Origin of the sequence: Melioribacter sulfuriphilus (assembly GCF_051488685.1) — a bacterium.
Lineage (GTDB): Bacteria > Bacteroidota > Ignavibacteria > Ignavibacteriales > Melioribacteraceae > Melioribacter.
In genome coordinates, this window is sequence record NZ_JBPSEH010000003.1 from 230,685 (window position 1) to 288,355 (window position 57,671).

Sequence of the window (57,671 nt, forward strand, 5' to 3'; positions counted from 1 at the left end):
CTTCCGGAGTAATTTTTCCACGCGTATGAAGTTTATTGTATCTGATTCTGTAGCTTCTATCCATAGCATCAAAACCAGCTGAATTAAAATCTGCAATCAACATCTTACCATTCGAAGAATGAACCCTAATAATTTCATCAAGACATAATTGTAGATTTTCAAGTTCGTGAAGAGTATTTATACAAACTATATTATCAATCGAGTTATCGCGAAAAGGGATTTTTTCCAGGTTGAGTTTTATGTAATGAACTTTATGTCGAAAATTTTCGGAAATTCTTTTCTCGCTTTCACTTTTAAATTTATGATTATTATCGCCGGTAATTATCGAATATCCAAGTCTTGTTAATATTGATAAGGCTCTGCCCGTTCCGGTAGCCACATCAAGAATAATATTGCCTGACGGAAAATCTGCTGATTGAATCAATTCGAAATATTCCTTTATTAAATCAAAACCCCACTCGTTCAACAACAAATCGTTTTCGGATTTTGGAATTGAGTTTAAATCTATCATTAGTATCCTATCAAATAAATAATCAACCCGGCTACCAATCCGAAAACAAGGTTAAATATTTTTATACGCAGCGAATCTTTTACAGAATAAGAAAGCATGGGAAGCATTCCGTGTCCATCTTGAACAACCGAACTTGTAAACAAAACCGAGAACGGGATTAATCCTTTTGCAAAAAGCATTACAAAAATTAAGTGTGGACCGGATTCCGGAATTATGCCTATTAATGCAGATAGTATTAAAAGAAAAAATGTATAATCTGCAGTTATACTTTTAAGATCAATGAAACTTATCCCGTATTCAACAACCAGCAAGGCGGCGAAAGTCCATAAAAATATTTTCAAGATATGCCCCTTTATTATGTGCATCCAGATGTGAACTTTGAAATAATGCTTATAACCTTTTTCGCCTGGATGGTATTGTTTGAATTGGCAATCTGTACAGGTTTTAATGCGAAATTTTTTGACGATGTAATCGGTAAAATATCCTGCGACAATGCCAAGCACAAAAAGAATTCCGAACATTATCAAAGCTGTATCGGGAAACATCGCAAGCATTACAAATTGTTCGTCGCCCGAAGTTGCAAGCATTAAACCTGTAAGAGCACCGAAACTTATCATGCCATGAATATAAAGCGAAACCCCGGCAAACGAACCCAGACAGCCCGGCGCCGCACCAAGTAACGAGGCAACAAAATATTGTTTCCATCTATTGCCTGTTTGTAAAATCGATTCCAGCTTACCCTTTGTTTTAACGTTTAAAAAATCTACGGCTATCATCATTATTAAAACAAGAAGGGTAACCTTTACAGATTCTTTCAAGACATTAATTATTACGTCCATTATTCAACCAGCTAATTATTTTACATAAAAAATTTCTTTCTTTTTAATTAAACTTTCAAACCTGTGCTAAGCAATTCGAAAAACCTTACCAACCCCTGCTTTAATATATCTTGTATCAAAAACTTGCTTAAATATTTCTATTGTATTATCGCCCGAGCAATGGGTCGGAGAAACATATTGTATCTCCATCTTTAGTATTTCTTGAATTAGATTATTCAGACTTTCAACCGCTATATTTCTTAGATGAAACCCGCCTAAAGCAAGGTGAATTTTTTCATCTGGAAATTGTTTTTTCGCCACTTCAAGAATGTTAATTATACCGGGGTGAGCACAACCGGTAATCACAATTATTCCTTTCCCACTTCGAATTACCAGCACCTGCTCGGGTATACTACCGCCAAACTCACCGAGTGAATATACATCTGGAAGTATTTCTCTAAATGAAGAAACAGCCACAGCCTCAGCGCCTGAATTTATTATATTATCTTTAAGTTGTTGAGGAAATGATTGAGGGTAAAATACTTTTACACAAGAATTAAGTTCAAAAAAATCGTTTAATCCGCCTGTATGATCATGGTGGTAATGTGATAAAAAAACAATATCAATATTTCCCGGGTTGATGCCGAGTTTCTTCATATTAGCCAGAAGTATCTTGCCATTATCACCTGTATCGAAAAGTAATTTTGTTTCACCAAATTCAACAACTACTGCAAACCCCCAGTCGCTTTGTAAGCCTTCTAAAAAAATATTATTATCGTAAACTATTGTTAGTTTTATTTTTTCATTTTCTTTTGTTTGTATATTCATGGCCATAAAATTATTCCTTAAAATTAATTCTCACCGTAAACAGATACAAAAGTAGTGTTCTGATTTTATGATTTCCACGATTGTTATTTATGGTAAAAATACGGCAGCCGCCAATACTGTTGTCCACAATCCCTTTTTATCTCCTTTCGCTGTTTGAGTAACGTTAAACGTTCTTACAATTTTACCGGACATTTTAAAAACCTGTTCGCGCTCATTCCAATCTGTTTCTGAATCAAATTCTACACCGAGCGTAGTTGCAAGCATTTGAGCCGCCAGATCTTCGGCATAATCGCCGGCAATTTTTTCTTTTACTCCGTATGGATGGTATTCCGAAAGATAGCCGTAATGCTTGCCATCCGCTGGAATTGCAACTCCAATTGAAGATGCAATCAGCCTGTTGGGCTCGTTAGTAGCATTGCGTGCCATAACCGCAAATGTAATCTGTCCCGCGTTCAGTTCTTTCAATCCCTGTTGTTTCGAGATTATTTTGCACCCCGGCGGAAAAATACTACTGACTGATACCAGGTTGCATATTTCAATTCCGGCATTCCTCAATGCAGCTTCAAATGAGCTTAAATAATCTTTGTGTCTGCCTACACCTTTAGTAAAAAACACCTTCGTTGGAACGTACAATTTTTTCACCTCTTATTTTGTTGGAAAAAGTCTTTTTTCAAAAGAAATAATTTATTGAATATAGTTATCCCATAGTTGCATTAATCATCCAAATTTGTTTTTCCAGCCATGCAATATTTTCATCTGCTAAAGCAGCTGTTGGCGAGTCTTCCAATTCTTCGGCAATTTTTGAAATATCTTTAAATTCTTTGTTCATTAATTCAAAATCGTTACGTATAGAACCCAGCACAAATATTCCGTCAAAATCATTTTTGCTTTCTTCTTTTATTGCAGCGTTATTTAAATATTCTTTCATTGATGCGAATGGTTTTCCACCAAGCTGAACTATTCTTTCTGCGACCTCGTCGAATAGTTTTGCAAAATAACCGTAATAAAATTCGGTTAGTTCATGAACCGCTTTGAAAGTAATCCCCTTAACATTCCAGTGGTAATTATGAAGTTTTATATAAATTACCTGGATATTAGCGAGATTTTTGTTTAACAATTCAATGACCTTGCTTTTCATTTAGTACCGCGTTGTTGTTTTGACAAATAAATATTAACAGCATCTTTAACTTTTACTGAAGCTGTAAATCCGTCGACAATTTTTATTCCGACTTTCTTTAGAGCATCTCCGGCTTTGTCACCAACTTTACCGGTAAGCAAAACTTCTGCGCCGTGCTTGTTTATTAATTCAGCAGCTTTAGGACCGGCGCCGCTACTCATTTGCTCGCCGAGGTTGGATATGGCTTCAAATTTCATTGTTTCGGAATCGACAATTATAAAATACTGACAGCGTCCGAACTGTTCACTCACAAGCGCGTCCATTGATCCGCCAGTTGATGTTACGGCTATTTTCATGATCACACCTTTTTTAATTAGCAGTTATTTCAATTTGCATTTCTAATTGTTTCCATATAATGCTTATTTCATTGCGGATTGTCTGATCTTCTTCAACTACATTGTGACCGCATATTAAAGCCTTCACAAATTTTTCATCAAACGGGATTGACCCAATTACTGGAATCTTTTTGTTTTCGGCATATTTAAATATTTCGGTGGTAATCTCTAAATTTAAATCATATTTGTTGATCACAATTCCCGAATGAATTTTAAATGTGCTTAATAATTCAACAAGCCTTTTTAAATCGTGAATTCCTGAGACTGTTGGTTCCGTTACAATTACAGCATAATCCACAGCTGCTAAGCTTGCATTAACCGGGCAACCGATCCCAGGAGGTCCATCAACTATAACCCATTCTATCTCTGAAGAAATATTTTCCAGAGCTTTCTTTTTGATTTCACTTACAAGTTTACCCGAATTTCCCTCGCCCGGGTAAAGTTTTGCATAATAAAATTTCGATTTATCTTTTATTTCACATTCAAAGAATGAACCTGATTTTGAAGGATTAAATTTTATTGCATCATAAGGACATATTCGATAACAGAATCCGCATCCTTCACACCTTATTTGATCTACCACATAATTACTTATTGTACTGAATCTGCAGACAGCTTCACATAGCCCGCACTCTTTGCATTTGCTTCTATCAATAGTTGCTTTCTTGCCTCCGTAAAATTCATATCTGTTTACTATCTTTGGTTTTAATACGAGATGAAGATTTGCTGCATCAACATCGCAATCGATAATAACTTTATTATTTATCAAGCTCGCAAAGGCGGCAGACAACGTTGTCTTGCCTGTTCCACCTTTTCCGCTGAGAATTACAATCTGTTTGTAAGGTTTATCATGCATTTACTTTCTCTAATTCCTCCATAATCTTTTTATGCAGCCGAATAAAACCTTCTTTCAATTCCGGATATTTTTTTACTGGAAGTATCGCTTCTGAATAAGCTTCGGCATATCTTCTATCAAAAGAGATTTTAAGCAATACTTCGATATTGTTGACATTCAAATAGTTTTCCATTTCTTCGAAAGAGGAATTATATTTATTGATTACAACCCCGAAAGGGATATCAATCGATTTCAGCACTTCGATGGCAAGTTTCAAATCGTTCAATCCGAAAGGTGTTGATTCTGTAACGAGCAAACAATAATCTGAACCTTTAACTGCTTCAACCATAGAACATGAAGTGCCTGGCGGTGAATCGATTATGTTTACTTTCTCTTTAATAATTTTTTTCTTTACTTCCTTAATTAAAGGCGCCGCTGTTGCCTCTCCAATTTTTAATAACCCGTCTACAAAAAGCACTTTATCTTTTGTAATTCCTGTTCTAACAATTCCAATCTCTTTTTCTCTTTCGGTAATTACTTTTAATGGACAGAAATATTTACATGCGCCGCAGCTATGACACAGCTCTTCGAACAATACAATCTCAAATTTCAGATTAATCAAAGCGTTAAATTCGCAAACATCTATGCAATTACCACAAAACGTACATTTATCTTGGTCTATTAAAGGAAGTAATTTTTCAGCGCTTTCTTCTGTTAAAAATTCTGGTTTAAGAAGAAGATGTCCGTTCGGCTCTTCAACGTCGCAATCTAAATAAACACTTTCCGGAATTACTGAGGCAAGACTTGCTGCAATTGTTGTCTTGCCGGTTCCTCCTTTGCCGGATGCAATTGATATTATCATTGTTTTTTTAATTAATTAAAGTGCTCATTATCATGCTTGTGTCCGTGTTTGCATGCTTCGTAACCATGCAACTTTCCTTGAGTAAAGAGTTCCAAGGCTTCTTCATAGAGAAGTCCGGGCGCTGTAATAACATCAATGCCGAACGATAAAAAATTAGAAACTGCTTTTTGTCCCATTCCGCCAGCAATAATCGTGCTTACATTGAATTGCTTGACATAGCCCGGCAACTGGCATGAGCCGCCGTGTTCACCGGCCAGGGGATTAAAAAAAGTTTCTGTTTTAACGACCTTCTTTTGTTCGTCAAGTTCGCAAATATTGAATTTTGTGCATCTTCCAAAATGTTCGGCTACCCTTTCCTTAGCACCGTATTCTTCAATTGCTATTGCTATTCTTTGATTCATAAATCTCCCCTTTTGTTTTTAAATAATTTATTACCATGACAATTTTTGCCATACCTTTTTCTTTTTTTACCCCGAGTATAACAGTAATCAATAGATACAGCAGCAGTTAATTTACCCTCGTTGTAAAGTTGGATGGCATCTGCAGCCGTTCCTTCTTGACACAGATAAACTTTTATACCTGCCGAAGCGAGAAACCGAAAAGGATTAGTACCAATATTTCTTGTAATTACAATATTAATGTTGTTTTCAATTAATGTTCGAGCAGCTTGGATACCGGCACCGCCCAGTTCCTTTGCATAAGGATTATTAATAATTTTTTCCGATTCACCCTCGGTATTAAAAATCAAGAAGAAATTACTTCTTCCGAAAACCTCGGAAAGTTGTGATGTCTTTTCAGGTTTCTCTAATGCTACGGCTATTTTCATTTATTTAACCTTTGCGTCTTTGCGTGAGATGGCATTCCAAGGATATAAAAATACACGCGATGTCCGACAGGAGAAAAGATCATTATCTATTCACGAATCTTCTACCACGACCTCTTCCGCCACCTTTACCGCAACCGCTTCGGAAACGATTTCCTGCTCCACCACGAGGTCTGCCACCACGGCCTAATCCATAAACCTCTTCTTTGTTTTCAGAAGACTGTGCTGCAGTTTTTTCAGTCTGCGTTGTTTGCGTATCAAAACAGCGTCCTCTTCTTCTACCTGTTAAAGGACCTCGTCCCATTGGACCAGTATGATCAAATCCGGGCATAAATTCCTCCTATGTTTTTGTTTGTTAATATTATTAGATCAAATGATGTTCAGTTAGCCATTCATCGTTATACATTGTTGAAAATATTTATAATCCGAATCATAAATTAATGTTATGATGCCAGCTTTTTAATTAATTTCATTTGCCAATTTAACTGCTCCCAAAATGTTAGCGTCCGCTCGAGCCGCCTGCAATAATTCCTTCTTCGAGTGCAAGTTTTTTGTCCACTCAATTGCGATTTTACTTTCAATCTGATACATATCGTCAAGCAAGTCGAGTTGTGTAGTTTTTATCAAAGGTTCATCGCCAATTCCTTCAATCAGAGAACGTGAGGGTTTTATTAATTTCTTTCCTTTAAAGTATTTATAAAAGATGGAGCCTACCGTATTGATGCCGCATACTCTTATATTGGAATTTTTTTCTTTCAAATATTTACCGTCACTAATAATTGTTCCGCCTGTTCCAATTTCGTCGATTAAATAATCAATTTTTCCGTTCATCTGTTTCCAAATTTCAGGTCCCGTTGTTACAAAGTGCGCGCTGTTGTCAAGATTGTTATGCTGATCGAAGCAGGAAAGTGAAAAATCATCCTTTACAAGATTATACGCATATTGATAGCACGACTCTGGATGTTCAGGTAGAAGCGACGCATCTACCTTAATTACATCAACTCCGAGCACTCCAAGCATTTTTATTTTTTCTGTGCTCGCAGTGTCACGAATCACTATTTTAATCTTGTATCCTTTTTTACGGCAATCAATAGATAGAGCGTTAGCGGTGTTGCCATAAAAATTATCAAGAATCACATCGCCCGGTTTTAGTTTAATTTCGCGTTCAGCTTTTTCGATCATGTATCTTGCAATTCGATCCTTAACGCTGCCACCCAGATTCATATAATCAAGTTTTGAATAAATATTAGCTTTCAATCCTTTCGAAATGCTACCGAGTTTAACGTATAGCGTTCTGCCTGTTGATCCCAATACAATATCAAAACAATTATTTCTCATTCATCTCTCGTGAGTGAATATTTTTTATGTAATATAAATCATTGTTGTATTCAACGAACTTAATCAAGTTATTTCTGAGCATGCTGTTGATCATTTCCCAATTAGAATTTGCTTTAGATAGAAATTTTTCAACTGCATCCTTACGCATTGGATGAACCGCAAGAATATTCATCAATTCTTTTTCAGCATCGGAAGAATAACTAAAGTCCGTTCCTTCGTTGTGAACTATTAACTCAACATTATTCAATAGACAGCTGAAAATTTGATATGCTGCATTTAAACTTTCTTCAGTCGGAATATTTACCAATTTCTCGGCGGGCGGACGCGTAGGAACCAATATATAAGATTTATGCGGGTTTATTTCGCTTATTATTTGTGCAGTTTTACTCAGAGATTCAATACTATCGTTAACACCTTTTACAAGCATAGTTTCGGTTACCAGAACTCCTTTGTAGGTATACGCAAACAGTTCTATTCCATGAAGTATTTCATGGAGGTCAAGCAATCCGTGTGGTCTGTTAACTTTACGCCAGATATTTTCATAACCAGAATCGATTTTAACCGAAACCCAATCTGCTTTCATCAAATCTCTTCTTACTTCTTCATCATTCATTAAAGATGAATTAGTAATGACCGCTATTTTAATCCCGAATGATTTTAACCTGTCGACAGTTTTTCCAAGGTTAATATCGAGTGTAGGTTCGCCGTCAGGCACAAAAGTTAAGTAATCAATTTGCTCACCTGCTTTTTGAAGTTGAGTTATTCTTTCTGCAGCTTCGTCATAAATATGGTTTGTTGAATAATACTCTTTTCTCGAAATCGACATTGTATTAGTAGAGCCAAGCTGGCAGTAAATACATGAATAACTGCAAACTTTTGGCGGTATGTTATTTATTCCCAATGATCTTCCTAATCTTCGCGACGGTATTGGACCGAAAACTATCATTTTTAATCCTTTGAATTGTTCCTTTGCAACTAACCGTAAGCTAATCTTAATTCCTTTTCTTTTAATGTCGGTTTGGTAAATTCTCCCCACTCACGTGTATTACAAGTATTCAGTTTAGTGTGAACGCGATAATATTTTTCGGGTACAGGATATGTTCCAACAACAACTTTCAAACCGTATTTGATTTCAATAGACTTCTTAATGTATCCTACATAAGGGCACAAAGGGTAGCCGACAACCATTCCCGTTGCAAAGTGAATAATTTCAGCGTCGTTCTTTTTCATTTCCTCCGATGCATACTCTATATTTTCGCCGGGGCAGCCGCCGCAGGTTGTGTAACTGACAAGTTCTACATCTCTATCTTTATATACCTGGAAGGCTCCTGCTCTTTCTTTAATAGATCTTAAGCATTTTCCGCCAGTACAATTTTTATATCTGTCGCAAATTATTATTCCTATTTTCACTTGCTGTCCAACAGCTATCTCATCCTTAATTTCTATTTTATGTTATTTACTTTCGTCAAGCTTTCTTCCTTTAATTTTTCTCGGATCGCCTTTGTATCCAAGTTCTTTCCAATCCAAACGTCCGTTTGTGCTATGGCAGTCTTTGCACTTTAAGGCTTCTTCTTTTGGCGCAACCATGTGATTAATCGGCCAATACATTTCGGTCTCAATAAAATCATAGTTGCCTGAGTAATCGAGATTAACTTCTTTCATCCCGATTTTTGCTGCTTTATTCCAATCATAAGTTTTCCAATAGCCATCTTCACCATAAAGTTTTGGAACAATCAAATACTTGTTTTGAGGATCGTAAATTTGCTTGCCGCGCATAACCTTGAATGGTGCAATTTTAGCTTTAGGGTCTTTTATATTTCCATTAGGTTTATTTAATGCTAAGATTTTCCCGGATTCAATTTTGTCCCCAATCTTATAATACGAAGCGCTTCCGTTATACCATTTATAAGTAGGTATAACATTTTTTGCCCACCGGAATTCGCCTTTCATTTTATTATAAGTCTCTTCACCAAATTCGTCTTTTGGTTGGGTTTTATCCTCGCCAGCTTTTGACCAATCCCACCAAACTTTAGTTGGCCTTACTTTTGCGAATACAGGAATATGGCAAGTTTTACACGCAACGGAATTTGAATGTCTATCAATTAGTTTGTATTTATGAATTGCGCCTTCGTGGCAATCGGTACAATAAATATGATTTTGACCAGCCGCCATTGAACCGTGGCTTGCGCCTTTAATCACATGCCCGGTCGATGAATGACATTCGTGGCATTGAAAATCAAGTTTACCCATATGAACATCAGTTTCTGGTGCCGGCTCATATAAACTGTCGTCCAAGTCGCCGTGCTTAACTCCGGTTCCACCTCCGCCGTCGAAGTGGCAGGTTCCGCAGTTTTTGCGAGTTGGTTTGCCTACACTTTGAGCAGAGACCAACAAATCAACCTTTGGATCGGGCATCCCCGCTCCGGTCGGTGTTTTTTTGTAAGTACCCGATAAATCATGACACACAAGGCAGTCAACATTTTTTTCGTTATTGAAATCGTAATTTGAATCTTTCCAGCCATAACCAATATGACAACTCGTGCAGCGCGGATAATTTGAAGGTAATGCTATGCAAAAGTTATTTATAAAGTTACGTTTTCCCATTTGCAATGTGTCGTTGTTTGCATCGACAAACTTTTCGTCAAGCCACGTCCAATGGCTTGTTTTCATAATTTCTTTTGCAGAAGATTCATGACACGTTAAACATTGTTCGGTTACTTCCTGGGGATTTGAAAACGGGCCTTCAATCATGTCCTTATGAGATTGAGCAAAAAGAAAAACACTGCAAAAGAAAAAAAACAGAATTATTTTATTATTCATACATGTTCCAATTTTTAAACTACTGTGTTCTCACTTTAAAAAACATTGTGCGCCATAATTACTGCTGCAATAAATGTTGTAAATGCAAATAGAGTCTTCAACATTTTTGGTTTAGTTTTTAAGGCAATACTACCGCCAAGAACACCACCTATAACTCCGCCTATTGCAAGAGGAATTGCTAAACGGTAATCAAAATGACCTTTGACTGCATGCCCTAAAAATCCGGTTAATGCCGATATTGATATTAATGTACTTGCAGTGGCTACGGCATTCTTCATTGGCACGTTACATGAAAGTACAAGCAGAGGGACAATGAATGAACCACCTGAAATGCCGACCATACCGGCTACTAATCCAAATATAAATATAGCGGGTACAATTAAAATTAAATTAAGCGGATAGATAACCGATTCGTCAAAAGATTTAATATTCCAATACATCCATCCAGTTTTTAATACTTGGTCTACCTCTTTGTTAATTGGCACCAACATTAAAACTGCTATTAGAAATAAGAACGCTGAAAGGATCAATTTAAGTATTCTTCCGTCCACATAATCTGAAAAGAAACCTCCAATAAAGGCTGAAACACCTATAAGCACTCCTACAAAAACGACCAACTTCCATTCAACAAACTTTTTCTTTCCGAAAACAAGCATTGCAAAAAATGCTGCTGTAAATAATATAAACTGTCCGGTGCTTGCTGCTATATGCGTTTCTGTACCCGATAGGATAAGTGTAATTACAAAAAAATTACCTCCACCATGTCCTGTCATAGTCATAAAAACAGATATTAATAAAATGATTAGCGTTAACAAAATTACATTCATTTTTATCTCTCCTTATAGACATGCTTAAAGATCTTCCCCGGCATTAAAGTCTCTATAAGCTGGGTATATCCTCCGTCGAGCATTTTAACATTTTCAATGCCCTTACTTTTAAGATAAGCAAATGCGATAGCGCTTCTGACGCCGCTTGAACAAAATACGCCGATAAATTTATCCTTAGGCAATTCACCTAATCTTGACGGGAGTTCATGAAAAGGTATTTCTATTACCTGAAAATGGTGTTTTAATTTTAGTTTAATTGTTGCTGTTTCCTCTTCTGCCCTTACATCCAAGAGTACTGAGTCATCTTTTTTAAAAAATGATTCAGCATCGATTTTGTGCTGGCCTGTTCCCCAAAACCAGAAGTCCATGCTAACGATTACTTTTTCCAGTTCACTCATACTTACTTATTTCCCCTTCAGCAAATGGTCAATTTATTTTTGTTTCTTTTTTATAATGTTCTTCAATCAGATTTACAATTGATTTAAAGGCATTTGTTACTTCGCATTTTGGTTTTTCAAGAACAATAGGTTTGCCTTTATCACCAAGAATACGCGCGTCAATATTAATTGGAATTGAACCAAGGAATGGTAGTTCATATTTATTCGCTAATTTTTCTCCGCCGCCAGTTCCAAAGATTTCAATTACCGCATTGCAATGAGGGCAAACAAAGCCGGCCATATTTTCAACTACTCCTATAAATGGAATTTCAAGTTCCTTAGCCATATTAATAGCTCGCTCTGCATCAATAACAGAAACTTCCTGAGGGGTAGTAACAATAACAGCACAGTCAGGTTTCATTTCTTGTGCAATAGTCAAAATTTCATCACCAGTTCCCGGAGGAAGGTCTGCTATTAAATAATCAAGTTCACCCCATTCAACATCGGCAAGAAATTGATTTATTACTTTTGATCTCATCGGTCCACGCCAGATAACTGGCTGTCCATTTCGTATCAAGGATGCTATAGAAATCATTTTTGTACCGTATTTTTCGAAAGGAATCATTTTTGAATCCAGAACAATAAGTTCACTGTCAACGCCAAGCATTTTTGCGACATTAGGACCTGTAATATCAGCATCGAGAATTCCGGTTGAAAACCCGTCAAGCTGTAAAGAGTAAGCGATGTTAACGCTAACTGTTGTTTTACCAACACCACCTTTACCGCTGAAAACAGCAATACGATGTTTTATTTTTGATATGTTTTCATTAATTCTTTTTTGTTCTTCTTCAAATGCTTTTAATTTTTCTTGCTCTGTCATTTTAGCTCCCCTAATTATGCATATAATTATTTATACCATTTCTTAATTGCATCTGCAGTTGCGTTAATAATAGGGTAGGCAATAGGCGATGCCGTTAACAAAGGATGCGTGCCTATCTGTAAATTATTAATATCGATATCTGTCATTTTATTTAATATCATAACGGAAATTATGTTAATCATCTCGCCAACCGAGTCGCCTCCCATAATTTGTGCACCCATTAAAGTGTGGGAGTAAGTCGAAAAAATTAATTTAACAGTAATTTCCGAAGCACCCGGTAATTTAGCTGGATAAGTATTTTTTGCCGATAGTGCACACGTAACACCGGCAGGTCCTCCTCCAACTATTACAACATCGTACTGCATCATTTTCTCCTCTGGAATTGATTTCCTTTTTTTAATTATTTATGAGTTAATATGTTCGTTTTGTTTAACATTATCGGGCGCAATTTGATAAAAAGCACTTAACTGTCTAATCAATTTCTGTAATTCTTTGCAATCGGGTAGTAAGGCCACATCAGAAATTTTATCTGTCGGCATTTTTTGAATAAGCCTGTCATATAAATCTTCAACTTCATCTTCCGCCAATTGAAGCGTAAGACCAATATGATCATAAATGTCCTGTCCAATTTTTTTCAACTCTTTTTTTGTATTCAATTCATTAACAATAACTTTTTTGAAAATTGATAGTGTTTCGCAGATTTCAGCGGGCTCGAATCCTTCAGCGAATCTTTTTAATGCAATTTCGTCGATATATTGAATCATCAAACTTCTATCGCCGCTTCGTACTGTAGCCATAAGCAAATGGTAAAGTGTGCTTATATAGCATTGGAAATCATCCGGGTCCAACTGATTGTAACGCTCAAACTTTAATCGATTTTCAGGGGCTTTAATTTTCGAGATTATTATTTGCAGTATCGCCTCCTTCATTTCGGATAGGGTTTTGTAAATGATCAGATTTATTCTTCTTGCAACGCGATGCATTGCCACTTCGTTTTTCAATCGCCATTCATCCGGGTGACTTTTTAATTTTTCTAACAGAAACAAAAGTCGCCTTGCTATATGATATCTTTTTGCCGGCTCCCAGCCGAGTCTTTCACGAGTATAGCTTGCATCCACGTTCAATTTTTTGTCGATGTATTTTATCATCCAGAATTTTTCAAACGGTTCTTCACAAAATAAATGTAAATGCCTGAGCAACTTTATGAATGCTAAGCCGGGGTAAGCTAAGAGTTTGGGAATGTAAATAGGTTTAAATGTCTTACCGTAAAAATAAGACGTTGTTATTTCATACAATTCTTTGTGTGAACTTGAACCATCAGGGCTAGCGTTAAAAATTTCGAATCTTCCCAAATCATTACTCTTCTTTATTATTGTTTTAATTAAAGAAACAATATCCTGAACGTGTATATAAGGTATTGCAGATTCACCCTTGCCAGCAAGCATTCTCGAATCAATTTTACGAGAAAGCCATCTAGAAATAAATTTATAAAGGGGGGCATACTCACACCAATCGCTGTAAACAGCAGCAAATCTTATAACCGAACATGGGAAGTAATTTGAGTAGGTTTTTACTAAGCTTTCGCCAATTTTTTTGCTTCGAGCATAAGCGAAATCTGCATCGGGCGTGGAGTTTTCATTTACCGCCTCGCCTTCCTTCGGGAAGTTGCATGCTGCAAGGGAACTCGCAAATAAAAATCTTTTAACGTTGATGGCTCTTGCAAATTCTAAGGTATTTTTCGTGCCGTCTATATTTGTGCGCTGATATTCTATATTGTCTTTGTAAGTGAAATCGTAAAACGCTGCAAGGTGTATTACAAAATCCGCACCACCTCGTTCATTTATAAATCTTGTTACTTCATTGAGCGTCTGATTATCTGCAATGTCGCATTGGATCCAGTTTATATTTTTATGATAAGGGATATTCGCTTCCTTTCTCGACCTTCTCGCAATAGCATAAATCGTAAATTCATCTTTCATACTTTCGAGAAGAGTACGACCGATAAATCCACTTGCGCCGGTAATTACGATTGAATGATTGTTATTCATCACTCATTTCTTCTCTATTCTTCGTTTTATCGAAAAGAAACAGAATAATTATTCCCATTAAGAAATCAGACACACCAGATATTATTATTAATGCAAGAGACGTTACAAATATCCAATAGCTTAATAGAAATACGGTAGCAATAAATTTTACAATAATTGAAAAGATAATTAAGCATTCAAAACGTTTGGGATTATATGCAGATAATGCATAACCTACAGCTATTGCAATATGAAAAACACCACCCTGCGCACGAAAAAATCTTTCATTGCAACTTGTATATCCCATAAACTCCACAAGCGAACCGGGCATAATTATTAATCCAATTCCTACGAGCAACGAATGTAAAGCAACAAGCCAGAGAAAAACTGACAACAGTTTATTATAACTAATTGATTTCATATTAAAACAATTTATTTGTTTGATTATAAAGCAGAACTTCCATTCCTTTATTATATCCACTTCTTTTTGCAATTACATCGCATTTAACTTTGAAAAGAAAATAAATAGGTCGAGTCTCGTTAAGTAATGATTCGTAATTACCCTGCCCTTTTGCAATACTATATCGGCTTTATTGTAAATTTCTAAAAATTCTGGTGTGCATTCACTCAAGTCGGTACCCGCAATAGTGCTACCACTTTCAATTACTTTACAGAGTTTATCAATTCCCAAATGTAATGCATCGTCAAATGTTATATCATTTAAAACAGGCTTTGAGCGTGTTGCAAAAACAACCTTTTTGGGAAGCAGCACGTTTATTAAAAATTTATCAAATAATGCTTCTTCGTAATTATCACCGATATAAAGAATAATATCTGCTTTTAGGTAATCTTCTCTGAATTTATTTAAAGCAGATAAATCTATATTATTGGAAGCAATTCGGTTGATTTCATATTCAATATCGAAATCGGGATTTGCAGCAAGATCAATTATGTTGCCAATTATAGCGGCACGCATCGCTGTATTGAGTTTATCGTTAGACCCTTCAACCATCATCTTTAAAAACATGTAATACTTTTCGGCTTTCTTTAAATTATTTTCCTTTATTTTATCATAAGGATTTTCTTTGCCATAATACTTTTCTACTATTGACTGCATTTTTTTGAAAACTTGGGCGCACTATAGTCGTCATCAATTTCTAAAGCTGCTGAGCATACCTCTTTGATAATTTTAAGTTGTAAATCTTTATTCCCATTTGTAAATAGCTTAGCAGTGTTATATGCTTGTTTAATAATACAGGGTACACATGCCGGATCAAAAAACATTTTACGCATCACCTTTATTTGCAAACTTAATAGCCAATTTATATGCCAAAAATCCACCTGGATTTTTAGTTGTTTTTCAAAGAATTATTTTAAAGAACATTGCATAAATGCAAAGTTTGAATAAGTGTATTTTATTATTGCACTAATCTTTTTATTAATTAAAGAATACGGGATGGAAGGAGTCCAGAACCAATCTACACAAACAAAGCAGCAATTTCTGTTACAGATAGAATTGCATCTATTGGAAAATATTGCAAAATAAATAGCTCTTAATTAAGTGGAGACAAGAATAACGGTATACGACGAGGAAGAGATAATCTCCCTCTTAGCAGTATCTTATTTACGAATTCAAGGAGCAAATTATAATTAATTCTGATTCTTTTACCGATACAAGAAATTCTGTAGATATTATAGATAAAAAAGCAAAATTAAAAACTGTTCGATTCAATAAGGTATTTATCCGTGTTTAATTGTAGATATTTTGGGGGATCGTCAGTAAACAATCGTCCAACATTTTTCTTTTCGCTTTTCTGTACTGACTATAAATTTTCGTTTCTTACACAGTCCCATTCCTACCTATAAATAACCTGTCGTTTTCCAATAAACTATCAATCATATTTAGAATAGTAATTTTTCAGAAAAGAAATTATTAAGCCATCTGGTAAGCTTTTTTTCACATCTCCTTGTTGAGGTATTCAGACATATCTAAAAGTATTAGGCAAGTTGCTTTGAATTGATGTGCTAATGTTATAAATATTTTGCTATTCTGAAGAACATTTGAAATAGGATACTCTGCTAAGTAGTATTCGAATTCTAAAATGTTCGTGCTGCATTTGTCAGTAACTTTCTACTTTTCAGAGCCGGTAATCTTTTCAGTTGTTTTATCAAAATAGAGTACCATAAATTTTTTGTTAAAAGTAATAATGCCTTCAGCCAAAGAGTCCAAGTCAAAATTTTTTTATTGCCTGTGAAGCCTATATCTCAGCTAACATTAGTTATTAAGTAAATACCGCCAAGTATTACAAGAACACCGCACATTCTTTTTGTCCATAAAATTGTTTTTGTGCCTTCTGACCAATTAAGATATTGTTGAACCTTTCCGGTAAAAGTTCCAGCTCCAACTATTACAGAACAGTGTCCAATTCCAAAAGCAAGGAGGAGTAAAATTGAAAAGATGAAATTCGTTTGTGCTGTTTGAAAAACAACACCGAGCACAGGTGCCATATAAGCAAATGTACAAGGACCGAGTGCCAACCCGAAAAGTAAACCAAGTATCAACGCTGCAACTAATCCTCTCGTTTTTGTTTGTTTAATAACAGAATTGTTCCAGTCTAACTTTATTATATCAAGAAGGTATAATCCAACAAAAAAGAAGATAACGGCAACAAAATAGTTTCCGAATGTACCGAGATCCCCCATTAATCTACCAAGGGATGCGGTAATAAACCCAATCAAAGCTATAGTTATTAAAATTCCCAACGAGAAAACAAGTGAAATATTAAACGTTCTTCCTACGGTCATTTTCCCTTGAGAACTTATAAAGCCAACTATCAGTGGAATACTTGAAAGATGACAGGGCGATAGCAGGATGCTGAGAACTCCCCATCCAAGGGATGCAAGTACCGCAATCCAGGCTGTCCCCATCATCGCTTCATAAAGTGCTGCGAATAAACTATCTAACATTATTTCCCTTTTTTTATTTAATATTGTTATTGCAGGTGTAGTAATCTCTAATATTTCAAGACTGCTTAGGCTCAAACACTCCAGCAATGGTAGTCATGTTTAACCTTTTGGTTTCAATCCTTTGCTCTGTAATATCTTGTCAATCTCAGCTTCAGGATAAAAGCCTTCGTGGCGATGAAACTCTTTTCCATTTTCATCCAGAAAAATCTGGGTAGGTATTAATTTTATTCCATATATCTGAGCATATTTTTTCTGCTGCGGAGTCCACACATCATAAAAAACAACCTTAATCTGGTCGCCATATTTCTTTTCAACAGCCTTCATAACTGGTTGCATCATTCTGCATGGCACACAATTGACCGATCCCAATTCAATGAATGTAACTTTTTCTTTTTTAATGTCTGATGTATTTGTTTTATAATTTTTTGATTGAGCGTTAAAGCTCTGAGTAGTAATGAATGTTATTAGCAATATTAATGATAGTACTTTCTTCATTTTAATCTCCGTTCAACCATTTTAAAATTTGTTCATCTTTTGGAATAATACCAAAGCTTTTTACCTCTTCATTAATAACCAATCCTGGAGTCATCATTATTCCATAGTTCATCATTTCATTAATATCTTCAACTTTTGTAACAATTGCCTCAATATTATTCTTAGCTATTATATCTTTTACTTTTGCTTCAAGCGTCCGGCATTTCGAGCAGCCAGGACCGAGAACTTTTACCGATAGCATAATTTACTTTTCTCCTTGTAAAATAGTTATTGAATTTGCAGTTGTATTCTTGACAGTTGTCCGTTTAATTTGCTTTATTATTTCAGTCCCGACTAATCTTCTGACATGCAGAATGAATGCAAGTACCGTTGCCCAATAAGTTTACAACTCCTATGCCAACATACTTGCCATAGTCGATATGTAATTCGAACAATTACGGCATCTTTTAATGAGCCTCATTCTCAAAGATGATAGCCGTTTCTCGAATCTGACTCTCACCAGGCTCAGATTCAATTTTTGCTGACAATTCCGTTGGTGATTAATTAATTTTATTTCCATTTTATATTAAGAATTATACTTCGGTATTAAACGAACTATTTTTTACAGGACAAAGCATATTTGTTAATAGATCTTACTTTCACACGGTCTTTTTCAACACTCTTTAAATCACCTATCCAAAAATCAAATGTCGTTAGAATTGCTAATATACGCTCATCAGACGCACTGCTATTTATATAATATTTAGTCCATCTCCCTTCTTTTTTCTCAATAATAAAGCCCGTCTTTTTTAACAAACTCAAATGTTGTGAAACTGTTGATGCTGCTAAGTTGAGAATACTCATTATTTCACAACCACATAATGGGCGTATTTGGAGCATTTTTATTATTCGCAGCCTGTTGTTATCTGATAATACTTTAAATAAATTTGGTGAGCTTTTCATAAAAATATACTTCGTTACACACCGAAATATAAGTATACCGAAGTCAACTTCAAAATTATTGGAGGATATTTTTAACTCCAAGTTTAACATATTCAAACTGAAGTTTAGTGTGGTTTATTTTATATTTTTTGTGGAGTTTTTGTTTAATTTGTTTTTGTATCTCCGAGGTTTTTTTACAGAGATATTAGTAACTACAATATCGGCCTCAAAATGAATATTGTTATAATACAATTTCCATAAATGAACGTGATGAATATTTTTTACTTTTCAGTAACATCTATTAGATTTTTTATTTCATCTAAATCTATTCCTTCCGGTATAGAAATCATAATTATATCAACCGTCTCTTTTACTATTTCGTAAGTTTATTTAAGAATGTAAAGAGAAATTAATATTGTTAAAAGTGGGTCAATCCAATAAAAATTTGAAAAAGATTATAAATGTTGCGCTGATAATTTCAGCAAGAGAAGAGACTGCATCGCTAAGTAAATGAAAATAAGCAGCATGGATATTTAAATTTCATTCCGAACCTTTTTTAAGTAAAAGCGTTTCAATAACGTTTGCAGCTAATTCTTTTGCTGTTACAATCAGCATTATATTTCAGGTTATTCGTTGTGGGTTATAGAATCTTTCAATCGCTCCTTTTATTAAAAAAACTGATTATGATAAGTGTACTCGCATTTAACATAGCCACTAAAATCTCGGCTAGTTTCAATCCAAACGTATATTTGAAAGATTTTGGTTTTTTGCTCAAGCATATTGCAATGTAGGTAATGATTATTCAATACCAATACTTAAGTTGTGGATTACTTCGGAAATGAGCGATAAACTGCCGGAAATGAATTCGCCAATTACTTTAGCTTTTGCTATAAAAAAGTTTAGAGCTATATAATTAACAAATTCTTTTCTGATGTTTCAGAATCATGTTTGTGTGAATGAATGTGTAATATATTTCACTCTTATTGTAATAGTGGACAGATAAGTTCAACCCGTTTGTTGAAAAAATTATAACCTATGAATCAAACTGACATAAGTATTCCATTAACTCAAATTATCCACATTGTGTTGATACTTTGCAGATAAATCCAACCCAACATTTTCACTTAGCGGAATTGCATAGCGAGTTCCGATACTAAAGCCCCATTCAGTTTTTGAATCTGAGGTATTAGCCGGACCAACCCAGCTGTACAAAATGGAAAACGGTTTCAGCCATCCCATACCAGCCGTTTACAAAATAATACTTTGTGCAGACTACTAATGAAACTACTGAATTTGTGAAACCATTGCTTTCTGCAAAACCAAGATAGTCAGGTTATTCCCAATCGGTGCCTAAAACATCAAAAAAATCACTCATTGGAAAATTTAATTGTGTCCCTCTGCTCAAAATGTTTGAACTTTTTGGTGAGGAAGCGTTAGAATTGCTTATTATTGTGGAGCGGCACAACGCCGCTCCGTTTATTGTCAGTTTATTAATGAACTTTTATTTTGCTGCACAATCGATACAAACGTGTTTACCGTTTTTTATTCTTCCATATCCTTCGACTGTCATTTCGCCGCACTCTTCGCAAACGAATCCGTTAAAGCTGTCTTTCTTTGGTTCGAGTTTATAATCAAACACTTCGGAAATGTTTAACAACATTTCTTCGGGTGCATTCATAACCTTTTGAATTAAAGGTTCAACAACTTCATCAGGAACCTGGCTCGCAGGAATTCCTTTTTCTCTGTACTCTTTGAAAAAGTCAGTCTGCTTGTTTGCAAGCATTGCTTCTGCTTTAGGCGTAACACGTACAGCTTTACCAGTTGCTTTGTCTACAACTGTAACAGCCCATTTCCCTTTGTGTGTTTTTTTGATGTTGCCTTTTCCAAAAGTAGTTCCCATAATTACCTGCAAACCATCTGCGTAACAAGTAGCACAGTGGTCCTCGCCAAGATCAACATACGCGAGTATCTGTCCGTCTTTGGCTCTTTCAACTCCGAGCTTGTTCATTGCTGCTGCGCCCACTCTTAACCCCATTGGCATTGCAGGACATTTATGTCCGTGGAACTTTTGTCCAAATTCTAACCATTCTTTTGGATTAACCATATTATAACTCCCTATTTTTATGAACGTTTATTTAATTAAAAAATATCTGATACTGTATTTGAAAAAAATATGTATTACCATCTTCATTAAACTGAGTTTTTAAATCAGCCATTATTTTATTTTTTTGTGTAAAGTAATAATTCATACCAATTAGATACCATTCGTTGTTATTTGTCTCGGGAATTAAATCATCATATTTTTCAATTTGTGCCAGCATTTGAAAATTTTTTGATAGATAATATCCTGCATAGGCATAATATCCCCAAGCATTCTTATTGATAATATTTGTTTTTACAAGTTCACTCTGGAATTCAAATTTATTGAACCTAAATTCTGATTGAAATCCATAACGATAATCATTGCCAGTTATAAATTCATGTGGGGGAAATATCCTGGCTAAAATTTGATTATCTAAATATCTGTAAGCAAAAGATGCCCCTATAGTTAAAAGTTCATCTTTATTGTTAAAAATATTGTAACTAATTTTTGAGGTGTAAAGAAGTTTATTGCTGATATTCCTGCCCGGTGTTTTCTGATTGCCATTAAAAATTCCGATACTAAATTTCATATTTGAATTGAGCAAATCAAAATTACCTTCAAGACCAATTTCTCGTGCTGAACTTTTATCTCCATGGATTAAGTTATTGATTACATTTGCTCGTTCTAATACCGGAATAAAAGCATCGGATTGCATTCTTTGCAAAGTAAAGTTCGGAACAAACTTACCAATCCTCAAAAATCCAACTTTATATTTTATATCAACAAAAGCATCCTGTAGGTATAAATTTTCATCAGTAGCTGAACGGTAAACTACCTGAACTTTATAAGTTACATTTTGCAGCTCGGGCGCTTTCCCATCAATCCAGAGTTTTGCTCTACGAATCATAAAATCATTCATATTATCAAAGTTGGTACTGAATCTTGTTTGAATGTAACCGTGCAATTCTGGTTCCGTATTTTGTGCCGATAGTGATAGACCAAAAATGAAATATACTATCAATGTTGAAATTCTTATATCATTGAGAGTAGCATGGAGTAATCTTATATGCTTAAATAAATTATATCTTCTCTCTGATTTTAAATTAGTAATGAAATGGACTAATAATTTCATATTACACCCAAAATCAGTTTAATTGCTATTCCAAGAAGCACAATAGCATACACTTGCTTGACCATTTTTGGTTTTGCTTTACCTGACATAAACATTGCTCCAAGTTGTGAAGCAATAATCACTGCAATCACGACTAGAATTGTTAGAGTCCAATTCATTTTTCCTTCGGCTGCGTGTCCTAAATATCCGCTGAAGGATGAGAATGTAACAACAAATGCAGTTGTAGCTGCTGCTTCTTTAGTTTTGTATCCCATCCACATCAATATTGGCGCGATTATAAATCCGCCACCGATGCCGAGCAATCCACCTGCAAAACCGGCAAAAGCTCCAACTCCGCTACCAATTAAAGAACGCTTTTTCAATGGCATTACTTCTTCTGGTTCTTTTTGATTTGAAGCCCAAAGAGTTCTTACTGCAGCCACTATAACTGCAAGTGCGAATAGGAGCATCAGAGGTTTTTCAGCAACAAACTGAGATGTGTAAGCCCCAATAGGTGAAAAGATTAACGCAGCAATTGCCATCGCTGCGCCGCCTTTCCAATCGACTAATTTTTTTCTTGAGTACGGTATTAGTGCAAGTAATGTGTTCAATCCATTTAATAATAAACCAAGCGGTATTGCTACTTCCTTCATTGAAAATCCCGCCCATTTGAGGATAGGTACATAAACCATACCCCCACCCAAGCCAAGCATAGCAAAGACGAAGGAAACAATAAATATTAAGATTGATACAATCAGGTATAACATATTTTTTCTCTTGATTTCTTTAGTAATTGCAAACGAGTTTTTTTGAGAAACGGCCTTTTATAATCAAATGGAAAGTTTCTTCATTTCGGTCCTAGTAATGACTTTATTATCCAATATTTGGTAAATGAATTATTACTTCTTCCTTTGTTCTTTCGGAACAGGGGATACATACTTTCTTCCCATCTTTAACACGCAAGTACCTTTCAAAAACATATTCACCGCATACTTCGCATTTAGCTTTATTGAAAGAACCTTTAACCGGTTGATAGTGAAAATCTTTTAAGATAGTCACTTCAAATAATTCTTCGTTGGAAGCATTAAGGACTATATCAATAATATCTTTTCTAATTTCCTCTGGAATTTCGGTTGGCTCAATACCTTGTTTACGATATTCAAAGAATTCGTGAGGTGCTAGTTTATCCTGAAATTCGTTTTTAAGAAAAATTCTTACTGCATCTTTCTTACCAGGGTACCAAAAAATTGCTGCAATTTTTCCGTAGTTCAATCTTTCAATCATACCTTTTCCAAAAGTTGCCCCAGTTGCCGCCATAATTCCATCCTGCATACAGCCTTGCGGATGGCCAACACCCATTTCAGAAAATACATGCATTTCGTGGTTTAGACTTTTTGCAACAGCAAGTTTTTCAAGAGCCAATGTTCCCATTCTGTAACCAATTGGCATAAATGGGCATCGATGCCCATGAAATTCAAAGCTCCATTCTGGTAATTGAAACATAATAACCTCCTAATGCAATTTTTCCGTGTGATCAATTATTGTATTGTTAAGAACAGCCTGGACTGCTTCATCAATATTTTTTATATCAGTAACAATTGGCCTTATATTTAATTGAATCAAGCTTTGGTAAGCACCGGTTCTCATTCCGCGTGCAAGTAAAATCTGGCAATCTTTAATTGCTTCTGCCATACTTACGTGTTTATTATGTGAATGTTCATCCATACCATGCAGTTCATTAGCCCGGTGATGATGTGCTTCTCGCGCAAAATTATGATGGTCAAGTTTTTCCCGGCGTTCTCTTTTAATGACTTTACCGTTTTCGATAAACAGCACTTCATAAAATCTTGCTCTTCCAAAGTGTTGACTTATAGTAACTCCATCATCGGTAACTGCAGCGATGTTGATGTTTTGATTTTTCATTTTAGGCTTCCTTTAATAAGTAATCGTTCACTCACTTATTATAACAAAAAATTTTATTTTTTTTCTAATACTCTTTTTATTAAGCAGATCATTTTTTCACAAAATTTTTCTTTCTTTGGTTCAACTTTTTGTAGAATCATTTCAATATTCAATGAAATTGGTATTCCCATATAAAGTGTAGCAACGTTATCAATATTTAACGATTTATCCCAGAGTCCCTCATTCATACCTTGTTTAATAATTCTGCTTATAAATTCTTTTTGTGTAAGCAAAATATCTCGCAAGCCACTCTTTAATTGCGAGTCGTTCATATGAGCAGCTTCGGAAAATAAAAGAATGGTAATTCCTCTGTTTTCGACAAGATATTTAATATGCTTACAAAGAAATTTGAAGAGTTTTTCTTCTGCATTAAGATCGGCCGAATAGGTTATTTCTTCTTGAGCTGCCAATAACTCATTTTTTACATCTTCAAGTATTGATAACATTATATCTTTTTTAGAAGAATAATGACGGAAAATAGCGCCTTCGGTAACTCCTATTTTTGAAGCTAAGTTTCTTGTAGATAGTTTTCCTATGCCTTCCGTAGAAATGATATCAAGTACTGCTTTTTTTATCTGCGCTTGTCTTGTTTCTGTATTTAATCTTTCTGTTGCCATTTTTCTACATAAAAGTAAACACTCACTTACTAAAATACATCTTTAAATTTTATTGTCAAGTACTTAATAAAAATAATTTTTTGATATGATTGAAGTCATAGTTAAAAAGTATCATTTCCGCATAAATGGTGCATATTACTTTCTCCTGTATAGTAATACCAATAAGAATTTAAATGTTCTTTACAGGTGTAGTGTTTACTAAAATATTATTCATCCCAGAAATACATCTTGGCCTCTGTTGAATATGGATGAGTACTCTGTATCTCTTTTAATGTCTTTCTAAGTAATGAATTATCCTTTATTTTGATGTAGCGTGCTGTTTCTCTGGCGATTAAAAGTTTTGGATAAAGTGATGTATCTATTAACTCATCAATATCTTTATCAATAATTTTTATTATATCCTCGTATCTGCCACGTGGCATAATTGTTTCAGCAATTCCTATTCTTAGCATCGCCCTGAATTCTTCCGCCGGCAGATAACCATTAAAATGAAAATAAGAATTGCCATTTTGATCAAGGAAATAGAATGCCGGAGTCCAGTAAGCTCCGAGCAACTTTCTAACTTCTCTGTCTTTAATCAAATCAAGTTTCAGAGGTACAAACCATTCATTCATCTCCTCAAGAACTTTTTTATCGAGATATGTCGTCGTGTTCATTTTTTTACAACCGCCGCAATTATCCATTTCAAATTGAAGAAGAATTAGTTTGTGCGTTTTTATCGCTTCTTCTTTTGCTTGTTCAAGATTTTTCAACCATTCCATGATTATTCCTTTCATAAATTTTATTTACAATTTTTTAGTTTACTAAATTATCACTTTATTTTAAACAAATTTCATACATCACTGGCAATTTCCGAATTATCACTCTTTCCCGCTGAAACAATTTTAAACGGAGAACAACAAGGGACTCCCTCATCTGCACTTCTCAAATAGGAGGCATGTATTTGGAAATTTACGACATCAAACGGATTACCGGCAACCAATGTTTTAAGAATTTTGTGCAATTCTTTTTCTCCAAATTGTTCGGCGAATTCAAGTTTTATTCTTGTTGTTAATTTTGCTTGATACAGCTTTTGCTTTTGCCTTTTCTTTTAGAATTTTTTCCTCGCGTTTTTCTTTTCCTTCTTTTCTTACTTGCGTAAATATTTTTATATTCTTTCTCAAATTTCCATATCATATCACGACCTGGAAAAGTAATTGCTTCTATTGAACAAGCCGTAGAGCAAGTTGAGCAGTCAACCATACAATTGTAATTTGTTTCCTCAGTCGCTTTACAAGTAGTTTTGTTATACTTAAATACTTAGCGTCCGCAGTTTATAATAACACAACTCGCAGCCGGTGCACTTATCCACATTAGTAGCTGTAAACCACGTAATTTCTCTTCTTGATATTCTGTGCCAAAACTGAATTGATATTTTTACCAATTAAAAAATCTCATAATTATGTTCTTATAAAGTTGCCAGATACGGCTTACTAAACTCGCTCATAAATTTGTTGAAGTTTTTTTTGGCTTCTTCAAAATTATCATCTTTAATTCCTTCCTGCCACAAGCGCACTAATTCTTCTACAGGAGCAAAAAGTTCATTAAACTTTGCATCGTTTTTTTTTCTGCTGATAGGATTTTACTTTCCGATAAACCACGTCAACAATTTCAAGATGATTTTTTGCCCCTTCAACATTTCCAGCGAGATACATATCCATTACATTTTTTATTTCTGCTCTCCATGAAAACATCAAGTCAGTTAAATCTGTTCTGCCGTTATTCCTGTGCATCTTTCCAAAAGTCATACAATAATATGGACAATACTTTTGTGCGAGTCGATATTGTTTCTTCTCTGCTCTTTCTCGAATAACATTTGTATTGTCCATTAGATCTTCAAAATAAGTTTTCCACAATGGATCCTTTGCATATTCAGCCGGCGGATTATTCAAATATTTCTCAGCGAGAATTTTTAATTCAGCATCAAGTTCATCAAGTTTTTTAATGAATTTCTCATGCTCAAATGTGTCCATATTCTTCAGCATGCCACAAGTTACTATTGCCTTCTTATGCCAAGGGGCAATTTCATCATCAAATTCGCTGCGGTTGATTGTTTGGGTTAAAGAATAGCTGCTTATTGCGAAGAAAGACAGAATAAATAAGAGTTTTTGAGTTTTCATCTTATAGTCCTTTTTTCTTTAATATTTCTATTTAACAGCGTTGCTAATTATTAATTCTTTCTTCTTTCAAAAATCAAATACAAGGCAGGGAGAAAGAGAAATACCAGTACTAAACCAAATATCAATCCTCCAATTACAGCAATTGCCATTGGCTTCAATAATTCCGTTCCTTCGCCTATACTTAACGCAAGCGGGAGTAGACCAATTATTCCAACAATGTCAGTCATCAAAATTGGACGTAAACGGACAACTGCTGCTTTTTGAATTGCTTCAATCAAACTCATTCCTTGTTCACGAAGCTGATCTATAAATGTAATAAGAATTACACCTTGATTAATTTCAATTCCAGCAAGGATGATAAAACCAATCATCACCGTTACGCCTATTGGCTGATTGGTAAGATAAAGAGCATAGGAGACTCCAATAAGTGAGAGTGGAACTCGAATAAGAATAATGAACGGTTTAATAAAATCCTCGAAGTTGATTACAAGCACCACATACGCAAAAAACATCGCTATTAGTAAAATAATTACCATTGTTTGGAAATTTTCTCTTAACATTTGCGATTGGCCGCCAAAATTTATTTTATATCCAAGGGGCAAATTACAACCACTAAGTAGCTTTTGAATATCGGCTGTAGCTTCGCCGACAGTTCTTCCCGTAACGTTCGCTGTTGCTTTGATCACGCGATTCTGGTCCTTTCTATCAATCTCCAGTGGACCCGAACGCTGTTCAACTTTAGCAATTGTGTTTAATCTAATCTTGCTACCATTGCTTGGATAAATTGAAAGATTTTCAACATCACTAACACTTTTAATATCATTTTCATCAACCACAATTCTTATAGGATAGTAGTAACCTTCCTCTTTAAATTGCGTTGGAACGGCTCCGTCAATGCTCGATTTAATTGTGGAAGCTATCTGGTTAACACTTAATCCTTGATCAATCGCTTTAGTTCTATCAACAAATATTTGATATTCCGGTTTAGTAATATCTATCGAAACATCAATGCCTGTTAGGCCATCAACTTGCTTAAGTATATTTGAAACACGATTTGCATGCTCATAAATATTTTCGATAGGCTCGCTGCGTGGAGCAATTACTTCTACTTCTATATCGAACTCACCGGTTTGTTTTATTCCTTTCAGCTTCGTGTGAAATACTTTCATCTTCAATCCAGGGAATTTTATATTTTGCTGAACTAACGGTGTAAGCCATTCGACATATTCATCCGTCGTCATTGGTCTTTGGGAAGGTTTAACAAGCTGGATATTAATCTCGCCTTCATTTGCAATTTCATAAGTTACTAATCCCCATATCTTCCCGCCAGAAAGAGAAGAATATTTATCGATGTATGGCTGCTCTTTAACAAAATTTTCGAGCTGCGAAATAACTTTGTGTGTTTCTTCCATCGGAGAACCGGTGGGCATTTTTATTTTGACTGTTATCTGTCCGTCATCTGCCTTCGGTAAAAATTCAGAACCGATTTTATTTAAGAAAATTAATCCAACAAAAAAAAGTGCAAGGGTAATTAGAACAACAATCCATCGATACTTCAGAGACCATCGAAGCAATGGTTTATATGGTTTAATAATGATTTTTATTAATCCATCAGCAAGTTTAGAAATAATTCCCTTTTTAACATGAACTGGCTTGCCTTCCTTAAAGAAAAGGGAAGTTAGTGTTGGCGTTAAGGTTAATGCCACAATTAATGACAATGTGATGGTTATGGCAACAGTTATTATCAATTCCTTAAACAAAAGAGAAACCAAACCTGAGACTAAAAGGAAAGGAAGAAATAAAGCGATAAATGTGAGAGTTGCTGTAAGTACAGCACCACTTACTTGTGCTGCACCTTTTTGAACGGGATGTTGTTCTGCAAGCTCTTCTTCTTGAATACGTGTAATATTTTCAAGGACAACGATACAATTATCAAGCAAAACCGTTATCGCCACAACCAATCCCCCGAGTGTAAAGATGTTGATTGAAAAATTCAGGATCTGCATAAAGAAAAAAGTTCCAAGAAGTGTAACGGGAAGTGTAAGCGAAACAATTAAAACTCTTTTCCATCCCGTCAAGAAAAATGCCGTTACGATAACGACAAGAAAAGCTGCGATCAAGGCCGCATCACGAACACCGGCAACTGCAGCACGTATATATTCTGCCTGGTCATAAATTATATTAAGACTTATTGAAGGAGGAATCACTGTTTTTAATTCTTTTAGTTTTTCGGTAACTAAATCCGATACTTCAACAGTATTAGCCCCGGTCTGCTTGAAAACGGAAAGTTTTACACCTTCTACACTATTTAATTTATTTTTTATTCGTTGAATTGCATAGCCATCTTTAACCTCCGCAACATCTTTAAGAAGTACTAATCCTTCGTTCTTTCCTTTAGAAATAATAAGATTCTCTATTTCATTAATATTAGTAAATTCACCGACAGTTCTGACAATATAATCTCTTCTATCAGATATTACTCTTCCACCGAGAAGTTCAAGATTTTCGTCTTTCAAACGTTGTGCAATTTTATCAACGGACAAACCATAACCCTGCAGTTTTAAAGGGTCGATATGGACTCGTATTTCTCTTTTTAATCCACCGGTTATTTCTGTTCCTGCAGTTCCTTCAATGGAAGTAAATTGGTCCTGGAGTTCATTCTCAACGTAAGTCCGCAGTTTTGTTAAATCCAGTTTGTCAGAGGTAATCAGCAAATCCATGACGGGCAATTGAGAAGGATCAGCTTTGAACACAAGCGGCTCTTCGGCATCTTTTGGCAAATTTTTTCTTACCAGTCCAAGTTTTGAGAGCACATCCTGGTAAGCTATATCACGGTCGGCATCGTAAGTAAAATAAACTTGCAGAGCGTACAAACCTTCTGTGCATTGTGATTCCATATAATCAAGGTTGTCAACAGTAGCAATTTTCCGTTCGATTACAGTTGCAATATTATCTTCAATTTCTTCGGGGGTAGCACCTCGCCACGTAACATAAACTTTTATCATCGGATAAGTGATATCTGGCAGAAGGTTTGTTGCGAGTTGTGTATATCCAAGAATACCAATCACAACAATTGCAATCATTAAAACGATAACGGTTGCCGGTCTTTTAATTGATGAAGTTGACAGTCTCATTTCTTTTTCCCGCCTTCATTTTTCGTTTTCTGTTTCTGTACCATAACCTTGATTCCATCTTTTAAAACCTCTTGCCCCATCACAACAATTTTATCTCCTTCATTCAAGCCAGATACTACTTCTGTAAATTTTTCATTCGATATCCCGGTAGTAACAATCTTTTGATAGGCAGTTGTTCCTTCCGAAGGAGTATCCTTTATAATATAAACTATTTTCTCACCTTCTTGATTTACAATGAAAACATCATTGGGAACGATAAGGGCTTTATCCTTTTTATCAGTGATTAGTTCAAGCTCTGCCATCATTCCCGGTGTTATTTCATTTGTGTTATTGATGAGTTTTAATTCAATGGGGAAATTTCTTGTCGCAGCGTCAATTTGTTGATACTTCAGCGTAATCCTGGCTGCGAATTCTTTTTCAGGCATAGCATTAAATTTCACTCTCCGCTTATCGCCCGGTTTAATTTTAGAGAATAAATCCTCCGAGACAGAAGATTTAATTATAAGCGAATTGAAGTCCACAATAGTAAAAAGATTTTGCTTTGCAGAAACTGCACTTCCTAATTCGATAAATTTTTGAGTAATAGTACCGTTTAACGGAGAAATTACCGGAATACCGAGAAATAATTTATCAGCATATTCTAATTCTCTCTTTGCTTGCTCAAGTTGCGAATTCAATTGAGAGTATTCATTACTGTTAATAGAAGTTTTTTTGAGTTTTGATGTTAACTCATCGATTTTATTTTTCGCTTGAGATATAAGCGAGGCTCTTTCCTGCGAAGCAATTATTGCCAGCACTTTATCTTTTCTTACGAATTGATTTTCTTGAACATTTAGCTTTTCAATAAAACCATCTGATGAAGCAACAATAGTCGTCATCACCTTCGCTTCCACTGTACCAATTAGCTTAACTGATTTTGTAATCGGTCTATACTTTATTTCTTCAACTTTTACAAGTGGAGTTTTCGGTTTCGGCTTTTCTGATTTTACTTCCTTTGAGCATCCTGTTATCAGTATTGCCAAAAGAGCAATTGATATAAGTATTTTTGTTTTCATTGATTTCTTTCCATTTTTTATCTAAAAAATCACAATAATCAGAATGCTGATTCAACGGATTTGTCTAACTTATGCTGATCGATTCTGCAAATACCTGCACAGTTATTTCAGTCCGCCCTCTATTGGGTAAAAGGTATTTCATCTCTACCAATGTTGTAATTCAGTTCAGCAATCGTTGATAAAAAATCAATTATAATCTGGTTATAATTCAGTTTAGCAGTCGTTAATATTTTTTCAGCATCCAGTACATCGAGACTACTTCCTTTGCCTATGTTGTATTTCAAATTAGCTGTAGATAAGCTTTCTTCTGCAAGCTTAACAATTTTTTGAGTTCCGCTCAATCTGCTTTTAATATCTTCCAACTTTATTAAATTATTTTTTACACTTGTTTCAAGTTGCTGAAAAATAGCAGATTCATTTTCATTCAATGCATCAATTCGAATTTGAGCCTGCTCGATCTTGTCCTGAAAATTCGCACCGTGGAAGAAGGGGAGAGAATAAGAAATTGTTACTCCAATATTCCAATTAAAATTTCCCATTGGAATTTTACTATCCTCAACATTTGTAATTCCAAATGCATAAAAATTTGGATAATATTCTTTGTTAAATAATTGGATTTCTTTTGCTCTTAGTTCTTTTTGTGTACAAATATTTTCTAAATCGGGGTGCATGTTTCCTAACAAGTTTTTCAATTCGTTTAAGTCATAAATCTTACCCGAATATTTATTCCACCATTCATCGGCATTATCCACTACATCAAAAGAGTCCGCCAATGTGTTCCCACAGAGTACGTTTAAATTATTTCTCTGTACATCAAGCAGATTTTTTGCTTTTGACAGCTCATCAAGTGCGACTTCAATCTGCACGTTCGCTTTAATTACATCAAGATTTGAAACTTTGCCAATGCTGTAGAGAGCCTCAGCATTTTTAAGATGTTCTTTCAACTGTGCGATCGATTCTTCTTGAATCTGCACTGTTCTTTTAGCTTTAAGCAATTCGAGATAATTCTTTGCTATAGAATAAGAAATAGCTAGACGTAATTTTTTTCCAAAGTTTCGATCAATGTTAGCCGTTTCATCAATATATTCTTTTTGCAGCGTATTTTTATTCCAGTCATAAATAAGCTGATTGATTCTGAAATCGGCATAAATGTCATTTAGTGAATTGCCCAGAAGTTTTTGTTTATTTGGAAGAAGGTATTTCCATCTCGAAATGTTCAAATCAAAAAATAACTGCGGCTGGTAATTTTTGTCCAGGTAATCAAGCTGTTTCAATACAGCCTGTATATTTTTATCATTGGCTCTCAATTGTGGATAATTTTCAAATGCAATATTAATAAGTTCATTTAGATTATATTGCTTTTTAGATGTCTGAGCCTCAATGGGTTTAAAGAAAAACAGAGCTATAATTAACGCTACCAACCATACTAAAAATTTTTGTTGCATTATATTTTTTCTCCAACTCTTTTTGCAAATGCCTGATAAATTTGTTTTGCGCGAGACCTGTCAATCGCTTTTGATTTCAGATATTTTATATTTTCGTAAACCATATCAAGCTTTGCAGATGGCAGGCCGAGAATTGCCTCGCTTGATTTTGCATCGGTAGCGTCGCGGCATCCGTAGCATCCGAAGCTCATATTTATCTTTTGAGTCTTGAATGGAAGAACTATAGCATCCACGCATATGGCTTGGAGAATGCTTGTGCTCATATTCAATCTCCCGCCTTCTTCATTCAGATATGCAAGTGAAATCCACATCAGTTTTTCCACTTCATCCTCAATTACAATCACATCTGGATTATCTTCCCAATCTTTCAACGGTTTTGCTTCGATAGCCTCGTATTTACTCTGCTCGAGTCGTGGCATAGCTTCCATTACTTTCACAGCCACATCTTTATCTCTGAATATTCCATAACCTTGCAGCATTGTTCCGTCTTGTAAATTTTTGGGTAGTGGTTTAAATCCCAAAGCCGCTGCGGCAGCCGGACAAGAAATGCCATCTTTTGTCAATACTAATTTTTCACCCTTTCTTGCACGCATAACCAATTGGCAAATTCTGTGATCTTCCGCTTTTGGAATTCCATTTAGAGAATAAGTTTCATAAAATTTAATTCCTACTGGCTCATATTCTAATCCTACCGATTGTATTAATGTTTCTGATATTGTTCTAAATTTTGTTTCCATTTTTAATTCTCCAATAAATACCTGTTTAGTTCAGAATAGATATTTTCTTCTCTTGTAAAACGATGTATCTCTTTATTCTCTGAATCGAGAATGATAACTGTCGGCACGAAATCCACTTTGTATTTCTGCTGAATTTCAAAATCTTCCCAGGTATCAATGATTGCATAATCGAAATTATTTTCTTTACAGAATTTCTGTATTTCAGCTTCTTGATGATAACACATATCCAGCGCGCATTCACAAGACATTGAGGTAGAAAAAACAAGAATTTTTTGTTTAGAAGCTTTAAGCGCTTTCTGATAAAAATAATTATAACTTAGCGAGTTGAACTTATTATTCACAGCCAGGAAAATTTTTTTGAGAGTATCAATATTTTCCACATGCTTTAGCGAGCTCAAAAAAAGATCATATTCGGTTTTTAACTTAGAAGCTACAAATCCAGAATATTCATCAGTATAAGAAGATTTCAGCAAGTTATCTAAGTCGGTATATTTATTCTGATCCGGTAATTTTGAATGATGAAAGGAAATATTAATATCACTTATTTCGTTTCTAAGCTGGTCAATTTTATATTGAGAAAAAGACGTATTATAAAACAAGATTAGGAACAAAATTTTCAAGACTATATATTTCATACAGTACCAAGCAACCTGTATAATGATTAATTATTGTGAATTGTCATTAAGCCATTTTAGAATTTGTTCTTCTTTAGGAACTATACCAAAACTTACTACTTTTTCATCCACTACAAGTCCTGGTGTCATCATTATACCGTAACTCATCATTTCATTTATATCTTCCACTTTTTTAACTTCGGCTTGAATATTGTTTTTCATAACCACATCTCTAACTTTCGCTTCGAGAGCTCTACATTTACTGCAGCCGGGTCCTAATATTTTTACAACCATAGAAACATTCCTCCTTTTAAGTTTATTCGATGAGTTTTTTTTCACACTGTTGAATTTTTTCATAAGCGGTTTTAACAGCATCGTAAAAAATTTGTTTTTCGATTTCCTCGTTAATCGTTCTTGTTCCTATCATGCCCAATAATTCATCAGGGTCTTTCATTGTCTGTAGTATTAATTCCGCTGTACCTTTCATTGTTCCGACAACTAATTTGTTAGCCAATTCTTTATCAAACCCTTTTTGTTCAGTAAATTCCAATAATGATTTAACTGCAGGTAACCAATATGTTGGTCCAACTGCAGTAACTGCGGTCGCAATATTCATCAGTTCTTCATCAATTTCTATCGCGTCACCAAATACGGAAAGTATCTTTTGAACATTTTGTTTCAATTCTTCATTAACGAATTTACCACAGCAGTAGGGATTTACACCTTTGCCAACTTGAGACGGCGTGTTGGGTATAACCCGAACGACGGGAGAATTTTCACATAAGACACTTTCAATCAACCAGGTAGGAATAGCAGCAGCAAGGGAAATGATTAGTTGCTTTTTTACAATCCCACGACAGTTTTCCGATAAAACAATTTTAATTTGTTTTGGAGGTACTGCAAGAAATACAATATCGCCAAACTCAGCAGATTCATTGTTATTTTCGGTCACGCGTATACAGAATTTTTCTTTTAAGTATTCGAGTCTACTCTTATCAACATCCGATACCATTAAATTTTCTTTGGAAGCAAATTCTACATCGAGAAGGCGACTTATAAATACTTCACTAATTTTTCCTCCACCGATGAATGATATTTTTCTTTCTTCTATGTTTTTCATTTTTTAACCTCTAAATAGAATTCAAATTAACGCACCGCTGTATATCCTCCTGGCACACCGGTTTTAGATAAGACAAACTGCCAAAGTTGATTTTTTCTTGCTCTGAAGGAACCGGCCGAGGATAGTAAAAAGTATTTCCACATTCTAAAGAATCTTTCTCCGTATTTATCTTTTATCCTGTCCCAGTTATCAATAAAGTTTTTATACCAGGCCATTAAGGTTTTATCGTAGTCAGCGCCAAAGTTGTGTAAGTCTTCAATTACAAACAGTTTTTCCATTGCTTTACTCAACTGTGCTACAGATGGAAGCATTCCATTCGGGAAAATATATTTATCTGTCCATGGATCACCAGCATTGACGGATTTTAAATTTCCTATCGTATGAAGTAAAAACAATCCATCTTCTTTTAAGCACTTTTCTGCAACCTTAAAGTAAGTTTTATAATTTTTGTAGCCGACGTGTTCTATCATTCCGATACTCACAATACGATCATATTTTTCATTAATATTTCTATAGTCGGTTAAGCGAAATTCAACCGGGAGGCCCTCGCACATTTTACGACCGAGTTCAACTTGCTCTTTTGACACTGTAACTCCGACAACCTCAACGCCGTATTTTTCTGCTGCATATTTACCAAATGCACCCCAACCGCAGCCGATATCGAGAACTCTCATTCCGGGTTCGAGATAAAGTTTTTTACAGATTAGTTCGAGTTTATTTTCCTGTGCTTCATCGAGTGTCTTTGCATTTTTCCAGTAAGCGCAGCTATAGTTCATTCTCTTATCGAGCAGATTCCGGAATAAATCATTGCCAAGATCATAATGCCTTTCGCCAATAATAAACGCTCTCTTTACAGACTGCATATTAATGATTTTTGCAAGAGCAAATCTTGCAAGAATAAAAATGCTCCTTTTTATTTTTTCATCGAGTTTAGCAGTTAACACTTTGTAAATGAATGAATCAATTTCCTTAGCGTCCCACCAACCATCCATATAAGATTCACCGAGTCCAAGTTCGCCTTGAGTGAGAACTCTTTTATAAAACTCATCATTATGAACAGTTATATCCCAAGAATTACTTCCGTTAATTTTTATACCAGCATAACCTAAAATTTCTTCGGCGATATTTTTGTATTTATTTTTCAAGTTAATTTTTACTAATTCTTTCAACTATATCTCATCTCTTTTCCACAAAGAATTTAAAATCTGCATAATAATCATCATAATTGAATATATATTTATGCAGTACTTTTATATTTCTCTCTCAACTCTTGAAGCAGCTTCACAAATTCATTTTTATCAGGAAATGAGATTGCGTTCATTTCACATTCTTTACTACAGGCCGAACAGCCGACAACACAGTTATACGGATTGGCTACTATTGTTGATAATTCTCCTTGAGCAAAAACATTATTGGAGCAAAAATCCAAACAGGCGCCACAACTATTGCACAACTCAGGGTCAATTGTTGGGTACCATGGAATTTTTTCGCGCGGTATTCCCATATATGTTTGACCGGCCATAGCTATACCTCCTCAAGAGCTTTCTTAATGTCATTAAAAGCTGTCTCTGTATTCTTGAAAGATATTGAAACTGGTTTCCAGTTATTGTTCATTTGAACATTTGCGCGTTCAAAACCGTCCCGCAATAATTTTTTTTGTTTTTCTTCTTTGCAAGCTGGTGTAATGTAGGCTACATTATCTTTCAATAAATCAGCCAGGAGATTTTCACCGTTCTCTTCGCATAATCTCGGGTGTAGTAACATATAATCGTGCGGCAGCTCAAGACGGATTCTTTCGGCAAGTTCACCGAAGTTAATATCTTTCATACTCGGGCAAGCAAAGCTACATGTACACATTAAAATTGCTTTTTTTCTTTCTTGGTTTTTTGTTGCAGTGTTCATATTGATATTCCTCCCAATTATTAGTGATATACTTTTATTTTTTCTATTAGGATCATAATACTCAATAAATAATTATCATTCATTCTTTAATGCAGAATTAAATTCAGTTTTGTTTCCTCGACTATATTCCTTTTCAGCTCCACAGTTTCCGCAATAACAGATCAGTACTTTACGCTCATCCTTTTATCCCTGCTTTTCAAATTCAAGCGACAACTGAGCTATCATCGTTAAATGCTTTCATATATTCAAAGAACTCTTGTCCACCTGCAATTATTTCTTTTATGATTATATGAGCAAGAAATCATATTTACATAAAAAAAAATATTATACCTCTATCTTAGTTCTTACTTTCATGCTGTCTTCTGTTATTTTTTCAGCCAAGTTAATTATTTCATAAATCCTATCATCTGCTATTTTATAATTCATACGTACACCTTCTTTCCACGCAATTAAAACTCCTGCCTTTACCAGTGTACTCAGATGCCTTGACAAATTTGATTGTTCTAGACCTACTTTCGGAAGAATTTCACAGCCGCAAAGTACCTTTTCTTTTTCTAATAACTTTAATATTCTAATTCTGTTTGGATGAGAAATTGCCGTTAACATTTCTGACATCTTGCTTTCCATTAATAACTTCTCCTTCTTTATATCCAAATATATGCCAATATTAGCATATAAAAAAATAATAAAAATAACGTCATTCTATATTTTTTATCATTATTAAGAAAAAATCTTTCTCAAAATTCCGATTGGACATACATTGCTTATATAATCGATTTTTAATTCCTTTGCTTTTTCAATGGCAGTATTATCAAAGCAGTTTGGAGGGAACCAGATTTTATCCACTCCAATTTCTTTTACAACCGGAACAACATTAATTGTGTTCTTTGGTGCAAGTGCAATCAATACAACATCAGGTTTTTCCGGTAGTTCCTTTAATGATGGATAGCATTTTATCCCTTCAATCTCATCATATTTGGGATTAATCGGAAAGATTTTAAATCCATAATCTTTAAATACACAAACAAGCTCATATCCATACTTCATCACTTCATTTGAAGCACCGACTATGGCGAATGATTTTTTTGATTTAAGAATATCTTCGGCTAACATTATTGATAATCCTTTTAGTCTTTTAACGGAACGCTGATTTAGCAGATTTAGCTGATCCGAACGAATTTTAGTCTGCACCAATCAGCTCAATTGACGTTCTATTTCTTCTTTTTGATTTCTCTCAGATAATTTTTCTGCTGATTGAATTTATTATTAATCATCACAACCGGTGTTTGAAGTTTTTCATTCCGAATATCTTCAAGAATATATTTGTAATGAAAAGATTCAGGTAAAAAAATTTCGGTCAGTTTCATATCAAATATATCCCTCATCCGGGCTTTAAATTTTTCCGAAACCAGTTTCAACATTATATCGCCAGTTGTTTTCGAAACTGCAAGCGCCGAGGGGCATAACGAATATTTTTATGTCAAATTTTTGAGCCCTATTCTAACTAAGCCTCAAAAGATTGCTTCGTCGTTTTACTCCTTTCAGTGGTTGCTTTCATTTCTGTCATTACGGGCGAAGCGAAGTAATCCCAATCTTTATTATCTCAATGCCGGAATTAATAGCACAGAGATATTTGCGTTCCTTACAACATTATGACTCACGCTCCCGACAAAAATTTCTTCGACGAATCCTCTTCCCTGACTACCCATAACAATTAGTGAATAATCTTTTTTTGCTTCTTCTAAAATTTCTTTTGTGGGAATGCCATAAGTAATTTTAATCTCAACATTTGTGGCACCTTTTTCAATAAGAGCTTTCTTTCTCATCTCTAATCGTTCCATATCGATCTTATTGAATTCATCGAGTTTATCTTTAAGATGTTTATCAATTTTGGTTTTATCCTGAACGTGCATTAATGTTATTTTTTTTGCGCCGTATTCAACAAGCTTTTCGAGATAAGTGAATGCTCTAAATGCTGTATCTGAAAAATCAGTTGGATATAAAATTCGTTTTGCAAAATTAGCGCAGGTTGCCTCAACGCATTTTTCACCATTTTTTTCTGTAACAAAAGTTCTTACAACAAGCAAAGGCTTTTTATGGCTATGCAAAATCTCAGAAGTTACACCACCAATTCTGAAAAGAATATGCTGTGCAGCAGTTTCTCCGTGCGTACCAATCACAATAAGTGATACATCTTTTGTTTCAGCATATTTATTAATTTCTTCTGAAGGGATCCCGGGTGCAATTTCAAGTTTTACATTTAACCCCTGATCTTCAAGCATCTTCTTTTGACGGAGTAAATCGGGTTCAGCAATATCTTTTAAAAGATTTTTTAATGACTCGATGTGCCTTACGCCTAACGCGTAGAATAAAATTACTTCCTCTGCACCCAGATTTTTCAATAAGTTTCCACAACTTATAACCGCATCCGATGCCTTCGAAATATCAGTTGCTAATAAAATTTTCTTAAACATTTTTTCACCTTTGCTTAATAATTTTTTACAATTCTTACAGTCAAGTTACAGTAGTGAAATACTTTTTCTTAAAACCAAGAGCAACATTCACAAGCATTATCAAAACAGGAACCTCTACCAATGGACCAATCACCGTTGCAAATGCAGCTGGAGAATTAATCCCAAAGACAGCCACTGCCACTGCAATAGCTAATTCAAAGTCATTGCTGCCTGCAGTAAAAGCAACTGTGGTTGTTTTTTCATACGAAATTCCCTGTTTTTTAACAAAGAAAAACGTGGCCAGAAACATTAGGGCAAAATAAAATGTGTAGGGAATAGCAACTCGTATTACATCAAGCGGAAGTTCGACTATCTTTTCTCCTTTTAATGAAAACATTACAAAAATTGTAAACAATAATGCAACAGGAGTAAGAATTGAAATTTTCGGAATGAATTTAGTGAAATACCATTCTTTGCTCTTTGCTTTAACCAGAACAAACTGGGATATAACTCCGCCGGCAAATGGAATTCCGAGATAGATTAAAACGGTTAGAGCAATTTCCCAGATGGATACTTCAACCAAAGCGCCTTTCATCCCGAAGATTGGGGGCAAAACAGTTATGAATATATATGCATAGACAGAATAGAAGAGAACCTGAAAAATAGCATTGAAGGCAACAAGGCCGGCGGCTAGTTCAGAATCTCCGTTTGCTAAATCATTCCAAACTAAAACCATCGCAATACACCTTGCTAAACCAACTAGTATAACTCCAATCGCCATCTCAGGTTTATCAGGTAGAAAAACTATCGCAAGCAGAAACATTACTAATGGTCCGACAATCCAGTTTTGAACCAGAGATATGCTTAACAATTTTACATTTTTGAAAACTACGGGAAGCTCCTCATATTTAACTTTTGCTAGCGGTGGATACATCATCAATATTAATCCAATTGCAATTGGAATGTTAGTTGTACCTACACTCAAAGAATCCCAAAAGCTCGCAATGCCCGGGAAAATTGATCCGGCCGCTACACCAATAAACATGGTCAGAAAAATCCATAGTGTTAAGTAGCGATCAAAAAATGAAAGCTTTTTTGAAACAGAAGTGCTCATAATTATCTCTTTTTTAATTCTGAAAATAAATTTTTTATGAAATCTTGTTTCCATTCATATTTTTTAACCAATTTTCTAAGGTTGATTTAACCGGAATTTTACCCATCGCCAGAACTTTTCCGTTTACAACTAATCCGGGGGTCATCATTACTCCATAATCCATAAACTTTTCTTTATCGGTTATCTTCTCAATCTTAGCTGGAATATTGTTTTCTGATACGACTTCATTGACAAGTTTTTCCAGCTTAATACAATTTGGACAACCAGGACCAAGAACTTTAATGTCTAGCATATTTATATACTCCTTTTTTTATTAAACAATTGAGCATTGAACGTTGAACATTGAATATTGAGCATTTTCATCCAATACAATCTTCAATAATCAATTAACAATAATCAATTCTCAATGTTCAAGTTGATATTTTTCAGTTGAGTATTTAACAACTATAGATAATCAATTTCTTTTCTTATTGTTTTTAGCAGTTAAAACACTTTTTGCAATAATAGCGATTAATTCTTCTGTCTCTTTAAAGATATCATCAAGTTTATTTATCGGCTTTATCATTTCTTTCTTATAGATAATCTTCAAGGCTGTGCGACATGCTTTTAATTCTTTAAGTACAATTCCCATTTTGTGAATAAAATCATTTCGTGACTCAGCAGCTTGAGCTTCACCATAGTTAAATGCTGGAGAATGACAGGCTCTTATTAGCTGAGCAGCAATATAGTTTCCTGATCTTGAATTGGGTAAAGATTCTACTACATCGATCATTCTGCTGGTAAAATCAACTAAACGATCTTCAAGGTCAAATTTTCTTTTATCCATATAATTTTCTTCTCACAACAAATAGCGTTATTAGTTGAACATTGAGCGTTGATCATTAATCGTTGAATATTGAACATTGAATATTGAATATTGAGCATTTTCATCCAATATAATTTTCAATTCGCTGATAAAATTTTTCAAATTCAGCTTTAATTTCATCTCTTACTCTGCGATAAACTGGCATCACTTCTTCCTCCGTTCCAACAGCTTCAGCAGGATCATCAAAACCGATGTGTAATTGTTTTCCAACTTTTCCGATAAAAACCGGACAGGTTTCCTTAGCATTATCACAAACAGTAATTACATAATCAAAAGATTGGTTAAGATATTTATCAACATTTTCCGGAACACCTTTACTTATGTCAATTCCAACTTCCATCATTGCTTTAACTGCATAGGGATTTACTTTTTCTGCGGGCTTTGTTCCGGCTGAATAAACTTCAAGATTTTTATCAAATGATTTAAGAAATCCTTCTGCCATCTGACTGCGGCAAGAATTTCCTGTGCATAGTATTAGTATTCTTTTTTTCATTAGTTTCCTTTCAATTTGTCTTGCCCGCAAAGACGGGTATATTGATGGATTCCCGCTTTTACGGAAATGATGATTCGCTAAGAGTTAAAATAAAGCTCCATAAATCAATCCGCTTATTGTTGCCATTACAATAACTAATGATACATACACAACCGTTTTCTGTGTACCGATCACACCACGAATAACAAGCATATTCGGTAATGACAAAGCAGGACCTGCTAGTAATAGTGCGAGTGCAGGACCTTTACCCATTCCGCTGTTTATTAATCCCTGAAGTATTGGAATTTCTGTTAAAGTTGCAAAATACATAAAAGCACCGACAACTGATGCAAAGAAATTAGAGAATAAAGAGTTACCACCAACCAAGATTGAAATCCATTCATTGGGAATCAAACCATTGCCATTATTTTGAGAACCAAGTAAAAATCCTGCAACTAAAACGCCAGCACCAAGAAGCGGCATAATTTGTTTTGTGAATCCCCAGGTTTCACCTAGCCATTGATTTGGTTCACCCTCGCTAAAAGTCAATGCTATTGTTGTTGCAACTACAGCCACGACAAAAGTAATTGTCGGGTTATCATAAAAAAGAATTCCCGAAATAATTACAGCTGCTGTTCCTAAAATCACATATATCTTTTTGACCTGAATTATATATATCATTGAAAGAGCAAAACCAAATCCAATGATTGAGGTTATAAACCATTTATTTGAGTATATAAAATACCAGAAACCTTCGGTTGTATCTGCTGGTTTCCCCCAGTTTACAAAAACAAGAATTGCAACAAGAATAAAAAAGTGTAATGCAGTTTGCCATAATGGTCTTGGTTCTTCAACATCTGGCATAGCAAGTTGATTTTCTGCTTTTTCCTTTTCTTCTTTTCTGTAAATAAAGGACATAATCAATCCAATTATCACGCTAAAAGATACAGCACCAATAACTCTTGCAATTCCGAGTTCTAATCCAAGAATTCGTGCTGTTAAAATTATAGCAAGTATATTTATTGCCGGACCCGAATAAAGGAAAGCAATAGCAGGACCTAAACCAGCACCACGTTTGTGTATGCTTGAAAACAATGGCAGAATTGTACAAGAACATACTGCAAGTATTGTCCCTGATACTGATGCAACTAAATATGCTACCCATTTTTTCGCCTTGGCACCAAAGTATTTCACAACTGCTGCCTGACTTACAAATACTGCGATTGTTCCTGCTATAAAGAATGCTGGTACTAGACAAAGTAGTACATGTTCCTGAGCGTACCATTTCGCTAAATCAAGTGCGGCTATTATTGCACCTTTGAAGGATTCGTTTTCAATCGGCATAAAGTAAGCGAATAGAAAGAATCCTGTTATCCACAAAAGGCTTTTATACTGTTCTTTCCAATCCATATTATACCCTTTATTTTATTATGAGCAACAAGATGATGGAGCAGCAAGCTTCGCAAAATCCATCGATATTTCATTACTGATTGCCTCGTTGCATTCTTGAAGAATGCTTTTTAGATTATTTTGTTTTTCTGCAAGTTTAACATTCAGAGGATTGTTTTGAATTTTTGAAGCAATTTCGCTTAATTCATTTATATCTTCCTGCTCTAAAGTTCCATCGTATTGTTTTTCTTGTAACTGACTTGAGAGCAAATAATATTTATCAACCAAGTCATTTATCTCTTTATCATTCTCATAAGCAGATAATGCATCGAGATAATCAATTACCTCAGGCACTGCCTGAAATGACCGGATGAAATTATCGGTAATAAATTTTATTTGATTGTCAATCATTTTTCTTCTCCTATCCGCAGCATCCGCTTGCAGGTTTTGCAAGTGATGCAAAATTAAATTTTAACTTTTCACTTAAGTATGAGTTAACTTCCTGGTAAAATGCAATAAGATCCTGCTGCGATTCATAAAACTCTTTAAGAATCTCGTTACTCATTGCCTTTTGTCTTGCTTCTTCAATCAGCTTTTCATCTTCAGGAGTGAGTGTACCGTAATTAGCTTTCATCTGATAGTCACGAAGCACAGCATTGTATTCCATTGATGATTTTTTTGCCTCCTCACTGAGCCGGAAATTATCTCGTGCTCTTATATATCTCTGGTAAGCTTCTGAATTAAATAATGCTCTACCAAGATTTTTTGAAGACTTAATCAGGTTTTCTTTCACCTGGCGTGTAATTTGATTTGTTTCTTCGTTCATTATTTAGTCCTGACAATTTGTTTGAGTTCGTTGTACGTGGATTGATTCTTCACAAAGGTTGCCGTTAAAAATTATTTCAAGAGCAGCCACAACCGGATCCACCACAGCAACCACTGCTGTTATTTTGAGAGTTTCTTGATTTTACATTCACTGATTGATTGCCAAGAATTGCAAAGCCTCCAAACACCTGCTGAAGATTATCACTTCCACATCGTTCACAATGTAGTTTTAATCCTTCTTCTTTTTCTTTTATTGTTGCTTTTACATCGAAATAGTAACCGCAATCTTTGCAGTGATATTCATAAGTTGGCATTTATTTATTCTCCGTATTTTGATTCTCTTTTTTCTCTACTGATTAAATCATCGGCTAATTTATAAATTTTATTTGTTGGTTTTTCTTTAGACATCTTACCAATTCTAAAAGTCTTTTCGATTTCCTGAATTGTTCATCCAAGTTTAACTGTCTCTGCAGAATGATAACGCAGACAAGGGAGATAATTAACGACGATTGATGCACCTATGGCGATAAACTCTTAAAATTGCGAAATCAGAGGCGAAACAGTTTTTTCCATAAAATTTACTTTTCCGTTTTTTGCTTTATTAATTTTAATAGATCCTGTTCTGGAATAATTCCCACTACACATTTATTATTTTTTCTCAATAATAATCTCTCATTTAATCTTTTTTCGTCATTTAAAAATTGAGCAGTATTCAAATAATTTTTTAAAAAACTAATGAGAGTCTTCTTCTGAGAAGTTTCTTTATTTAGTTTATAGTATACCCACGTACCTTCTTTTTCGGTGGTGAAGAAACCTGCGTTTTTTAAAACAGTGAGTGCTTTTGAAACCGAGTACTGAGGTAATTGTAGTGCATCCACAAGTTCACACACACACAAGTTTCGTCCACTTTTTATAAAAAGATTCATTATTCGAAGACGCGTTTCGTCGGAGAGGGCTTTGAATATTTCAACTATCTTATCCATTAAATTATATGCCATATTTTGCATATAAAAATATGCAAAATAATGCATATAAGCAAATGTAATTTATTTTTGCGTAACTATTGATATATCAATATCAATTTTATTTGTAATCGAAGTGAAGGATAATTATACAGAACTTTGCTCTTCAAAAAGGAAAAGAATTAATAATAACGCGTGTGTTGCCAGCGACGGAAAAACAATATTGTATATGATTTATATTAATTTTTATTACTTTGTCCGCTAAGACGTAAGAGTACGAAAACCAGCCGTATGCTTAAATGCTCCTCTTCAAGGCTATTAAAGAACTACTGACAAAATATACTAAAGCAAATTACTAATCATATTAATACTACAATTCTAAAAGACTTCATAATTCTTTGGGCTATATAATATCAAGAAGTTTTTTTGATAGAATAAAAGTAAGAGAAGTTAGAATTAAGAATTGCTATCGAGCTTAATTTTATATCTTTACTAGTCAACTGAAAAATGCTATCTCCGTTTGGCCAATATAGCACTTATATACTTGCTTAATTTAACGGAATTCATAATTACAATTTACGCACCTGCTTGTTATTATCAGACACTATTTAATCAATATCATTTTTTTTGAAGCAGAAAAATTTCCTGCTTGAAGTTTACAGATATAAATACCACTTGGAAGTGCTCGTCCAGATGCGTTGAAGCGAGAGGCATCATAATGCACTTCGTAATTTCCTTGGGATTGATATTCATTGACAAGAGTTGCAATTTCTTGTCCAAGTAAATTATAAACCTTTAAGGTTACATGAACGTTGCCGGACAATTGGTAGCGGATGGTCGTAGAAGGATTAAATGGGTTGGGATAATTTTGTACCAAATTGAATGTAGCAACCCCGGTTGTTGTTTCATTAACTTTGATCGGTTGCTTAAAAATGAGTTGAGAAAAATAATAAAGGCCATGTTTCCATACTGTCCAATCGTGACCAGCTCCCGAAACCAGAGCGTAAATATGCGGCACATGATGTTGAGTTAGATAGTTATGGGTTTGCTGACTAATATAAAGCAGTCCGTCATTGGTTCCACAAGAAATCCACAGGGCCAATAGGCTATTGGCAGCCGTTTGTGGATCGGGAACAAGTGCTTCAGGTGCTTTTGTATTTGGCGCCGCAGAAAATGCACCCACCCAGGCAAAGGTGTCCAGATGAGCCAATCCAAAATTCAGTGACTGTCCACCGCCCATTGAGAGACCTGCAATGGCTCGGTTTTCCCGACTGGTGTAAACCGGATAATTCGATTCGACGAAGGGAATCAAGTCTTTAAGCAAATCAAATTCAAAAGTCTCGAAAGCTTTAATCTTATCTTGAGAAAAAAGATCACCTGTGGCATCATCATTTACCATTGCACGGCCGTTGGGAAAAATAACAATCATCGGTTCGAGTTTTTGTTCAGCATATAAGTTATCAAGAATATTTTGCGGATTTCCATTATTGTACCACTCTCGTTCATCTCCGCCAATGCCATGCAATAAGTAGAGCACATTGTATTTTTTATCTTGTGAATACCCAGGCGGGGTATAGATTAGGGCTTGCCGATCAACTCCTACTGTGGTCGAATGATAAGTAAATGTGGTGACTTTTCCATGCGCGATGTCCCGTTTATATGAATCATAACCAGAAGGGGGTAATGGGTAATTATTTTCCTGGGCATAACCTACAGAAAAAATTGTTCCGCCAATGATGAAAAATAAAATAGAATAAAGAAAATTTTTGCTCGCCATCTTTTTCCTCCATGGTCAATTAATTTGTAATCAACAGGCAGAAATTGAAATCCAATAGATGATTACCAAATTTTCACCAATAGTATCAGTCTAAGCTGTAAGTGAAAATTTCATTTCTCTTCAAAAACCATCTTGTCAATATTAAAGTAACTACCATCGGCAACAAACTTGAGAATATGAATTCCTTCATCGAGTTTTAAGGTTGTTGTTATTACTTCCCAGTTTTGATATCCTTTTGTATCGGGCGCCGAAATGATATCAGTTATTACCTCGTCATCACATTCTAAATGAAATTTCCCGTTATTCATTGATGATGCCAAATAAAACGATACTTTATAGAGTGAAGACTTTTTTACAGTTACCGTATATGACAGCCATTCTCCTGACTGAATCCATCCTACGTTATAACCACCAGCTAAACATTTCTCAATATCGACACCTTCATCAAGACGGTATTCGCCACCTTCATTTATGTTGTTTTTATCATAATAGGCATCGCCGGCACAACCCGTATCAAAATCTTCTGCTTCGATAATTCCTGGTATAACATGTTCTTTGAAAGGTTCCTGCTTTTTATCGCAAACTTCAATAGACTTCCATGTTGAAGACAAAGGAGAAAGAACTCGTGAGATGCCCACCTTACTCCCATTAATAATAGTGTCATTAATTGATAATAGAACATCAGAAAATTTTTTGTTTGAGATTTTTAGATGTCCATAATAAGTAAGCTCTATTTTCCAGAGCTGATTATCTTTGCCACTGAATTCGGTAAGAGTAAGCTCTTTGCCAGTATCGTCAATAGACAAAACTTTATTATTGCCCCGATTGATAATTTTATAAATACCTTTATCAATCGACTCAAATTTCCATTGATTTTCATAATTTTTTCTTTTGTTTGTCAGAGCCAGGTCAGAACCTAACACCAGGTTACCATAATGATTAGCTGGAACTATGTAATAATGCTCTGAATCCCACAATTCTGCATAATTGTTAAGAGGAGGAATCTTACCGTTGAAACTCAATTTTATTACGTATGCATATTCTTCGAAAAACTCTTCGGGCAATTTTATAAGCAACCCTTCTTCTTGTTGAACATAATCTAATGGCTGATGATTTCCTTTTTCACCATTAATTATTTCAATTGACTTAAGATTTTCAAGGGATATTCTGTTGGAGCCCAATAGTCTAAGCTTAATTTCTTTCTGTTCTTTATCCCATCCAAGCAAAATAGCATAAAGAGTAGTATTGTCTTTCGACTTTGTATAGCGAATATCTTTAGCCGTCCCCTGAGGAGGCGCAATAAACACTCCATGTTCTGCTCCCATTTTTGTTGGTCCTTCGCCATACCAATCCCACGATTGTGTATTGTATATCGCCTCGCCATATTTTTTAAGCCAGGAACCAATTGATAGCAAAATCTCTTTTTGTTCATGCGGAATAGTCCCATCTGCCTTTGGGGAAATATTAAGGAGGAGATTACCATTTTTACTTACTTTATCGATAAGTGAATGTAATATTTGTTTTGCTGAATAATAGGTTAATCCCTCAGTATAACACCAGCTGGAAGCACTAACAGCATCGTCAGAAAGCCAGTAGATATCAGTAAGGTCAGTAGGGCCTCCACGTTCATAATCCAGTAAAGCGCATTTTGTATTTAAGCCATCTTTAAAAGTCGCCACCACTTCTTTATTCCAATCAAGTGCGCGGTTATAATAATATGAAAGGAATTCAAGAAGAACAGGTTGTGAAATGCGATGCAGGTTAAAATCTTGGTAAATAATATCGGGTTGGTAGTTATCAATAATTTCCTTGTGTTTTGCCAGCCATAGTGATTCATTTTTTTCTTTCCCCTGTTGGCCATATAGCATTTGAAGTCTGGGATCATCGGTGTGAGGAACATGTTCATAATATCCAGTAATGTTATATGCGTGATGCATGGAAAGAATCACTTTCATATTTCTTTTTCTTATAGCTTCTGTGAGCAAACCAACTAAATCAAGTTTCGGTCCCATGTCTTTAGCGTTCCATGGATTCACTTTGCTTGCCCACATGGAAAAACCGTCGTGGTGTTCGGCTACCGGTCCGGCAAATTTCGCTCCAGCATCAGCAAAGAGCTGTGCCCATTCTTCAGGATCGAAATTTCCGCCCTCAGATTTCAGTTTCGGTGCAAACTGCACAAAATTGCCTTGTTTATCTCTGGCTCCAAGTATAAAATTGTGATACGGCCATTCAGAGGGATCTCCATAAAACTCGATATGATGTTTATTCTCCGAAGAACCTTTTATGTACATGCTTCGGGGATACCATTCGTTTGAAAAAGCCGGAACAGAGTAAACTCCCCAATGAAAATAAATGCCAAACTTTGCATCCTTGAACCATTCAGGAACAGGATTTACCTTTTCTAAAGATTCGAAGGTAGGTTGAAAATATAACCGCTCATTTTGTTGAGCCCATAAAGAACCTATGAAAAGGAAATAAACAAGCAGTATTTTTTTGTTTCTAAGCATAAAGGCACCTATAAATTTTATGAAACTATCCATTAAATTTTATATTCAGTATTTAATACACTGTTCAGTCCATGTTGGTCCATTTATATAAAACATACCATTTTTGTAGAATACTGGTTCAATGAAAAGTTGTTCAAGTTTTTCCCATGGTTCAAGCTTTCTATTCATACCTTTTTCATAAAACAAACAATGACCGGAACACCATAATTTTCCATCTGGGCCTTCAAAAAGAACAATATGACCCGCTTCACAATATGGATCTTCACTATCTTTGTATTGTAAATGATCGTAACCTCCTTCAATAGCAAGTTCAGGCCGATATCCTTTTTTTCTTGAACCAAAAATAGGTTCACGATTTGCGAGTTCCCATGGCCCTAATGGAGATTTTGATTTTAACAATCCAACCTCATATCCTCTTGTCCACGAAGAAAAAAACATAAAATAAATATTATCCTTTTTTACAACAAAAGGAGCTTCTATGCCACCAATCATCCAATCAGGATTTCCTTGACTTCTTTTATCTAAAAACTTCTCAAGAGGTGTAATTAATTTTCCTTTTTCCAGATCAATTTCTGCCTGAAACAGTCCATTACCACTACAATACAGGTAAACTTTTCCATCATCATCTTCGAACAAAGTAGCATCATTATTATACTGAGGGGTTAAGGGTCCATTCACTAATCTATATGGCCCTGTAATATTATCGGCAACAAATAGCCATATACTGTGTGTACTCATCCCTTTTGGATCTTCTGGAGTTACTTTACCGCTATTTACAGTAAGCCAAAATCTGTTTTTAATAAAATGTATTTCAGGAGCCCAAAACCGACCATTATAAGGACAATCAGGCGGAAGCTTTTTAGCATCGATTATCCATGAATGATGTTTCCAATGAATCAAATCATCAGATACAAGTAGTCGTACACCTGGATTTGGACCTGTCCATACTGGATGTGAAGTTCCTGTACAATACCATTTATTCTTTACTTTGATAACACAATAATCCCTCATGGATAATGATGTGTCTCTTGTAATAGGATTGGTATAACAAAAAGTTCTATCAAAATTATTTTCTGCAATATTTGCTATTTCCTGAGAAAAGGACAGGTCAAAAAAAGAAAAAAAAGTGAACAATAAGATGAGTTTTATTTTATTCATAATCTTCATTTTTTATGAAATTTTATCCAATCTACTTCTATAGGACTGTTTGCAGTAGAAACGACAACAATATTATGAATGCCAGATTCTATTTTAGAAACCTTTGATTTAATGATTCTCCATTCATTCGTTGGTAAAATGTTAATTTCTGCGATTTTCTTTCCATTGAAATGGTCTAATCGAATCTCAAGAGATCCACCATTTTCAGCATACACAGAGAAGAACACTTCATCAAATTTACCTTTTTCAAAGTCTACGGCATTGTATTGAATCCAAGCATCCTTTTCATTAAAAATAGTTTTCCATCCTTTAAATTTATTTAAAGTATCAATAAAAGTTATTGAAACCCCTTTATCGCTCACTTTACTATACCTATCAATATTTATTTCTTTAATTGCCGGGGTAATTCCAGCTCCACGCAATGTGGGTATCACTTTACGAATTGTTCCATCTTCATTAAAGAATAAACTATCGATTCTAACTGACCTGTTTTTATCGAAGTGAGGGGAATAATCGTTATGGTGGTAAAACAAATACCACTGTCCATTGAATTCAATTATAGAGTGGTGGTTTGTCCAGCAACCAGTAGACGATTCATCCATAATTACTCCGGCCATTTTAAATGGACCAAGGGGATGGTTTCCTATTGCATACTCGAGTCGTTCGGTTTTGTTTTCTACATGAGGAAAAGTTAAATAGTAAATACCCTTTCGCTCAAATACCCAGGGACCTTCTATGAGGCCTTTTTCAGGTAAATTTTTAATAACTTGAGGTTCAGAATCTAATTCCAGCATATTATCTTTAAGTTTTGCAACAAATATTTTTCCTAAAGACCAGTACAAATAAGCTTGACCATCTTTATCAATAAACACATTTGGGTCAATACCGACCACTCCTTCAATAGGTTTCGGCTGGGGAATGTAAGGACCTTCAGGTTTATCAGCAATAGCTACGCCAATCGAAAATCTTTTTCGTCCATTAGAATCAACAATATTGCTAATAGTTGGAAAATAAAAATAGTATTTTCCATTTTTTTCTATACAGTCTGGTGCCCACATACTGTAAGTAGTAGTATCAACCCACGGTACTTGATATTGCGATACAATGACTCCATGATCGGTCCAATCAATTAAATTTTCGGAAGAGAATACATGATAATCCTCCATGCAAAACCAATCGTTTCGTAAGTTTTTATTAGGTGGAACTGGAATATCGTGGGAAGGGAATACATATACTCTCCCATTAAAAACTCTTGCCGAAGGGTCGGCAGAGAATTGATTTCTGATGATCGGGTTTTGTGCAAAGACATTTTCGAAAATCAAAAATATGCAAAGAGAAATGAATATCTGTTTCATATTACTTCACTTATTTTTTACGATGTCATTAATTGCATTTCCAAGTAGAATGTAAGCGGCACATCCACTTATTGTACATTCGTTTTCACCCCACAAAAAAGGCCAATCATCTTTATTTTCCAGAAAGTCGGGTTTTAAGAGAATTAATCCAGGCGTAACACCGCCTGCGATAAAACCAAAATCGGCTCGATTGTTACTATACATGACTCTTTTCGATTTTACTCCCACAGTGGCTACAAACGAAACATTTGAATAAGGATGGCATCCGAAAAGATAATTCAATGCTCTAAATACATACTCAGGTCCAAAGATTTCTGGATAATATTTATGAGCATAATAATTTGTGATTCCCCAATTGATAACCGAAGGATTGATCCCCCAGTTTCTATACATTGAAGGTACGCCATACGGATTTTCTTTTAATAATCCGTCATTGTATTCTTTATACTTTACCACATAATCTTTTAATTTGTTTTTATACTCATCATCCATATATGGACATGCCTGTAAAGCAGGGGTAATACTCATAGGAAGAAATCGATTTAATGCTTGCCAGATCTGTTCCTTAAATTTTGTAGCATATTCTTCTTCTCGAGTGGTAATATACAATTGAAGAGCAGCATCTATTTGAATAAATCCTCTTCTAAAACCAAAAAATTGCGATGTATCAGACTGATCAAATTTATTTTTATTTTCATCCCATAATCTTTTTGCCTCTGTAAGGCAATCATTTGCCAACGAAGGATTAAAATCTTTCAAAGCACGACTTGCTGCAGCTAGCGCTGTAATGGCCTGATAATCTAAAAAAGGATTACGCATTGTAAAGGCCCATCTATCATCCATTGTACCACTGGATGTACCATCGGATTCGTAAGGTTTCAAATTTGGATTATAAGGTAGATTATCAGTAATTGTTGATGCGTCACCCAAATGATGATATTGGTGTAAATTTGAAACATTAATTCCACGAGCGGGATGGCCAATATTTTTAACCTGTGCAACAAGATTCAAAACACCATGTTCAATTTGTTGAAGTAAATCGGGCTTTCCATCAGGACGATGGATATCAACATAACGTGAGGACTGATCTATATATGTTTGGTCACGATCAACTTTGAATTTCTCCCAGGTATCAACAAAGCTCAGGATTACGCTTGTATGTGATCCAGTTTCAATGTCGAAATCACCTGCATCGAACCAACCACCTACAGCCAAACCAGGAATTCGTTGCAATGGTTTATATTTTGTATCTGTTGAATCACCCATTGCATATAAATCAAAATGCTTATGATTTGGTGGCGCCTGTAATGCATCATCTAAATAAGGAACACCGTGCCAAACACGATAGGCTTCATTTACTTTCATGTGATCCATTTGAACTGGAAACCAAATATCTAACGTAGGATGCCAGATATTTGCATAAACATTCTGGTCTATAGGAAAAGGATTTGTTTTATGTTGACCATATTGAATAAAATATAAACCATGTTCTTTTACCGAACTAAAGTTGAATTTCACATAATAATATCGAAAATAATTTCCCCATGGTATTATCTCTGAAGTATATTTCTCAATAAATTTACCATCAGGAGTAATTTGAAATAATGATGCCTTTGTTAGTGGTTTGTCGTTTTTGTCAAGCTCAATGACTGCAATTTTTTCTTGATCTGGATGATACCCTACCTGAGAAAAACCAATCACTGGCGGTCTTACCCAATCTGGAATGGTAGTAATTTGGATATGCCATTCAAGCACCTTCCCTGTTTTACCAGCAGGTAATAAACTTCTTACAACAAACCAGCCATTCTGAGCAACAATTCGACCATCGAAGAGCATCAGCTCCGATTCTGATTGAATCTTTATCCGCCGTTCATAATCCTCGGGAGCCATAATTAATGTTTTTCCTGTTGAGAAAGGATTGGGCTCAACAAATTCTCCTTTTCCTCTATCATCAAATGTCGTAAACCCTTGAAATTGTTTTATCTTTTTACTCGCCTGTTCTGTGTAAGATGAACTTATCGGGTATCGTGGAAAATAACCAATTTTTCCATCCATCAAATAGGTTTTCTCAAAATATGCAGATGGTAAAAACTCTAGATTGAAACCAGCATGTCCTTCTAATTCTTTGGGCAATGGTTTATCTAAAAATACACTAATTAATAATCCGTCTTTTTCTGATTTAACACTTATTCTGGAGTCAAAATCATATTCTTTGTACCGCAGGATAACATCAATTGTATTATTCTTTTTATCTACTTTTCTATCGAGGGTAATTGGTATCAGATCCCATTGTTCTGGTGTATGCCGGAGTCTTACCGCACCACCTGTTGCCGTCCGCACTCCGTGATGAATTATTTCTATTCCGGATGTCTTCTCATCGAAAAATATTCCATCATAATTATTGTTAAAAACAAAAACATTCGCTCCTCTGGTTTCAAAATATTCAAGATCATTTAAATAAAATTTTTGTGCAAAAGCCCCAGAGAAGCTGATTAAAAAAAACAAAATAAAAATTTTTGCTTTCATGATACTCCTTTCTTTATTTACTTGGTTTAACATTTACGATAATTCTTTTATACCTTGTCAAATTGGGTTTTCCTTTATCAGTGACTTTTAGTATAAAATGAACGGTTTCTTCTTTATTTACTTCAGGCGCTTTGATATAAACTCTACTCGCATTCTCTGCAGATTCAATCTTTACAAATTTTTTGTACGAACTTGCTTCAGGATAATTAAACCATAAAAAGCCAATATTATCGCCATCTGGATCATAAGAATCCGCTGCGTCCAACGTGAAGTATTCACCAGAATTAACCGTAATGTTTTCCGGATGTTTCAATATCGGAACAGGTGGATGATTTGCTTCTTTATATGATTTCACGCACCAATCCATACGGGCTACAAAATCATTTTGAAAATCGTCCCTCCAGCGCCATAAAGTAACTTTATTATCACAAAATGTTTTTTCATATAATTTTATTGTACGTCCATATTCACTGTGTAAATATGGAGAAAAACAATCTACAGCATTGGTCCAAATTTTTCTGGTTTCAGGCTTTTTGGGTAAACCTGAAACTCCTTTTTGTGTACTATCAAAAATTGGTTTGTAGAATTCATACCTACCTCCCCAACCACCCCAATCAGGATGCTCTGGTACATTTAAACCATTTGGGATTAGCATTAACCACGAAGGGGTGTCTCCTTCCATTCCATAAGATACATCTGGATAAAGTGCACCCAACGGACCATGCCCCTGTTGAATGTTTTGTTCTATCCATTGATTGCTGATCGTTGTATTATCAATTCCATCAACCACCGTATTAATTGCAATCCATGTGGCACTACCGTAATCATCACCGGGACTTACAATATAAAACAACTGAGGAAAATTCTCCCGAATCCAATATCCACTATCATCCTGATCTGATATCGTATAAACCCTCAGTTTTGCAATAAGTTGTTTCAATTCATTTTCAGACTTTGTTCTATGAAGCTTATATAAAGCCTGAGCCAGTGTATTGGCACCTCCCCAAATCGAGATCCACAGTGGTCGATCGTCTTTCTTTTCAAGCATTTTAATAATCCACTCTGACCCTTCAGAATCTTTTCCTTCACCAACTCCATCCATACCATAACTCAGATTTCCTTTTTTTACTTTAGATAAAAGGTCTTCCATTTCAGGAAAACCCGATTCATGCTGATTCAGATTGGGTTGAACTTTACCATATGCTTTAACAAGCTTTATTATGGATTCAGGTTCTGGATTGGTTTTCTTCCAGACGGATGTGGTAGCAATTAATCCTTCGATATCAATTACATTTGAATAAAGTAGTAATCGTATCATGGATTGGGTGTCATCCGGTTCATTTTCTATATCGGTTAACACAATTAATCTTTGCTTCTGAATAGCTTCCAAAGTGATTACTGGAAAGAGAACAAAAAGGAATAGTATTAAATAAAACTTTTGTTTCATAGATAAATGACCTCTTAATAAAAACCTATGATTTAACTAGAGGATGCAATCATCACAATTTTATGTGCATTTTTTTACCATTGTAAGCCACTGATTTGACCTTTTCATTGACTTTCAAAATTTCAAATTTTCTGGTCGTCATCATTCCGGGAAAAGCACCTTGCCTGTGATGAATTGTTAGTGTTTGGTTCTTATCGTCCCACGAAAATTTTATCGTCGAATACATTCCCTTTTCGTAATTATAATGATCCCCTTCATCCTCATATAGTATGAACTCCCCATCAGCGCCAGGATAGATACGAATTCCAAGAGTATCCCACTTTTTCTCTGTTGCATATTGTACATCAGGACCAATGGGTAAGATAGAACCAGCTTTTACGTATAATGGAATAATGTCGATAGGAGTTTCTCTGGTGATATGCTGGCCACCACTCAATTTTTCACCTGTCCAGAAGTCATACCAATGAACCCCTTTGGGTAAGTAAATTTTACATGCTCTGGCATTTGCCTCTGTAACAGGAGTTACCAACATATTTTTACCAAACATAAATTCATACGGCTGGCGAATGGCAATTGTATCATTAGCAAAATCCATAATTAATGGACGCATCATGGTTGAACCGTTTGAAGTCACCTGCCAGGCTTCAGAATAAATATATGGTATTAAACGATAACGCAGGTTTAATATTTTATGCATGGTATTCTCTACCTGAGGTCCATATTTCCAGGGTTCGGTTTCACTCATGTATCCATGTATTCGGAAAATTGGATTAAAAGCGCCCCATTGAAACCATCGAATGAGTAACTCATGATATTTCTCATCGGTGTATTGAGATCTACCGGGACGAAAAAAACCTCCAATGTCGGTTGTCCAATAAGGCATACCTGTAATGGTGTAATTTAATCCTGCCACAATCTGTCGCCTGAAAGCATCCCATGTCCCTCCAATATCTCCCGACCAGTTTATGGTGCCATACCGTTGTTGGCCAAGAAAGGCTGATCGGGTGAGGATACACACTCTTTTATAGGATGTGGTATTACGCTGTCCCTCATAAACTGCCTGATTAACAAAAAGAGGATAGGTCAATCGATAAAAATCTCCCAATCCTATATATGTTTTTGTACTGTGTAGTGCATCGTTTTCAGGTTCAGTGGCATCCATCCACCACGAATCAACACCATGAACAAAAAGATTATCTCTTAATGTTCGCCAGTATTCTTTTCTTGTTTCGGGGTTGAAATAATCGAGCCATTTGCTGTTGGGTATAAACAAATTTTTCTCCACAAACATTTTCCCTACTTCAGAATTTTTATCAGGATTTGACCAGATGGAAATGTTAAAATGGGCATTTAAATCGTGAATTTCTTTAATAAATCTGGAAGGATCAGGATAATTCGTTTCGTCGAATTGGGGTACTCCCCAGCCTCTGTTCCCCCAATATTGCCAGTCCTGTACAATGACATCCATGGGGAGCTTTCGTTTGCGAAATTCTTTTACCGTCTCTACCAGATGCGAGGCTGAGGTATAACGTTCCCTGCATTGCCAGAAACCATAAGCCCAGAGCGGAAGCAATGGAACATTGCCTGATAATTTGCGGTATGTAGCGATAACACTATCGGCAGAAGGGCCGTAAAACACAATATAGTCTATAAGCATGGCATGAGGCGAACGAAAAGTAGTTTTGTTTTCAACAGGCCTCCACGAAACAGATGGTGTGTTAGTTGATTTACAAATCACTTGAAGCGTGTGTTCTCCTGCTTTTAAGTTTACCAGAACTGATGTTGCTGGAGGAAGCCAGAAATTACTTTGATCAATACACGGCTTTCCATCGATGGCTATATAATGGCGATTTCCCATATCGCCCAGATCGAGAAAAACAGAATAATTCCCATCTTCAGGGACATAAAACTTTCCATAATAAACAGACTGATCCTGAGCAACTTTTTGCGTTCCTGATGTTGTAGTAACTTCAGCCATTCTTTTGCTGTCTGCCGAGTCCTGTTTTTCGAGCGCAATAAAATTATCGGCTGGATTAAAATC

General features: G+C 35.1%; 66 protein-coding genes and 1 pseudogene (2 of these 67 cut by a window edge). All 67 read right to left on the minus strand.

Going from position 1 to position 57,671, the window contains the following annotated elements; translation table 11 throughout:
• Positions 1-511, minus strand: the 5' portion of a protein-coding gene (locus tag ACSSV9_RS06045) for a class I SAM-dependent methyltransferase (RefSeq protein ID WP_437346341.1). The gene continues 101 nt to the left of window position 1, outside the view; the window shows 511 of its 612 coding nt (coding positions 1-511); the start codon lies at positions 509-511; the stop codon falls past the left edge of the window.
• Positions 511-1,350 carry a putative manganese transporter gene (locus tag ACSSV9_RS06050; RefSeq protein ID WP_437346342.1) on the minus strand — a complete coding sequence of 280 codons (840 nt, stop codon included), beginning with the start codon at positions 1,348-1,350 and terminating at the stop codon, positions 511-513. The genes ACSSV9_RS06045 and ACSSV9_RS06050 overlap by 1 nt, the downstream gene beginning before the upstream one ends.
• 66 nt (positions 1,351-1,416) lie before the next feature.
• Positions 1,417-2,163 (minus strand): MBL fold metallo-hydrolase, encoded by a 747-nt coding sequence (locus ACSSV9_RS06055; RefSeq protein ID WP_437346343.1) that lies wholly within the window; start codon positions 2,161-2,163, stop codon positions 1,417-1,419.
• Positions 2,164-2,244: 81 nt separating this feature from the next.
• Positions 2,245-2,790, minus strand: a complete 546-nt coding sequence (locus tag ACSSV9_RS06060) for a pyruvoyl-dependent arginine decarboxylase (protein WP_437346423.1) — start codon at positions 2,788-2,790, stop codon at positions 2,245-2,247.
• 64 nt (positions 2,791-2,854) lie between these two features.
• A complete protein-coding gene (locus tag ACSSV9_RS06065) occupies positions 2,855-3,295 on the minus strand; it encodes a Dps family protein (RefSeq protein WP_437346344.1) in 441 nt (146 codons plus the stop codon).
• Positions 3,292-3,630, minus strand: coding sequence for a NifB/NifX family molybdenum-iron cluster-binding protein (locus ACSSV9_RS06070; protein ID WP_437346345.1), 339 nt, complete (start codon positions 3,628-3,630; stop codon positions 3,292-3,294). The genes ACSSV9_RS06065 and ACSSV9_RS06070 overlap by 4 nt, the downstream gene beginning before the upstream one ends.
• A gap of 13 nt (positions 3,631-3,643) precedes the next feature.
• Positions 3,644-4,525 (minus strand): ATP-binding protein, encoded by an 882-nt coding sequence (locus tag ACSSV9_RS06075; protein WP_437346346.1) that lies wholly within the window; start codon positions 4,523-4,525, stop codon positions 3,644-3,646.
• Positions 4,518-5,366, minus strand: coding sequence for a nucleotide-binding protein (locus tag ACSSV9_RS06080; protein ID WP_437346347.1), 849 nt, complete (start codon positions 5,364-5,366; stop codon positions 4,518-4,520). The genes ACSSV9_RS06075 and ACSSV9_RS06080 overlap by 8 nt, the downstream gene beginning before the upstream one ends.
• A gap of 11 nt (positions 5,367-5,377) precedes the next feature.
• A complete protein-coding gene (locus ACSSV9_RS06085; RefSeq protein ID WP_437346348.1) occupies positions 5,378-5,767 on the minus strand; it encodes a NifB/NifX family molybdenum-iron cluster-binding protein in 390 nt (129 codons plus the stop codon).
• Entirely contained in the window at positions 5,764-6,192 is a 429-nt protein-coding gene (locus ACSSV9_RS06090) for a NifB/NifX family molybdenum-iron cluster-binding protein (RefSeq protein WP_437346349.1), read from the minus strand. The genes ACSSV9_RS06085 and ACSSV9_RS06090 overlap by 4 nt, the downstream gene beginning before the upstream one ends.
• Positions 6,193-6,274: 82 nt before the next feature.
• Positions 6,275-6,520, minus strand: a complete 246-nt coding sequence (locus ACSSV9_RS06095) for a DUF5320 domain-containing protein (RefSeq protein ID WP_437346350.1) — start codon at positions 6,518-6,520, stop codon at positions 6,275-6,277.
• A gap of 128 nt (positions 6,521-6,648) precedes the next feature.
• On the minus strand, positions 6,649-7,527 hold the full coding sequence (locus ACSSV9_RS06100; RefSeq protein WP_437346351.1) for a PLP-dependent cysteine synthase family protein: 879 nt from the start codon (positions 7,525-7,527) through the stop codon (positions 6,649-6,651).
• Complete coding sequence (locus ACSSV9_RS06105) at positions 7,517-8,428, minus strand: radical SAM protein (protein WP_437346352.1); 912 nt, start codon at positions 8,426-8,428, stop codon at positions 7,517-7,519. Before ACSSV9_RS06105 ends, ACSSV9_RS06100 begins: the two co-directional genes overlap by 11 nt.
• Before the next feature lie 74 nt (positions 8,429-8,502).
• A complete protein-coding gene (locus ACSSV9_RS06110) occupies positions 8,503-8,937 on the minus strand; it encodes a CGGC domain-containing protein (RefSeq protein ID WP_437346353.1) in 435 nt (144 codons plus the stop codon).
• A gap of 42 nt (positions 8,938-8,979) precedes the next feature.
• A complete protein-coding gene (locus ACSSV9_RS06115) occupies positions 8,980-10,347 on the minus strand; it encodes a tetrathionate reductase family octaheme c-type cytochrome (protein WP_437346354.1) in 1,368 nt (455 codons plus the stop codon).
• 35 nt (positions 10,348-10,382) lie between these two features.
• Positions 10,383-11,174 (minus strand): sulfite exporter TauE/SafE family protein, encoded by a 792-nt coding sequence (locus ACSSV9_RS06120; protein ID WP_437346355.1) that lies wholly within the window; start codon positions 11,172-11,174, stop codon positions 10,383-10,385.
• A gap of 2 nt (positions 11,175-11,176) precedes the next feature.
• On the minus strand, positions 11,177-11,572 hold the full coding sequence (locus ACSSV9_RS06125) for a rhodanese-like domain-containing protein (RefSeq protein WP_437346356.1): 396 nt from the start codon (positions 11,570-11,572) through the stop codon (positions 11,177-11,179).
• Positions 11,573-11,600: 28 nt separating this feature from the next.
• Positions 11,601-12,431 carry an Mrp/NBP35 family ATP-binding protein gene (locus tag ACSSV9_RS06130; protein WP_437346357.1) on the minus strand — a complete coding sequence of 277 codons (831 nt, stop codon included), beginning with the start codon at positions 12,429-12,431 and terminating at the stop codon, positions 11,601-11,603.
• A gap of 26 nt (positions 12,432-12,457) precedes the next feature.
• Positions 12,458-12,799: an oxidoreductase dimerization domain-containing protein gene (locus ACSSV9_RS06135; protein WP_437346358.1), complete on the minus strand. Its 342-nt coding sequence runs from the start codon at positions 12,797-12,799 to the stop codon at positions 12,458-12,460.
• Between the two features lie 36 nt (positions 12,800-12,835).
• Complete coding sequence (locus ACSSV9_RS06140; protein WP_437346359.1) at positions 12,836-14,479, minus strand: NAD-dependent epimerase/dehydratase family protein; 1,644 nt, start codon at positions 14,477-14,479, stop codon at positions 12,836-12,838.
• Positions 14,472-14,879: a hypothetical protein gene (locus tag ACSSV9_RS06145; protein ID WP_437346360.1), complete on the minus strand. Its 408-nt coding sequence runs from the start codon at positions 14,877-14,879 to the stop codon at positions 14,472-14,474. The genes ACSSV9_RS06140 and ACSSV9_RS06145 overlap by 8 nt, the downstream gene beginning before the upstream one ends.
• 1 nt (position 14,880) lies before the next feature.
• Positions 14,881-15,575, minus strand: a pseudogene (locus ACSSV9_RS06150) (damage-control phosphatase ARMT1 family protein).
• 1,148 nt (positions 15,576-16,723) lie between these two features.
• Positions 16,724-17,425, minus strand: coding sequence for a cytochrome c biogenesis CcdA family protein (locus ACSSV9_RS06155; protein ID WP_437346361.1), 702 nt, complete (start codon positions 17,423-17,425; stop codon positions 16,724-16,726).
• 99 nt (positions 17,426-17,524) lie between these two features.
• The gene (locus ACSSV9_RS06160) at positions 17,525-17,920 is read right to left on the minus strand and encodes a thioredoxin family protein (protein ID WP_437346362.1); all 396 of its coding nucleotides are present in this window, start codon (positions 17,918-17,920) and stop codon (positions 17,525-17,527) included.
• A 1-nt stretch (position 17,921) separates the two neighbouring features.
• Complete coding sequence (locus ACSSV9_RS06165; protein WP_437346363.1) at positions 17,922-18,161, minus strand: thioredoxin family protein; 240 nt, start codon at positions 18,159-18,161, stop codon at positions 17,922-17,924.
• A 353-nt stretch (positions 18,162-18,514) separates the two neighbouring features.
• Positions 18,515-18,862 (minus strand): ArsR/SmtB family transcription factor, encoded by a 348-nt coding sequence (locus ACSSV9_RS06170; protein WP_437346364.1) that lies wholly within the window; start codon positions 18,860-18,862, stop codon positions 18,515-18,517.
• A 631-nt stretch (positions 18,863-19,493) separates the two neighbouring features.
• Positions 19,494-19,616, minus strand: a complete 123-nt coding sequence (locus ACSSV9_RS06175) for a hypothetical protein (protein WP_437346365.1) — start codon at positions 19,614-19,616, stop codon at positions 19,494-19,496.
• Positions 19,617-19,903: 287 nt separating this feature from the next.
• Positions 19,904-20,080, minus strand: coding sequence for a hypothetical protein (locus tag ACSSV9_RS06180; RefSeq protein WP_437346366.1), 177 nt, complete (start codon positions 20,078-20,080; stop codon positions 19,904-19,906).
• A gap of 262 nt (positions 20,081-20,342) precedes the next feature.
• Positions 20,343-20,945: an FmdE family protein gene (locus ACSSV9_RS06185; protein WP_437346367.1), complete on the minus strand. Its 603-nt coding sequence runs from the start codon at positions 20,943-20,945 to the stop codon at positions 20,343-20,345.
• A 31-nt stretch (positions 20,946-20,976) separates the two neighbouring features.
• Positions 20,977-22,056, minus strand: a complete 1,080-nt coding sequence (locus ACSSV9_RS06190) for a porin (RefSeq protein ID WP_437346368.1) — start codon at positions 22,054-22,056, stop codon at positions 20,977-20,979.
• Positions 22,053-22,802, minus strand: coding sequence for a sulfite exporter TauE/SafE family protein (locus ACSSV9_RS06195; RefSeq protein ID WP_437346369.1), 750 nt, complete (start codon positions 22,800-22,802; stop codon positions 22,053-22,055). The genes ACSSV9_RS06190 and ACSSV9_RS06195 overlap by 4 nt, the downstream gene beginning before the upstream one ends.
• A 106-nt stretch (positions 22,803-22,908) precedes the next feature.
• Positions 22,909-23,538 carry an FmdE family protein gene (locus ACSSV9_RS06200; RefSeq protein ID WP_437346370.1) on the minus strand — a complete coding sequence of 210 codons (630 nt, stop codon included), beginning with the start codon at positions 23,536-23,538 and terminating at the stop codon, positions 22,909-22,911.
• Positions 23,539-23,547: 9 nt separating this feature from the next.
• The gene (locus tag ACSSV9_RS06205; protein WP_437346371.1) at positions 23,548-23,958 is read right to left on the minus strand and encodes a NifB/NifX family molybdenum-iron cluster-binding protein; all 411 of its coding nucleotides are present in this window, start codon (positions 23,956-23,958) and stop codon (positions 23,548-23,550) included.
• Positions 23,959-24,011: 53 nt separating this feature from the next.
• The gene (locus ACSSV9_RS06210; RefSeq protein WP_437346372.1) at positions 24,012-24,614 is read right to left on the minus strand and encodes a TetR/AcrR family transcriptional regulator; all 603 of its coding nucleotides are present in this window, start codon (positions 24,612-24,614) and stop codon (positions 24,012-24,014) included.
• Between the two features lie 206 nt (positions 24,615-24,820).
• Positions 24,821-25,390: a thioredoxin family protein gene (locus ACSSV9_RS06215; protein ID WP_437346373.1), complete on the minus strand. Its 570-nt coding sequence runs from the start codon at positions 25,388-25,390 to the stop codon at positions 24,821-24,823.
• A gap of 255 nt (positions 25,391-25,645) precedes the next feature.
• Positions 25,646-25,777 carry a hypothetical protein gene (locus ACSSV9_RS06220; protein ID WP_437346374.1) on the minus strand — a complete coding sequence of 44 codons (132 nt, stop codon included), beginning with the start codon at positions 25,775-25,777 and terminating at the stop codon, positions 25,646-25,648.
• A 420-nt stretch (positions 25,778-26,197) separates the two neighbouring features.
• Entirely contained in the window at positions 26,198-26,773 is a 576-nt protein-coding gene (locus tag ACSSV9_RS06225) for a hypothetical protein (protein WP_437346375.1), read from the minus strand.
• Positions 26,774-26,823: 50 nt separating this feature from the next.
• On the minus strand, positions 26,824-29,907 hold the full coding sequence (locus tag ACSSV9_RS06230; RefSeq protein WP_437346376.1) for an efflux RND transporter permease subunit: 3,084 nt from the start codon (positions 29,905-29,907) through the stop codon (positions 26,824-26,826).
• Positions 29,904-30,962, minus strand: coding sequence for an efflux RND transporter periplasmic adaptor subunit (locus ACSSV9_RS06235; RefSeq protein ID WP_437346377.1), 1,059 nt, complete (start codon positions 30,960-30,962; stop codon positions 29,904-29,906). The genes ACSSV9_RS06230 and ACSSV9_RS06235 overlap by 4 nt, the downstream gene beginning before the upstream one ends.
• A 119-nt stretch (positions 30,963-31,081) precedes the next feature.
• The gene (locus ACSSV9_RS06240; protein WP_437346378.1) at positions 31,082-32,407 is read right to left on the minus strand and encodes a TolC family protein; all 1,326 of its coding nucleotides are present in this window, start codon (positions 32,405-32,407) and stop codon (positions 31,082-31,084) included.
• Positions 32,407-33,144, minus strand: a complete 738-nt coding sequence (locus tag ACSSV9_RS06245; RefSeq protein WP_437346379.1) for a DUF169 domain-containing protein — start codon at positions 33,142-33,144, stop codon at positions 32,407-32,409. The genes ACSSV9_RS06240 and ACSSV9_RS06245 overlap by 1 nt, the downstream gene beginning before the upstream one ends.
• A 2-nt stretch (positions 33,145-33,146) precedes the next feature.
• Complete coding sequence (locus ACSSV9_RS06250; protein ID WP_437346380.1) at positions 33,147-33,779, minus strand: TlpA family protein disulfide reductase; 633 nt, start codon at positions 33,777-33,779, stop codon at positions 33,147-33,149.
• A gap of 30 nt (positions 33,780-33,809) precedes the next feature.
• On the minus strand, positions 33,810-34,052 hold the full coding sequence (locus ACSSV9_RS06255) for a thioredoxin family protein (RefSeq protein ID WP_437346381.1): 243 nt from the start codon (positions 34,050-34,052) through the stop codon (positions 33,810-33,812).
• Positions 34,053-34,074: 22 nt separating this feature from the next.
• Positions 34,075-34,878 carry a pyrroline-5-carboxylate reductase family protein gene (locus ACSSV9_RS06260; RefSeq protein ID WP_437346382.1) on the minus strand — a complete coding sequence of 268 codons (804 nt, stop codon included), beginning with the start codon at positions 34,876-34,878 and terminating at the stop codon, positions 34,075-34,077.
• Between the two features lie 26 nt (positions 34,879-34,904).
• Entirely contained in the window at positions 34,905-36,047 is a 1,143-nt protein-coding gene (cfa, locus tag ACSSV9_RS06265) for a cyclopropane fatty acyl phospholipid synthase (protein WP_437346383.1), read from the minus strand.
• A gap of 68 nt (positions 36,048-36,115) precedes the next feature.
• Positions 36,116-36,400, minus strand: a complete 285-nt coding sequence (locus tag ACSSV9_RS06270) for an ATP-binding protein (RefSeq protein WP_437346384.1) — start codon at positions 36,398-36,400, stop codon at positions 36,116-36,118.
• A gap of 2 nt (positions 36,401-36,402) precedes the next feature.
• Positions 36,403-36,780 carry a hypothetical protein gene (locus tag ACSSV9_RS06275; protein ID WP_437346385.1) on the minus strand — a complete coding sequence of 126 codons (378 nt, stop codon included), beginning with the start codon at positions 36,778-36,780 and terminating at the stop codon, positions 36,403-36,405.
• Between the two features lie 324 nt (positions 36,781-37,104).
• On the minus strand, positions 37,105-37,407 hold the full coding sequence (locus ACSSV9_RS06280; RefSeq protein ID WP_437346386.1) for an ArsR/SmtB family transcription factor: 303 nt from the start codon (positions 37,405-37,407) through the stop codon (positions 37,105-37,107).
• Between the two features lie 93 nt (positions 37,408-37,500).
• Positions 37,501-37,893: a CoA-binding protein gene (locus ACSSV9_RS06285; RefSeq protein WP_437346387.1), complete on the minus strand. Its 393-nt coding sequence runs from the start codon at positions 37,891-37,893 to the stop codon at positions 37,501-37,503.
• A 98-nt stretch (positions 37,894-37,991) separates the two neighbouring features.
• A complete protein-coding gene (locus ACSSV9_RS06290; protein ID WP_437346388.1) occupies positions 37,992-38,147 on the minus strand; it encodes a hypothetical protein in 156 nt (51 codons plus the stop codon).
• Between the two features lie 231 nt (positions 38,148-38,378).
• A complete protein-coding gene (locus ACSSV9_RS06295; protein ID WP_437346389.1) occupies positions 38,379-39,254 on the minus strand; it encodes a universal stress protein in 876 nt (291 codons plus the stop codon).
• Positions 39,255-39,294: 40 nt separating this feature from the next.
• A complete protein-coding gene (arsB, locus tag ACSSV9_RS06300; protein ID WP_437346390.1) occupies positions 39,295-40,347 on the minus strand; it encodes an ACR3 family arsenite efflux transporter in 1,053 nt (350 codons plus the stop codon).
• A gap of 34 nt (positions 40,348-40,381) precedes the next feature.
• On the minus strand, positions 40,382-40,639 hold the full coding sequence (locus ACSSV9_RS06305; RefSeq protein ID WP_437346391.1) for a thioredoxin family protein: 258 nt from the start codon (positions 40,637-40,639) through the stop codon (positions 40,382-40,384).
• 162 nt (positions 40,640-40,801) lie between these two features.
• Entirely contained in the window at positions 40,802-41,173 is a 372-nt protein-coding gene (locus ACSSV9_RS06310) for a four helix bundle protein (RefSeq protein ID WP_437346392.1), read from the minus strand.
• A gap of 100 nt (positions 41,174-41,273) precedes the next feature.
• Complete coding sequence (locus ACSSV9_RS06315; RefSeq protein WP_437346393.1) at positions 41,274-41,705, minus strand: arsenate reductase ArsC; 432 nt, start codon at positions 41,703-41,705, stop codon at positions 41,274-41,276.
• Between the two features lie 84 nt (positions 41,706-41,789).
• Positions 41,790-43,094 (minus strand): permease, encoded by a 1,305-nt coding sequence (locus ACSSV9_RS06320; RefSeq protein WP_437346394.1) that lies wholly within the window; start codon positions 43,092-43,094, stop codon positions 41,790-41,792.
• 18 nt (positions 43,095-43,112) lie between these two features.
• A complete protein-coding gene (locus tag ACSSV9_RS06325) occupies positions 43,113-43,484 on the minus strand; it encodes a YlbF/YmcA family competence regulator (RefSeq protein WP_437346395.1) in 372 nt (123 codons plus the stop codon).
• 10 nt (positions 43,485-43,494) lie between these two features.
• A complete protein-coding gene (locus ACSSV9_RS06330) occupies positions 43,495-43,899 on the minus strand; it encodes a YlbF/YmcA family competence regulator (RefSeq protein ID WP_437346396.1) in 405 nt (134 codons plus the stop codon).
• 76 nt (positions 43,900-43,975) lie between these two features.
• Positions 43,976-44,212 (minus strand): FmdB family zinc ribbon protein, encoded by a 237-nt coding sequence (locus tag ACSSV9_RS06335; protein ID WP_437346397.1) that lies wholly within the window; start codon positions 44,210-44,212, stop codon positions 43,976-43,978.
• A gap of 264 nt (positions 44,213-44,476) precedes the next feature.
• The gene (locus ACSSV9_RS06340) at positions 44,477-44,881 is read right to left on the minus strand and encodes an ArsR/SmtB family transcription factor (RefSeq protein WP_437346398.1); all 405 of its coding nucleotides are present in this window, start codon (positions 44,879-44,881) and stop codon (positions 44,477-44,479) included.
• Positions 44,882-45,464: 583 nt separating this feature from the next.
• Positions 45,465-46,637, minus strand: coding sequence for an alpha/beta hydrolase-fold protein (locus ACSSV9_RS06345; protein WP_437346399.1), 1,173 nt, complete (start codon positions 46,635-46,637; stop codon positions 45,465-45,467).
• A 110-nt stretch (positions 46,638-46,747) separates the two neighbouring features.
• Positions 46,748-49,144 carry an alpha-L-fucosidase gene (locus ACSSV9_RS06350; RefSeq protein ID WP_437346400.1) on the minus strand — a complete coding sequence of 799 codons (2,397 nt, stop codon included), beginning with the start codon at positions 49,142-49,144 and terminating at the stop codon, positions 46,748-46,750.
• A gap of 45 nt (positions 49,145-49,189) precedes the next feature.
• Positions 49,190-50,302 carry a glycoside hydrolase family 43 protein gene (locus tag ACSSV9_RS06355; RefSeq protein ID WP_437346401.1) on the minus strand — a complete coding sequence of 371 codons (1,113 nt, stop codon included), beginning with the start codon at positions 50,300-50,302 and terminating at the stop codon, positions 49,190-49,192.
• A gap of 5 nt (positions 50,303-50,307) precedes the next feature.
• The gene (locus ACSSV9_RS06360; RefSeq protein ID WP_437346402.1) at positions 50,308-51,657 is read right to left on the minus strand and encodes a family 43 glycosylhydrolase; all 1,350 of its coding nucleotides are present in this window, start codon (positions 51,655-51,657) and stop codon (positions 50,308-50,310) included.
• Positions 51,658-51,663: 6 nt separating this feature from the next.
• On the minus strand, positions 51,664-54,183 hold the full coding sequence (locus ACSSV9_RS06365; RefSeq protein ID WP_437346403.1) for a glycoside hydrolase family 9 protein: 2,520 nt from the start codon (positions 54,181-54,183) through the stop codon (positions 51,664-51,666).
• A 13-nt stretch (positions 54,184-54,196) separates the two neighbouring features.
• On the minus strand, positions 54,197-55,630 hold the full coding sequence (locus ACSSV9_RS06370; RefSeq protein ID WP_437346404.1) for a DUF1593 domain-containing protein: 1,434 nt from the start codon (positions 55,628-55,630) through the stop codon (positions 54,197-54,199).
• 52 nt (positions 55,631-55,682) lie between these two features.
• Positions 55,683-57,671 carry the 3' portion of a glycoside hydrolase family 31 protein gene (locus ACSSV9_RS06375; RefSeq protein ID WP_437346405.1) on the minus strand. It continues 606 nt past the right edge of the window, so only the last 1,989 of its 2,595 coding nucleotides appear in the window; its start codon lies off the right edge, out of view; its stop codon occupies positions 55,683-55,685.

Coding starts and splice junctions, on each gene's coding strand:
- ACSSV9_RS06050 (WP_437346342.1), bottom strand. CDS start 1,350: ATGGACGTAATAATTAATGTCTTGAAAGAATCTGTAAAGGTTACCCTT.
- ACSSV9_RS06055 (WP_437346343.1), bottom strand. CDS start 2,163: ATGGCCATGAATATACAAACAAAAGAAAATGAAAAAATAAAACTAACA.
- ACSSV9_RS06065 (WP_437346344.1), bottom strand. CDS start 3,295: ATGAAAAGCAAGGTCATTGAATTGTTAAACAAAAATCTCGCTAATATC.
- ACSSV9_RS06070 (WP_437346345.1), bottom strand. CDS start 3,630: ATGAAAATAGCCGTAACATCAACTGGCGGATCAATGGACGCGCTTGTG.
- ACSSV9_RS06075 (WP_437346346.1), bottom strand. CDS start 4,525: ATGCATGATAAACCTTACAAACAGATTGTAATTCTCAGCGGAAAAGGT.
- ACSSV9_RS06080 (WP_437346347.1), bottom strand. CDS start 5,366: ATGATAATATCAATTGCATCCGGCAAAGGAGGAACCGGCAAGACAACA.
- ACSSV9_RS06085 (WP_437346348.1), bottom strand. CDS start 5,767: ATGAATCAAAGAATAGCAATAGCAATTGAAGAATACGGTGCTAAGGAA.
- ACSSV9_RS06090 (WP_437346349.1), bottom strand. CDS start 6,192: ATGAAAATAGCCGTAGCATTAGAGAAACCTGAAAAGACATCACAACTT.
- ACSSV9_RS06095 (WP_437346350.1), bottom strand. CDS start 6,520: ATGCCCGGATTTGATCATACTGGTCCAATGGGACGAGGTCCTTTAACA.
- ACSSV9_RS06100 (WP_437346351.1), bottom strand. CDS start 7,527: ATGAGAAATAATTGTTTTGATATTGTATTGGGATCAACAGGCAGAACG.
- ACSSV9_RS06115 (WP_437346354.1), bottom strand. CDS start 10,347: ATGAATAATAAAATAATTCTGTTTTTTTTCTTTTGCAGTGTTTTTCTT.
- ACSSV9_RS06120 (WP_437346355.1), bottom strand. CDS start 11,174: ATGAATGTAATTTTGTTAACGCTAATCATTTTATTAATATCTGTTTTT.
- ACSSV9_RS06125 (WP_437346356.1), bottom strand. CDS start 11,572: ATGAGTGAACTGGAAAAAGTAATCGTTAGCATGGACTTCTGGTTTTGG.
- ACSSV9_RS06130 (WP_437346357.1), bottom strand. CDS start 12,431: ATGACAGAGCAAGAAAAATTAAAAGCATTTGAAGAAGAACAAAAAAGA.
- ACSSV9_RS06135 (WP_437346358.1), bottom strand. CDS start 12,799: ATGATGCAGTACGATGTTGTAATAGTTGGAGGAGGACCTGCCGGTGTT.
- ACSSV9_RS06140 (WP_437346359.1), bottom strand. CDS start 14,479: ATGAATAACAATCATTCAATCGTAATTACCGGCGCAAGTGGATTTATC.
- ACSSV9_RS06145 (WP_437346360.1), bottom strand. CDS start 14,879: ATGAAATCAATTAGTTATAATAAACTGTTGTCAGTTTTTCTCTGGCTT.
- ACSSV9_RS06155 (WP_437346361.1), bottom strand. CDS start 17,425: ATGTTAGATAGTTTATTCGCAGCACTTTATGAAGCGATGATGGGGACA.
- ACSSV9_RS06160 (WP_437346362.1), bottom strand. CDS start 17,920: ATGAAGAAAGTACTATCATTAATATTGCTAATAACATTCATTACTACT.
- ACSSV9_RS06165 (WP_437346363.1), bottom strand. CDS start 18,161: ATGCTATCGGTAAAAGTTCTCGGTCCTGGCTGCTCGAAATGCCGGACG.
- ACSSV9_RS06170 (WP_437346364.1), bottom strand. CDS start 18,862: ATGAAAAGCTCACCAAATTTATTTAAAGTATTATCAGATAACAACAGG.
- ACSSV9_RS06180 (WP_437346366.1), bottom strand. CDS start 20,080: ATGGGATGGCTGAAACCGTTTTCCATTTTGTACAGCTGGGTTGGTCCG.
- ACSSV9_RS06185 (WP_437346367.1), bottom strand. CDS start 20,945: ATGGTTAATCCAAAAGAATGGTTAGAATTTGGACAAAAGTTCCACGGA.
- ACSSV9_RS06190 (WP_437346368.1), bottom strand. CDS start 22,056: ATGAAATTATTAGTCCATTTCATTACTAATTTAAAATCAGAGAGAAGA.
- ACSSV9_RS06195 (WP_437346369.1), bottom strand. CDS start 22,802: ATGTTATACCTGATTGTATCAATCTTAATATTTATTGTTTCCTTCGTC.
- ACSSV9_RS06200 (WP_437346370.1), bottom strand. CDS start 23,538: ATGTTTCAATTACCAGAATGGAGCTTTGAATTTCATGGGCATCGATGC.
- ACSSV9_RS06205 (WP_437346371.1), bottom strand. CDS start 23,958: ATGAAAAATCAAAACATCAACATCGCTGCAGTTACCGATGATGGAGTT.
- ACSSV9_RS06210 (WP_437346372.1), bottom strand. CDS start 24,614: ATGGCAACAGAAAGATTAAATACAGAAACAAGACAAGCGCAGATAAAA.
- ACSSV9_RS06215 (WP_437346373.1), bottom strand. CDS start 25,390: ATGAAAGGAATAATCATGGAATGGTTGAAAAATCTTGAACAAGCAAAA.
- ACSSV9_RS06225 (WP_437346375.1), bottom strand. CDS start 26,773: ATGAAAACTCAAAAACTCTTATTTATTCTGTCTTTCTTCGCAATAAGC.
- ACSSV9_RS06230 (WP_437346376.1), bottom strand. CDS start 29,907: ATGAGACTGTCAACTTCATCAATTAAAAGACCGGCAACCGTTATCGTT.
- ACSSV9_RS06235 (WP_437346377.1), bottom strand. CDS start 30,962: ATGAAAACAAAAATACTTATATCAATTGCTCTTTTGGCAATACTGATA.
- ACSSV9_RS06240 (WP_437346378.1), bottom strand. CDS start 32,407: ATGCAACAAAAATTTTTAGTATGGTTGGTAGCGTTAATTATAGCTCTG.
- ACSSV9_RS06245 (WP_437346379.1), bottom strand. CDS start 33,144: ATGGAAACAAAATTTAGAACAATATCAGAAACATTAATACAATCGGTA.
- ACSSV9_RS06250 (WP_437346380.1), bottom strand. CDS start 33,779: ATGAAATATATAGTCTTGAAAATTTTGTTCCTAATCTTGTTTTATAAT.
- ACSSV9_RS06255 (WP_437346381.1), bottom strand. CDS start 34,052: ATGGTTGTAAAAATATTAGGACCCGGCTGCAGTAAATGTAGAGCTCTC.
- ACSSV9_RS06260 (WP_437346382.1), bottom strand. CDS start 34,878: ATGAAAAACATAGAAGAAAGAAAAATATCATTCATCGGTGGAGGAAAA.
- ACSSV9_RS06270 (WP_437346384.1), bottom strand. CDS start 36,400: ATGGCCGGTCAAACATATATGGGAATACCGCGCGAAAAAATTCCATGG.
- ACSSV9_RS06275 (WP_437346385.1), bottom strand. CDS start 36,780: ATGAACACTGCAACAAAAAACCAAGAAAGAAAAAAAGCAATTTTAATG.
- ACSSV9_RS06280 (WP_437346386.1), bottom strand. CDS start 37,407: ATGGAAAGCAAGATGTCAGAAATGTTAACGGCAATTTCTCATCCAAAC.
- ACSSV9_RS06285 (WP_437346387.1), bottom strand. CDS start 37,893: ATGTTAGCCGAAGATATTCTTAAATCAAAAAAATCATTCGCCATAGTC.
- ACSSV9_RS06290 (WP_437346388.1), bottom strand. CDS start 38,147: ATGAAACTGACCGAAATTTTTTTACCTGAATCTTTTCATTACAAATAT.
- ACSSV9_RS06295 (WP_437346389.1), bottom strand. CDS start 39,254: ATGTTTAAGAAAATTTTATTAGCAACTGATATTTCGAAGGCATCGGAT.
- arsB (WP_437346390.1), bottom strand. CDS start 40,347: ATGAGCACTTCTGTTTCAAAAAAGCTTTCATTTTTTGATCGCTACTTA.
- ACSSV9_RS06305 (WP_437346391.1), bottom strand. CDS start 40,639: ATGCTAGACATTAAAGTTCTTGGTCCTGGTTGTCCAAATTGTATTAAG.
- ACSSV9_RS06310 (WP_437346392.1), bottom strand. CDS start 41,173: ATGGATAAAAGAAAATTTGACCTTGAAGATCGTTTAGTTGATTTTACC.
- ACSSV9_RS06315 (WP_437346393.1), bottom strand. CDS start 41,705: ATGAAAAAAAGAATACTAATACTATGCACAGGAAATTCTTGCCGCAGT.
- ACSSV9_RS06320 (WP_437346394.1), bottom strand. CDS start 43,094: ATGGATTGGAAAGAACAGTATAAAAGCCTTTTGTGGATAACAGGATTC.
- ACSSV9_RS06325 (WP_437346395.1), bottom strand. CDS start 43,484: ATGATTGACAATCAAATAAAATTTATTACCGATAATTTCATCCGGTCA.
- ACSSV9_RS06330 (WP_437346396.1), bottom strand. CDS start 43,899: ATGAACGAAGAAACAAATCAAATTACACGCCAGGTGAAAGAAAACCTG.
- ACSSV9_RS06335 (WP_437346397.1), bottom strand. CDS start 44,212: ATGCCAACTTATGAATATCACTGCAAAGATTGCGGTTACTATTTCGAT.
- ACSSV9_RS06340 (WP_437346398.1), bottom strand. CDS start 44,881: ATGGATAAGATAGTTGAAATATTCAAAGCCCTCTCCGACGAAACGCGT.
- ACSSV9_RS06345 (WP_437346399.1), bottom strand. CDS start 46,637: ATGGCGAGCAAAAATTTTCTTTATTCTATTTTATTTTTCATCATTGGC.
- ACSSV9_RS06350 (WP_437346400.1), bottom strand. CDS start 49,144: ATGCTTAGAAACAAAAAAATACTGCTTGTTTATTTCCTTTTCATAGGT.
- ACSSV9_RS06355 (WP_437346401.1), bottom strand. CDS start 50,302: ATGAATAAAATAAAACTCATCTTATTGTTCACTTTTTTTTCTTTTTTT.
- ACSSV9_RS06360 (WP_437346402.1), bottom strand. CDS start 51,657: ATGAAACAGATATTCATTTCTCTTTGCATATTTTTGATTTTCGAAAAT.
- ACSSV9_RS06365 (WP_437346403.1), bottom strand. CDS start 54,183: ATGAAAGCAAAAATTTTTATTTTGTTTTTTTTAATCAGCTTCTCTGGG.
- ACSSV9_RS06370 (WP_437346404.1), bottom strand. CDS start 55,630: ATGAAACAAAAGTTTTATTTAATACTATTCCTTTTTGTTCTCTTTCCA.